At 41.5% G+C, this 56,539-nt stretch carries 62 protein-coding genes and 1 tRNA gene (2 of these 63 running past the window's edge); 32 read left to right on the top strand and 31 right to left on the bottom strand.

Features of this window, described 5'->3' with window-relative positions; genetic code table 11:
- The 4 genes from uvrA to E0F88_RS18590 form a co-directional block, all read left to right on the top strand.
- A protein-coding gene (gene uvrA, locus E0F88_RS18575; RefSeq protein ID WP_131959766.1) for an excinuclease ABC subunit UvrA crosses the window boundary here: on the top strand, window positions 1–839 show its end. Its footprint begins 2,026 nt before the window's first position; the window shows 839 of its 2,865 coding nt (coding positions 2,027–2,865); the start codon falls outside the window, past its left edge; it ends in the stop codon at window positions 837–839.
- A gap of 69 nt (window positions 840–908) precedes the next feature.
- Entirely contained in the window at window positions 909–1,370 is a 462-nt protein-coding gene (locus E0F88_RS18580) for an Xre family toxin-antitoxin system antitoxin (protein WP_165940102.1), read from the top strand.
- Window positions 1,349–1,816 (top strand): RES family NAD+ phosphorylase, encoded by a 468-nt coding sequence (locus E0F88_RS18585; protein ID WP_131959767.1) that lies wholly within the window; start codon window positions 1,349–1,351, stop codon window positions 1,814–1,816. The genes E0F88_RS18580 and E0F88_RS18585 overlap by 22 nt, the downstream gene beginning before the upstream one ends.
- Window positions 1,817–2,037: 221 nt before the next feature.
- Entirely contained in the window at window positions 2,038–2,874 is an 837-nt protein-coding gene (locus E0F88_RS18590) for a fumarylacetoacetate hydrolase family protein (RefSeq protein WP_131959768.1), read from the top strand.
- Window positions 2,875–2,931: 57 nt separating this feature from the next.
- Here the strand turns inward: E0F88_RS18590 and E0F88_RS18595 are convergent, their stop codons facing one another.
- The 4 genes from E0F88_RS18595 to E0F88_RS18610 all read right to left on the bottom strand — a co-directional run bounded on the left by E0F88_RS18595 (window position 2,932) and on the right by E0F88_RS18610 (window position 7,995).
- Window positions 2,932–3,342: a hypothetical protein gene (locus E0F88_RS18595; RefSeq protein WP_131959769.1), complete on the bottom strand. Its 411-nt coding sequence runs from the start codon at window positions 3,340–3,342 to the stop codon at window positions 2,932–2,934.
- A 337-nt stretch (window positions 3,343–3,679) separates the two neighbouring features.
- Window positions 3,680–4,990: a ribosome biogenesis GTPase Der gene (der, locus tag E0F88_RS18600; protein ID WP_131959770.1), complete on the bottom strand. Its 1,311-nt coding sequence runs from the start codon at window positions 4,988–4,990 to the stop codon at window positions 3,680–3,682.
- 67 nt (window positions 4,991–5,057) lie between these two features.
- Entirely contained in the window at window positions 5,058–5,981 is a 924-nt protein-coding gene (gene era, locus E0F88_RS18605) for a GTPase Era (protein ID WP_131959771.1), read from the bottom strand.
- A gap of 58 nt (window positions 5,982–6,039) precedes the next feature.
- Window positions 6,040–7,995 carry an LTA synthase family protein gene (locus E0F88_RS18610; protein WP_131959772.1) on the bottom strand — a complete coding sequence of 652 codons (1,956 nt, stop codon included), beginning with the start codon at window positions 7,993–7,995 and terminating at the stop codon, window positions 6,040–6,042.
- Between the two features lie 124 nt (window positions 7,996–8,119).
- Here E0F88_RS18610 and E0F88_RS18615 point away from each other — a divergent pair.
- Both E0F88_RS18615 and E0F88_RS18620 read left to right on the top strand, forming a co-directional pair.
- Window positions 8,120–8,192: transfer RNA gene (locus tag E0F88_RS18615), tRNA-Met, on the top strand.
- Window positions 8,193–8,703: 511 nt separating this feature from the next.
- Entirely contained in the window at window positions 8,704–8,961 is a 258-nt protein-coding gene (locus E0F88_RS18620) for a YgaP family membrane protein (RefSeq protein ID WP_131959773.1), read from the top strand.
- A gap of 79 nt (window positions 8,962–9,040) precedes the next feature.
- On the opposite strand, the gene E0F88_RS34325 is transcribed toward E0F88_RS18620, so the two are convergent.
- Both E0F88_RS34325 and E0F88_RS18630 read right to left on the bottom strand, forming a co-directional pair.
- Entirely contained in the window at window positions 9,041–9,640 is a 600-nt protein-coding gene (locus E0F88_RS34325; protein WP_165940103.1) for a hypothetical protein, read from the bottom strand.
- A gap of 153 nt (window positions 9,641–9,793) precedes the next feature.
- A complete protein-coding gene (locus E0F88_RS18630; protein ID WP_131959774.1) occupies window positions 9,794–9,970 on the bottom strand; it encodes a DUF3606 domain-containing protein in 177 nt (58 codons plus the stop codon).
- Window positions 9,971–10,120: 150 nt separating this feature from the next.
- Between E0F88_RS18630 and ligD the strand changes: the two genes are divergently transcribed.
- From ligD to E0F88_RS18660, 6 genes are all read left to right on the top strand, one after another.
- Window positions 10,121–12,841: a DNA ligase D gene (gene ligD / locus E0F88_RS18635; protein ID WP_131959775.1), complete on the top strand. Its 2,721-nt coding sequence runs from the start codon at window positions 10,121–10,123 to the stop codon at window positions 12,839–12,841.
- A 192-nt stretch (window positions 12,842–13,033) separates the two neighbouring features.
- Window positions 13,034–13,192, top strand: coding sequence for a 50S ribosomal protein L34 (gene rpmH, locus E0F88_RS18640; protein WP_131959776.1), 159 nt, complete (start codon window positions 13,034–13,036; stop codon window positions 13,190–13,192).
- 137 nt (window positions 13,193–13,329) lie between these two features.
- On the top strand, window positions 13,330–13,749 hold the full coding sequence (locus E0F88_RS18645; RefSeq protein WP_131959777.1) for a ribonuclease P protein component: 420 nt from the start codon (window positions 13,330–13,332) through the stop codon (window positions 13,747–13,749).
- 5 nt (window positions 13,750–13,754) lie between these two features.
- Window positions 13,755–15,413 (top strand): S41 family peptidase, encoded by a 1,659-nt coding sequence (locus tag E0F88_RS18650; protein WP_131959778.1) that lies wholly within the window; start codon window positions 13,755–13,757, stop codon window positions 15,411–15,413.
- 163 nt (window positions 15,414–15,576) lie between these two features.
- Complete coding sequence (gene tsaB, locus E0F88_RS18655; protein ID WP_131959779.1) at window positions 15,577–16,272, top strand: tRNA (adenosine(37)-N6)-threonylcarbamoyltransferase complex dimerization subunit type 1 TsaB; 696 nt, start codon at window positions 15,577–15,579, stop codon at window positions 16,270–16,272.
- An 81-nt stretch (window positions 16,273–16,353) separates the two neighbouring features.
- Window positions 16,354–16,869, top strand: coding sequence for a DUF2480 family protein (locus tag E0F88_RS18660; RefSeq protein ID WP_131959780.1), 516 nt, complete (start codon window positions 16,354–16,356; stop codon window positions 16,867–16,869).
- Here the strand turns inward: E0F88_RS18660 and rnhB are convergent.
- Genes rnhB through E0F88_RS18680 form a run of 4 tightly spaced genes read right to left on the bottom strand, consistent with a single transcriptional unit; the run spans window position 16,859 to window position 20,382 of the window.
- On the bottom strand, window positions 16,859–17,470 hold the full coding sequence (rnhB, locus tag E0F88_RS18665) for a ribonuclease HII (protein WP_131959781.1): 612 nt from the start codon (window positions 17,468–17,470) through the stop codon (window positions 16,859–16,861). The two genes, E0F88_RS18660 and rnhB, sit on opposite strands and share 11 nt — an antisense overlap.
- Window position 17,471: 1 nt before the next feature.
- On the bottom strand, window positions 17,472–18,491 hold the full coding sequence (locus E0F88_RS18670; protein WP_131959782.1) for a VWA domain-containing protein: 1,020 nt from the start codon (window positions 18,489–18,491) through the stop codon (window positions 17,472–17,474).
- Window positions 18,492–18,494: 3 nt separating this feature from the next.
- Window positions 18,495–19,490, bottom strand: a complete 996-nt coding sequence (locus E0F88_RS18675; protein ID WP_229213820.1) for a hypothetical protein — start codon at window positions 19,488–19,490, stop codon at window positions 18,495–18,497.
- Between the two features lies 1 nt (window position 19,491).
- Entirely contained in the window at window positions 19,492–20,382 is an 891-nt protein-coding gene (locus tag E0F88_RS18680) for a DUF58 domain-containing protein (protein WP_131959783.1), read from the bottom strand.
- A gap of 68 nt (window positions 20,383–20,450) precedes the next feature.
- On the opposite strand from E0F88_RS18680, the gene E0F88_RS18685 reads away from it, so the two are divergent.
- Window positions 20,451–20,825: a DUF4296 domain-containing protein gene (locus tag E0F88_RS18685; RefSeq protein ID WP_131959784.1), complete on the top strand. Its 375-nt coding sequence runs from the start codon at window positions 20,451–20,453 to the stop codon at window positions 20,823–20,825.
- Between the two features lie 50 nt (window positions 20,826–20,875).
- Window positions 20,876–21,625: a polyprenol monophosphomannose synthase gene (locus E0F88_RS18690; RefSeq protein WP_131959785.1), complete on the top strand. Its 750-nt coding sequence runs from the start codon at window positions 20,876–20,878 to the stop codon at window positions 21,623–21,625.
- Here E0F88_RS18690 and E0F88_RS18695 read toward each other — a convergent pair.
- Entirely contained in the window at window positions 21,603–22,796 is a 1,194-nt protein-coding gene (locus E0F88_RS18695; RefSeq protein WP_131959786.1) for a M20 metallopeptidase family protein, read from the bottom strand. The genes E0F88_RS18690 and E0F88_RS18695 overlap by 23 nt on opposite strands.
- 196 nt (window positions 22,797–22,992) lie before the next feature.
- Here E0F88_RS18695 and E0F88_RS18700 point away from each other — a divergent pair, with 196 nt between their 5' ends.
- From E0F88_RS18700 to E0F88_RS18725, 6 genes are all read left to right on the top strand, one after another.
- A complete protein-coding gene (locus E0F88_RS18700; protein ID WP_131959787.1) occupies window positions 22,993–23,874 on the top strand; it encodes a class I SAM-dependent methyltransferase in 882 nt (293 codons plus the stop codon).
- Window positions 23,875–24,077: 203 nt separating this feature from the next.
- Window positions 24,078–24,458, top strand: a complete 381-nt coding sequence (locus tag E0F88_RS18705; protein ID WP_131959788.1) for a four helix bundle protein — start codon at window positions 24,078–24,080, stop codon at window positions 24,456–24,458.
- Window positions 24,459–24,633: 175 nt separating this feature from the next.
- Window positions 24,634–25,569 carry a hypothetical protein gene (locus E0F88_RS18710; RefSeq protein ID WP_131959789.1) on the top strand — a complete coding sequence of 312 codons (936 nt, stop codon included), beginning with the start codon at window positions 24,634–24,636 and terminating at the stop codon, window positions 25,567–25,569.
- A gap of 94 nt (window positions 25,570–25,663) precedes the next feature.
- Complete coding sequence (locus E0F88_RS18715) at window positions 25,664–26,482, top strand: phytanoyl-CoA dioxygenase family protein (protein WP_131959790.1); 819 nt, start codon at window positions 25,664–25,666, stop codon at window positions 26,480–26,482.
- A gap of 57 nt (window positions 26,483–26,539) precedes the next feature.
- Window positions 26,540–27,373 carry a glycosyltransferase family 2 protein gene (locus E0F88_RS18720; protein WP_131959791.1) on the top strand — a complete coding sequence of 278 codons (834 nt, stop codon included), beginning with the start codon at window positions 26,540–26,542 and terminating at the stop codon, window positions 27,371–27,373.
- A gap of 36 nt (window positions 27,374–27,409) precedes the next feature.
- Window positions 27,410–28,174, top strand: a complete 765-nt coding sequence (locus tag E0F88_RS18725) for a glycosyltransferase family 2 protein (RefSeq protein ID WP_131959792.1) — start codon at window positions 27,410–27,412, stop codon at window positions 28,172–28,174.
- 77 nt (window positions 28,175–28,251) lie between these two features.
- On the opposite strand, the gene E0F88_RS18730 is transcribed toward E0F88_RS18725, so the two are convergent.
- From E0F88_RS18730 to E0F88_RS18740, 3 genes are read right to left on the bottom strand one after another with little or no spacing between them, the layout of a single operon-like run.
- Window positions 28,252–28,701 (bottom strand): hypothetical protein, encoded by a 450-nt coding sequence (locus E0F88_RS18730; protein WP_131959793.1) that lies wholly within the window; start codon window positions 28,699–28,701, stop codon window positions 28,252–28,254.
- Window positions 28,701–29,864: a 1-deoxy-D-xylulose-5-phosphate reductoisomerase gene (locus E0F88_RS18735; RefSeq protein WP_131959794.1), complete on the bottom strand. Its 1,164-nt coding sequence runs from the start codon at window positions 29,862–29,864 to the stop codon at window positions 28,701–28,703. The genes E0F88_RS18730 and E0F88_RS18735 overlap by 1 nt, the downstream gene beginning before the upstream one ends.
- A gap of 24 nt (window positions 29,865–29,888) precedes the next feature.
- Window positions 29,889–31,388, bottom strand: a complete 1,500-nt coding sequence (locus tag E0F88_RS18740; RefSeq protein ID WP_131959795.1) for a GH3 auxin-responsive promoter family protein — start codon at window positions 31,386–31,388, stop codon at window positions 29,889–29,891.
- Window positions 31,389–31,699: 311 nt separating this feature from the next.
- On the opposite strand from E0F88_RS18740, the gene E0F88_RS18745 reads away from it, so the two are divergent.
- The 7 genes from E0F88_RS18745 to nadD all read left to right on the top strand — a co-directional run bounded on the left by E0F88_RS18745 (window position 31,700) and on the right by nadD (window position 36,517).
- Complete coding sequence (locus tag E0F88_RS18745; protein ID WP_131959796.1) at window positions 31,700–32,725, top strand: rod shape-determining protein; 1,026 nt, start codon at window positions 31,700–31,702, stop codon at window positions 32,723–32,725.
- A 66-nt stretch (window positions 32,726–32,791) separates the two neighbouring features.
- Window positions 32,792–33,631 (top strand): rod shape-determining protein MreC, encoded by an 840-nt coding sequence (gene mreC, locus E0F88_RS18750; protein WP_131959797.1) that lies wholly within the window; start codon window positions 32,792–32,794, stop codon window positions 33,629–33,631.
- Entirely contained in the window at window positions 33,628–34,131 is a 504-nt protein-coding gene (locus E0F88_RS18755; protein ID WP_131959798.1) for a hypothetical protein, read from the top strand. Before mreC ends, E0F88_RS18755 begins: the two co-directional genes overlap by 4 nt.
- 243 nt (window positions 34,132–34,374) lie before the next feature.
- Window positions 34,375–34,962, top strand: coding sequence for a sigma-70 family RNA polymerase sigma factor (locus E0F88_RS18760; RefSeq protein WP_229213821.1), 588 nt, complete (start codon window positions 34,375–34,377; stop codon window positions 34,960–34,962).
- 80 nt (window positions 34,963–35,042) lie between these two features.
- Window positions 35,043–35,333 (top strand): phosphohydrolase, encoded by a 291-nt coding sequence (locus E0F88_RS18765; protein ID WP_229213822.1) that lies wholly within the window; start codon window positions 35,043–35,045, stop codon window positions 35,331–35,333.
- Window positions 35,334–35,343: 10 nt separating this feature from the next.
- A complete protein-coding gene (gene gmk / locus E0F88_RS18770; RefSeq protein WP_131959800.1) occupies window positions 35,344–35,913 on the top strand; it encodes a guanylate kinase in 570 nt (189 codons plus the stop codon).
- Between the two features lie 31 nt (window positions 35,914–35,944).
- Complete coding sequence (gene nadD, locus E0F88_RS18775) at window positions 35,945–36,517, top strand: nicotinate (nicotinamide) nucleotide adenylyltransferase (protein WP_131959801.1); 573 nt, start codon at window positions 35,945–35,947, stop codon at window positions 36,515–36,517.
- A gap of 108 nt (window positions 36,518–36,625) precedes the next feature.
- Here nadD and E0F88_RS18780 read toward each other — a convergent pair whose 3' ends face one another.
- The 8 genes from E0F88_RS18780 to E0F88_RS18810 form a co-directional block, all read right to left on the bottom strand.
- Entirely contained in the window at window positions 36,626–38,320 is a 1,695-nt protein-coding gene (locus E0F88_RS18780) for an SWIM zinc finger family protein (RefSeq protein WP_131959802.1), read from the bottom strand.
- Between the two features lie 304 nt (window positions 38,321–38,624).
- The gene (locus tag E0F88_RS18785) at window positions 38,625–39,686 is read right to left on the bottom strand and encodes a hypothetical protein (RefSeq protein WP_131959803.1); all 1,062 of its coding nucleotides are present in this window, start codon (window positions 39,684–39,686) and stop codon (window positions 38,625–38,627) included.
- Between the two features lie 3 nt (window positions 39,687–39,689).
- On the bottom strand, window positions 39,690–40,625 hold the full coding sequence (locus E0F88_RS18790) for an AAA family ATPase (RefSeq protein ID WP_131959804.1): 936 nt from the start codon (window positions 40,623–40,625) through the stop codon (window positions 39,690–39,692).
- A 246-nt stretch (window positions 40,626–40,871) separates the two neighbouring features.
- Window positions 40,872–41,390 (bottom strand): AAA family ATPase, encoded by a 519-nt coding sequence (locus tag E0F88_RS18795; RefSeq protein ID WP_131959805.1) that lies wholly within the window; start codon window positions 41,388–41,390, stop codon window positions 40,872–40,874.
- A gap of 2 nt (window positions 41,391–41,392) precedes the next feature.
- Window positions 41,393–41,728, bottom strand: a complete 336-nt coding sequence (locus E0F88_RS18800) for a DUF5615 family PIN-like protein (RefSeq protein WP_165940104.1) — start codon at window positions 41,726–41,728, stop codon at window positions 41,393–41,395.
- Window positions 41,725–41,898 carry a DUF433 domain-containing protein gene (locus tag E0F88_RS18805; RefSeq protein WP_229213827.1) on the bottom strand — a complete coding sequence of 58 codons (174 nt, stop codon included), beginning with the start codon at window positions 41,896–41,898 and terminating at the stop codon, window positions 41,725–41,727. The genes E0F88_RS18800 and E0F88_RS18805 overlap by 4 nt, the downstream gene beginning before the upstream one ends.
- Window positions 41,834–41,995 carry a hypothetical protein gene (locus E0F88_RS34330; protein WP_229213828.1) on the bottom strand — a complete coding sequence of 54 codons (162 nt, stop codon included), beginning with the start codon at window positions 41,993–41,995 and terminating at the stop codon, window positions 41,834–41,836. The genes E0F88_RS18805 and E0F88_RS34330 overlap by 65 nt, the downstream gene beginning before the upstream one ends.
- 12 nt (window positions 41,996–42,007) lie before the next feature.
- A complete protein-coding gene (locus E0F88_RS18810; RefSeq protein ID WP_131959807.1) occupies window positions 42,008–43,378 on the bottom strand; it encodes an ATP-dependent DNA helicase in 1,371 nt (456 codons plus the stop codon).
- 184 nt (window positions 43,379–43,562) lie between these two features.
- On the opposite strand from E0F88_RS18810, the gene E0F88_RS18815 reads away from it, so the two are divergent.
- Window positions 43,563–44,417: a helix-turn-helix transcriptional regulator gene (locus E0F88_RS18815; RefSeq protein WP_220466329.1), complete on the top strand. Its 855-nt coding sequence runs from the start codon at window positions 43,563–43,565 to the stop codon at window positions 44,415–44,417.
- Window positions 44,418–44,457: 40 nt separating this feature from the next.
- Here the strand turns inward: E0F88_RS18815 and E0F88_RS18820 are convergent, their stop codons facing one another.
- Window positions 44,458–44,841: a hypothetical protein gene (locus E0F88_RS18820; protein WP_131959809.1), complete on the bottom strand. Its 384-nt coding sequence runs from the start codon at window positions 44,839–44,841 to the stop codon at window positions 44,458–44,460.
- A 185-nt stretch (window positions 44,842–45,026) separates the two neighbouring features.
- Between E0F88_RS18820 and E0F88_RS18825 the strand changes: the two genes are divergently transcribed.
- Complete coding sequence (locus E0F88_RS18825; protein WP_131959810.1) at window positions 45,027–45,458, top strand: nuclear transport factor 2 family protein; 432 nt, start codon at window positions 45,027–45,029, stop codon at window positions 45,456–45,458.
- A 70-nt stretch (window positions 45,459–45,528) separates the two neighbouring features.
- Here the strand turns inward: E0F88_RS18825 and E0F88_RS18830 are convergent, their stop codons facing one another.
- Window positions 45,529–46,458 carry a helix-turn-helix domain-containing protein gene (locus E0F88_RS18830; protein WP_131959811.1) on the bottom strand — a complete coding sequence of 310 codons (930 nt, stop codon included), beginning with the start codon at window positions 46,456–46,458 and terminating at the stop codon, window positions 45,529–45,531.
- A gap of 173 nt (window positions 46,459–46,631) precedes the next feature.
- Window positions 46,632–47,771, bottom strand: a complete 1,140-nt coding sequence (locus E0F88_RS18835) for an acyl-CoA dehydrogenase (RefSeq protein ID WP_131959851.1) — start codon at window positions 47,769–47,771, stop codon at window positions 46,632–46,634.
- A 222-nt stretch (window positions 47,772–47,993) separates the two neighbouring features.
- Here E0F88_RS18835 and E0F88_RS18840 point away from each other — a divergent pair, with 222 nt between their 5' ends.
- Both E0F88_RS18840 and E0F88_RS18845 read left to right on the top strand, forming a co-directional pair.
- A complete protein-coding gene (locus E0F88_RS18840; RefSeq protein WP_131959812.1) occupies window positions 47,994–49,265 on the top strand; it encodes a hypothetical protein in 1,272 nt (423 codons plus the stop codon).
- Window positions 49,262–50,509: a hypothetical protein gene (locus E0F88_RS18845; RefSeq protein ID WP_131959813.1), complete on the top strand. Its 1,248-nt coding sequence runs from the start codon at window positions 49,262–49,264 to the stop codon at window positions 50,507–50,509. Before E0F88_RS18840 ends, E0F88_RS18845 begins: the two co-directional genes overlap by 4 nt.
- Here the strand turns inward: E0F88_RS18845 and E0F88_RS18850 are convergent.
- Window positions 50,497–51,159: an ATP-binding cassette domain-containing protein gene (locus E0F88_RS18850; protein WP_131959814.1), complete on the bottom strand. Its 663-nt coding sequence runs from the start codon at window positions 51,157–51,159 to the stop codon at window positions 50,497–50,499. The two genes, E0F88_RS18845 and E0F88_RS18850, sit on opposite strands and share 13 nt — an antisense overlap.
- Window positions 51,160–51,315: 156 nt before the next feature.
- A complete protein-coding gene (locus E0F88_RS33735) occupies window positions 51,316–51,480 on the bottom strand; it encodes a hypothetical protein (RefSeq protein WP_165940105.1) in 165 nt (54 codons plus the stop codon).
- Between the two features lie 156 nt (window positions 51,481–51,636).
- On the opposite strand from E0F88_RS33735, the gene E0F88_RS18855 reads away from it, so the two are divergent.
- On the top strand, window positions 51,637–52,968 hold the full coding sequence (locus tag E0F88_RS18855) for a MutS-related protein (protein ID WP_131959815.1): 1,332 nt from the start codon (window positions 51,637–51,639) through the stop codon (window positions 52,966–52,968).
- Window positions 52,969–53,015: 47 nt separating this feature from the next.
- Here E0F88_RS18855 and serS read toward each other — a convergent pair whose 3' ends face one another.
- The 4 genes from serS to E0F88_RS18875 all read right to left on the bottom strand — a co-directional run.
- Entirely contained in the window at window positions 53,016–54,308 is a 1,293-nt protein-coding gene (gene serS / locus E0F88_RS18860) for a serine--tRNA ligase (RefSeq protein ID WP_131959816.1), read from the bottom strand.
- 69 nt (window positions 54,309–54,377) lie between these two features.
- Complete coding sequence (locus E0F88_RS18865) at window positions 54,378–55,736, bottom strand: aspartate kinase (RefSeq protein WP_131959817.1); 1,359 nt, start codon at window positions 55,734–55,736, stop codon at window positions 54,378–54,380.
- Between the two features lie 159 nt (window positions 55,737–55,895).
- A complete protein-coding gene (ribH, locus tag E0F88_RS18870) occupies window positions 55,896–56,393 on the bottom strand; it encodes a 6,7-dimethyl-8-ribityllumazine synthase (protein ID WP_131959818.1) in 498 nt (165 codons plus the stop codon).
- 143 nt (window positions 56,394–56,536) lie between these two features.
- Window positions 56,537–56,539, bottom strand: partial view of a tetratricopeptide repeat protein gene (locus E0F88_RS18875; protein WP_131959819.1) — the 3' portion only. Its footprint extends 699 nt past the window's final position; the window shows 3 of its 702 coding nt (coding positions 700–702); its start codon lies off the right edge, out of view; the stop codon is at window positions 56,537–56,539.

Below are 56,539 nucleotides of genomic sequence, written 5' to 3' on the forward strand. Positions count from 1 at the left end.
TCAGTGAGGATGTAGGCCGTTTTGATCAGTTATCAGGAAGTGTAGACCGGATTGAGTCTATTGAAATGATTGACCAGAATCCGATTGGAAAATCTTCCCGTTCTAATCCGGTTACTTATATAAAGGCTTACGATTACATTCGGCAGATGATGTCTGAACTTCCATTGTCAAAAGCACGCGCTTACAAACCTTCTCATTTTTCGTTTAATGTGGACGGCGGACGCTGTGAAATTTGCCAGGGTGAAGGACAGGTAAAGATTGAAATGCAGTTCATGGCTGACATTTATCTGAAATGTGAAGGCTGTAGTGGCAAGCGTTTTAAACAGGAAATTCAGGAAGTACAGTACAACGGAAAAGATGTTGCAGAAATACTGGATATGACAGTAGATGAAGCGATCGGCTTTTTCAGGGAATCCGAACCCAAACTGGCAGATAAATTAATGCCTTTGCAGGAAGTCGGGCTTGGTTATGTTGGCTTGGGTCAGTCTTCCAACACGCTGTCCGGCGGTGAAGCGCAAAGGGTAAAACTTGCTTCGTTTTTAGGAAAAGGCAATTCTCACAAAGGAAAAACACTTTTCATTTTTGACGAGCCTACAACCGGACTTCATTTTCATGATATTAAAAAATTACTGAAAGCAATCAATGCGCTTGTAGATCAGGGCGATAGTGTAATTATCATTGAGCATAATATGGAGGTAATTAAATGCGCCGACTGGATTCTGGATCTCGGTCCGGAAGGAGGAGAAGCAGGCGGATATCTTACTTTTGCCGGGACACCTGAGGAAATGACTAAACTGGAAGGAAACTATACGGCAGATTTCTTGAAAGAAAAATTGTAAAGAAAAACTTTTTAAAGCGAAGTATGTCATATGCCTTTGTGACATACTTCGCTTTTTATTTTTTGGAATATGGCGGAAGTTAGAATGCTTGCTGAAAAACAGTTTTCTTATGGATTGAGACCTTCGTCCGATCTGACAGTTATTCAAAAATCCCGTGAAGGTGTTTTAAGATCGGTTGCGGATGAGATATCAGGTTTAGTAGGTCTGACAGACAATGACATGGCATACCTTTTAGGAATGACGCCCCGTAACCTGCACCGTATTCCTGCTGATAAACGCCTGAGCACCGATGCTTCCGAAAGGCTACTTCGTTTAAAAAATGTACTTATTCACGCATTAGATACATTTGAAAATAGGGAGCACGTCGTACGAAACTGGCTTAAATCTCCTTTAAGTGAACTTAATGACCATACACCGCTGCAATTAATGGACACAATTACGGGTTTTGGCATGGTCGACGACGTCCTGGGAAGATTGGATTATGGTCTTCCTGCCTGCTTCCAACAGCTATGCCTACGGTCTACCGCATAATCAGAGAAAAATTTCGCGATCAGGCTTTGTCCACAGAAGGAAGCCGGTTTTATGGCGCCCGCTGGAATCCGAAAGGAACCGGAATTTTATACACCACTTCTTCTCCCGAATTAGGTCTTGTCGAAACCTTAGCGCATGCGCCGGCCGTCCGGTATGAAGATTTGCCTGTCTACTGGCTTACTTCAATAGACATTCCTGATAATATCCGTTATTACAACAGACTGGAAATGCCGGATTTTTGGCAGGACAAAAATTATGAAAGAACTCAATTCTGGCTGAACAACTGGCTGCAAAATCCTGACGTACCGGCCATTGCTCTACCATCGGTTATAGTCCCTTTTTCGTTTAACATACTACTTCATCCGAAACACACACTTTCTACAGATATACAGATTCTTGCTCAGGAAAGAATTCCAATCGACCGCTGTTTGTGGAAGGCAGATTAGCCCTGCATTATTTTATTCTGTTTCTTATTTTTGTTCGTAGTCTGAATAAGGTAAAATACTGTATTTAGTCAGTAAAGAATCCTGATTTCTAACTTTGTACCTTAAATATCACATTTTATCAATAGCAGTAAAATACTGATATTTAATGAATTAACAGCAATACAATTCGTATAGATCAGCCAGACCCAATCGCTGCCTGCTAACCGCTAAAAGTCATTTTTATGAAATTATACAAAACAGAACACGGTATTTTACTTGAAAAAGAAGACCTTTTTTATCGCCTGCATGAATCAGACTGGGATTTGGTCGTAAACCGGGATGACTTGTATGAATGGCTTGAACTTCAGACCGAAAATTTAATTTCTCTTACTTTCACTGACGATATTCCTTTTCCTGAAATTCTGCCTCCAATTGGTTCACAGGAAGTTTGGGCTGCCGGTGTAACTTATTTCAGAAGCCGGACTGCACGGATGGAAGAGTCGGAAAAAGCAGGTGGAGGAAATTTTTATGACCGCGTATACGACGCAGACCGGCCGGAGCTCTTTTTTAAATCTACTGCCTGGCGTGTGGTGGGTAATCACGGAACGGTCCGTATCCGCAGAGATTCTACCTGGGACGTTCCGGAGCCGGAACTTACGTTATTTGCTACAACTTCGGGAACGCTGGTTGGCTACACAATTGGTAACGACATGAGTTCACGAAGCATTGAAGGGGAAAATCCGCTTTATCTGCCACAGGCTAAATCTTACACAGGAAGTACAGCTTTGGGTCCATGCCTTTATGTACCGGAAGAACCCTTGCCAGCGGATACAGTTATTGTTTTATCGATTATCCGTAACAATGAAGAAGTGTTTAACGGAGAAATTACTTTATCCCAAATGAAACGAAACCACAACGAATTGCTTGGGTTTCTTTACCGGGAGCTTTCCTTTCCACAGGGATGTTATCTGATGACCGGAACCGGCGTAATCCCTCCTTCAGATTTTACACTGCAAAAAGATGATATTGTACATATTACAATTGAACCGATTGGGACATTGACGAATGTGGTGGGATGATCACAAAAAAAGCAGGACCAAAAGCCCTGCTCAATTCATCCGATAGAATCCGGTTTGTTATGCTTTTCCAAATGTGGTAGATCCTATAAATGCTAAAACAATGCCTTTTACCAGGCCCACAAGCTTGTTTACAATGGAATTATCACTTGCTTCTTCATCTTCGCTTTGAAACAACGCAGCAGGACCTTGTTCCACAACCCGTTGGTTCAGTGTTACCACGCCGGATATTTTGTTTGCAAACTGGCTGGTGAGTGAAACCGCACGCTGACGATCCTGAGTAATTACAGCAGCTTTTACCACCACTTTTACAGGAGCAGCTTTTCTTGCAACCGCATGTCCGCTTGTTACACTGCGTTCTTTTCCTGCCTGAAGCTTTTTGTGAGCCACAAACATGTTGTGAGAATATCCGGTAGCTCCAGCCTGAAGGCTGAAAAGAACAAGAAGAGTGAGAAGTTTTATGGTTTTCATGGCTGTAATTTTTATAAGTCTTTTAGAAATGTCCTACTGAAAGTCGCTGTAACTAATTAACGATACAAATATATATGTTTTAGATGGTATCTTGCAATACATAGTACCTTGTTTTTAACTTTTTTTTAAATATTTTTTTTCTGACCCCTTATTTCCATCCATTTTGAGAACTTTCTCATTGTTTAAGAGATGGAAAATTATGATGAAAGGTTGCATGAAAAAAATAAATTACGCTGAACCGATGATTTTGATATACCAACTGTGCTATAAATGTGACGAAACAAAAAACACCGGAAGAAAAATCTCCCGGTGTCGGCTTCAAAATATTTAAGTATCGCTATTTCTCCCTGAAGAAAATCGTGATCGGAACCCCTGAAAAATCAAAGTTCTCCCGCATCCTGTTTTCCAGATAACGCAAATAGGGATCTTTCACATGCTTAGGGTTGCTACTGAAAAATACAAACGTAGGAGACGGCGTTGGCAACTGGATCATATATTTGATATTGATATACTTACCACGATCTGCCGGCGGCGGATATTTCTCAATTTCTTTCTGCATGATATCATTCAACTTCGAAGTCGTGATCTTCTTCGTTTTGTTCTGATATACTTCCATAGCCTTTTCCATTACCTGGTGAATCCGCTGTTTTTCAACAACAGAGGCAAATATGATTGGCATATAGTTCATCGGAGCAAGTCTTTCTAAAAGGCTTTTTTTGAAAGCATCGGCTGTTTTGGAATCCTTTTCTATCAAATCCCACTTATTAACCATAATCACAATACCTTTTTTGGCTTTGTCCGCCAGACCAATGATCGTCAGATCCTGACCTTCCAGCCCTAAGGTTGCATCCAGCAGAATGATACAAACATCGGATTCTTCCATTGCTTTCACTGAACGCAGCGTGGAATAATACTCGATATCCTCATTCACACGGGATTTGCGGCGTAATCCGGCGGTATCGGTCAGGATAAATTCCATTCCGTAGGCGTTGTAATGGGTATGTATGGCATCACGGGTTGTTCCGGCGATGTCCGTTACTATACTTCTGTCTGTCCCAGTTAAAACGTTCAGGAATGACGATTTCCCTACGTTCGGGCGGCCCATGATCGCAATCCTTGGTATACCTGCTTCCGGATCCTCAACACCCGCTGTCTCGAAATGTTTGATTACTGCATCCAGCAAGTCACCGGTCCCAAAACCGGTTTGGGCAGAAATAGCAAAAATTTCATCTCCAAGTCCAAGCTCATAAAATTCGGCTGCCGACTGATATCTTTCTGTTGTTTCCGCTTTGTTGGCAACCAGATAAACCGGTTTGTTGAAACGACGAAGAACGTTCGCAAAATCCTTGTCCAAATCTGTCAGCCCCGACATGGTATCCACCATAAACAAAACCACAGTTGATTCTTCCAGCGCAAGTTCGACCTGCTCTCTGATGGCTCCTTCAAAAATATCTTCTGAACCGACAACATAACCGCCGGTATCTATTACTGTAAAGTACTGATCTGTCCATTCACCGTATCCATAATGACGGTCACGGGTTACACCGCTCTGGTTATCCATGATCGCCTTCCTGCTCTCAGTAAGCCTGTTAAAAAGTGTAGATTTACCCACATTCGGGCGTCCTACAATCGATATAATATTTGCCATTTGTATAGCCTTTAAAAAATTTGATCCGGAAAGGAACGTTCCTTTCCTCCGTTTTTACTTATTTATTTTACTCTTCATATCCGAACTGGCGAAGCTTTCTTTCATTGCTTCTCCATTCCGGCTCCACTTTTACATATTGTTCAAGAAACACTTTTTTACCAAAAAACGCTTCCATATCTTCCCTAGCCTGCGTACCGATTTTTTTAAGCATTTCTCCTTTTTCACCGATGATAATACCTTTCTGACTTTTACGTTCAACCAGGATTTCGGCACGGATCACGATCATATCGTCACGTTCCTTAAATTCTGAAATAACCACTTCGGAGCTGTATGGAATTTCCTGGCGGTAGTTAAGAAAAATTTTTTCACGTACAATTTCAGAAGCAAAGAAACGCTCCGGCTTGTCAGTTAGTTCATCCTCATCGAAATACGGCGGGTGAAAAGGCAGGCGGGTGATCACCGCATCAAATAACGTCTGGATATTTGCGCTGTGCAGGGCAGAGATCGGAATGATAGCTGCGGGCTGAATTTCAGCTTCCCACTCATCTATTTTCCTTTTCACTTCCTCATCCGACGAAAGATCTATTTTATTTAAAACCACAATAACCGGTGACTGGGTTCTTTCCAGCAAAGGTATCACTTCATGGTTTGATGCCTTCTCTCCTACTTCTGTTACGAACAAAACCACATCCGCATCTTCCAGCGACCCTTTCACAAAGGTCATCATAGAATCATGCAGTTTATATGCAGGTTTTACAACGCCCGGCGTATCAGAGTAAACAAGCTGAAAAGGAATATCTTCATGTTTACCGTTAAGGATCCCCATGATGCGGTGACGGGTCGTTTGGGCTTTGGATGTGATGATAGACATTTTTTCTCCTACCAAAACATTCATTAATGTCGATTTACCAACATTGGGTTTTCCGATTATACTCACAAATCCCGCGCGATGGTTGCGGAGAGGAGTGCTATTTTCTACATTTTCAGTCATAATGATTTCTTTGTAATTCGTTGATCAAGGAGTAAAGTAGCTGGTAACAACGAAATGATCAGGGTTTTACAGTGAGCCTGTCGTCCAGCATACGATTGACATATTGCTGCGCAAAAGCCTTGACCTGTAATTCCATGGGGCCCTGTATGGCGGGTAACTTATCCTTCAAATTGTTTTTTAAAAGCTTATCCTGCTGATAATTATACAAACCTACGGTTTTCTGTCCATCAAATTGCAATAAATAAGGACCATTGAACCATTGATATACACCATCGTAGTTTACAGCAAAGTTAATCGGCGGCTTTTTGAATATATTTTTACCAAATGCGAAGTAAGGTTTATCATAATTCAGATACCCTAAAACGGATGGCATAATGTCAATTTGCTGCACCAGCGTAGACGAATCCCGGCCTGCAACTGTACTGTCTCCCGGAGAATAGAACAAGATTGGGATAGAAAAATTCCCTGCTGATGTTTGATATTCAGGATAATGCGCAAATGTTGCTGCGTGGTCTGCTGTAATTACGAATAAAGTATTGTTGTACCAGGGCATTGTTTTCGCCTTTGCAAAAAACTTCCTGAGTGCCTGGTCGGTATAACCCATCGTCTCATAAATCGGCAGCGGGCCGGTTGGAAATTTACCTTTGTACCACTCCGGAACTTTATAAGGGTCATGTGAGGAAACCGTGAACAGCGTACTCATAAAAGGCTGTCTAAAGGTATTCATCTTTTTTGCCCAAAACTGCATAAATTCTTCGTCCCAGATTCCCCATATTCCGTCATAATCCTCGTCATTGTCATATTCCGACTTCCCGTAATATTTTTCGACACCAATCAGATTTACAAAAGCCTGAAAACCCATTGACCCATTGGGCGCACCATGAAAAAATGAAGTTCCATACCCTTTTTCACGCAACAAACCGGGCAAACTTGGCAGCTTATTGTCGGTATAGCGCATGGTAACAAACGGCTCCTTAATTCCCGGAATACTGGTCAGCACGGAAGGTATCGCTTCAATGGACTTGGCTCCGTTGGCAAAGGAATACCAGTTAACCTTGCTGTGCTGCATCAGCGAATCGATAAAAGGCGTGTAACCATTGTAATTTCCATTATCCAGACCCCGGTTATAAGCCCCGACCATTTCCTTGCCAAAACTTTCCCAAATCAGTATCACAACGTTTTTAGGACGAAAAGCACCCTGTCCGATTTCCGGTGTATGTATCGGGTTAAAAATTTCACCGGCCTGCTGCTCTCCCGGGAAATAGCTGACACGCTCATAATCACTCCGGCGTATTGTTTTGTAGATACAGAATGGCGTATTTAAAACAATAAACATTTCCTTTGGGCGCTGTACATACTCGCCGGCATTACTCAAAGTAATAGGCCGGATGCTGTGCGCAAATCCTCCGCGCGCACCGGCAATAAATAACTTGACAGAAACCGCCAGTAATACGGAATGAATCAGAAAGAACATCCAAAGTGGAAATTTGCTTCGTTCACCTGCCTGCCAAATTTTTGTTATTTTGATGAGAAGTAAAACAAACAAAATCCAGATCACAGCCACATACCAGTAACGCACAATAAACCCTCCAAAAAGCAAACCAAGATTATCCTGATGAGAAAATTCTTTAAGGATGGTCCAGGTTGTCCGTTTTATAGTGAATCTATAATAGATAAAATCCATACAGTTTGCAGACAGCGCAATACTGTTGGTGATGATAAATAAATAATCCAGAAATTTTTGAAAGCCTTTCCTGTACTTAAAAGTAAAAGGAACGAGCATTAAAAAGATGTAGAGAATATTGGTATATAAAACGGCTACAATATCAAATTTAATCCCGCCTGTCAATAAACGGAGGCCAAACTCAAAAGTGATTCCGGGGAAAAAAGCAGTATTAAAAGCATAAAACAGAATGCGGCAGACCATGAACAAAGCCATAATCCATAATAATCGTATCAGCAGCACAGAGTGAATACGCTTCCCCAATCCGGAAGTATTCAATTGAAAATTCATATAAAAACAAATGGTGTCAGCGAAGCAGAAGAGGCATTGAAAAAAATACTTCCTAAACTTTTTACAAAAATAGTTGTTTTTACTGAAACATTTGTTGTATGTTTGCACTCCAATTCAACGACACCGCGGGATGGAGCAGTTGGTAGCTCGTTGGGCTCATAACCCAAAGGTCGCTGGTTCGAGTCCAGCTCCCGCTACGAAAAAAGAGGTCACTATCAAAAGATGGTGGCCTTTTTGCGTTTTACGCAGTTGATAAAACGTTGGCACGAAAGCGACTCATAAAACAATGGTCAATGGTTCGACGGGGCAGGCCGTCCTGGACAGCTCCCGCTACAAAGAAAAAGGTCACTATCGAAAGTGGTGGACTTTTTACAATTTCAAGCAATTCGTAAAAACGTTGGTACGGAACGCCGCCCGCTCATAACACAAAGGTCGGTGGTTCGACGGGGCAGGCCRTCCTGGACAGCTCCCGCTACRAARAAARAGGTCACTATCRAAAGATGGTGGCCTTTTTGCATTTTAGCTCGTTGCTAAAAACGTTGCACTTATAATACAAAGGTCGGTGGTCCGACGGGGCAGGCCATCCTGGACAGCTCCCGCTACGCCTTGGTACGAAAAAGTCTCATTCAATACACACGGTTAAGGTTCTGGTATGATTGTTTAATTCCCAGTGTTTTTGATGTTAAACTTTTCAACAAAGCGAATTATATGGAATCGACAATCAATTTTATTAAGGAAAAAATGCACGACGCTGGCGATAGCATAGAAGAAGTTCAGAACGTGGGTAACACAGAACGTATCATTTCCGTAGTTGCGGGAGCTCTTCTGACGTTCTATGGTATGCAGAAGAAAGAGACAATGTTGGGCAAAGGGTTAACCTTCGTTGGCGGCTTACTAATTACAAGAGGGACAACAGGTTTTTGTCCGGTTAACAAGGGCATTAACCGCAACAGTATTTTGGCATAAATAATATGTTCATCAATACAAAAAAAGCCCTGTAGGCAATTAGCTTACAGGGCTTTTCAGTTACAGGACCGAAATTCTATTATTTCTGAGAACCATTTCCAGGTTTTACGGGACTTGTCGTGCCAGGCGAAGTTGTATTACCTGGTCTTGTCGTATTTCCGGGACGGGTTGTGTTGCCTGGACGGGTTGTGCTACCTGGTACAGTCGTCGGACGTGTTGTACTGCCGGGAACTGTTGTACCGGGAATGACACTTCCGGGAGTTGTTGACGGATTCACTGTACCTGGCACCGAAGTCCCCGGCGTAGTAGATGGATATGTTGTTGTTCCCGGTGTTGTTGATGGTATTGTCGTTCCCTGCGTCGGATTGCTTGGCGTTGACGGATAGGTTGTTGTACCAGGCACTACTGTTCCCGGAATTGTTCCCGGCTGTGTCATACTACCCGGCACGGTTGATGGCTGGGTTGTACTTCCGGGTACTGTTGCAGGATAAGTATTTCCAGGCATTGTCGAAGGCTGAGTTGTTCCCGGAACTGTTGTACCCGGTACTGATGATGGCCTTGATGTTGAACTTGGAACCGTTGATGACGGTGTTGAACTACTAGGTACTGTTGTCTGCGCAAAAGCAGCAGATGATGCAATAATTGTAAGTGCTACGATATTTAATTTTATACTTTTCATGATTTCTGGTTTTTAAGTAATTGTTTATTATGATGATGAACCTAAAATAACCGTACCAGTAAATGGTTGATTATCTTACGTATAGTTCAAAAACCGGTAAATTTCGGTCCGTTTTTTTAACTTTTTTATTTAAAATTAAAAATTAAAAGAGCGCTATTTATTCAAATATTCCCGGACCGCTTTTGCTGACGTTCCAGCTGATTTAACAGCCTTTTGCAGCTCCTCTTCGGTGCATCCCAAGGCTTCAGTCCAGTAAGCCACTTCGTAATCTTCGTTCACGTTGATCCGGCTGCTATCCGCAGGCCCTCTCTTGGTTTTGTCGTCTGCCATATCTCAATCGATTTAGTGATGCCCGGTGTTATCAAAAATTATACCGGACAAAATCGGGATTATTGTTCACCAAAATGAGGGTATTTCAATCTGGCACAAAGTTTTAATTAAGCTAATTCCTTTATTATCCGGTCTTTATACTGATACATCATGAGTCTGGTACAATACAAAAAGAAACGTTCGTTCGACGACACGCCTGAACCAACCGCAGGAAAACCTGCTGATTCACAACTACGATTTGTCATCCAGAAACATCATGCTTCCAGGCTGCATTATGACTTTCGGCTTGAAATGGATGGAGTACTTAAAAGCTGGGCAGTACCTAAGGGTCCGTCAACAGATCCTTCCGTAAAAAGACTTGCCATGATGGTGGAAGACCATCCTTTTGACTACAAAGATTTTGAGGGCAGTATTCCAAAAGGAAACTATGGCGCAGGCACTGTCATTGTTTGGGATGAAGGCACATACGAACCGATTGAAAAGGCGGATAACAAAAAAGCAAGGGAAAAACTGCTTTTGAAACAGCTGAAAGAAGGTTCCCTAAAGTTTGTGCTAAAAGGGAAAAAACTAAATGGTGAATTTGCACTGGTACGGACGAAGGGCATGGAGGATAATGCCTGGCTGCTGATCAAACATAAAGACAAACATGCTTCTGATTCTGATATTACAAAAAAAGATAAATCTGTAAAGTCAAACAAAACACTTGAAGACGTAAAAGCTAATCCGGAGGATGTTTACGGACGTAATATAATTCAGCCCGGAAGTACTTTGAAGGATAAACCGGCAAACACAAAAGACGAAGCAAAACAAAAAATATCCGAACAGATTGAAAACGATGAGAATTCAGAAATTCCGGAACCAGCCAAAAAAGATGTTAAATCAATTTTAAAAAATGCTCCTGAAAAAGCATTTGATCTCGAAACAACACCAATGCTCGCAACTCTGGTTGACGCACCTTTTGATGAAGAAGGCTGGGAATACGAAGTTAAATGGGACGGATACCGCGCACTTGCCATTACTGATAAGAACAATGCTCAGCTTAAATCCAGAAATAATAAATCGTTTAACGACAAATTTTATCCTGTTTACGAGGCCATTCAGAAATGGAAAGTCAATGCTGTCGTGGACGGAGAAATCGTTGTTGTTAATGAAAAAGGTATTTCTGATTTTGGTTCTTTACAAAACTGGCGGAGTGAGGCAGACGGAGAATTGCTTTTTTATGTCTTTGATATACTCTGGCTTGACGGCAAAGACCTGACCGGACTTCCGCTTTACGAGCGAAAAGCCGTTTTACAAAGTACTATGCCCGAAGAAGGTTTGATTCGAAGCGGTTATAGTGTGGAAACAGACGGAACAGCATTTTTCGATGCGGCCAGGGAATTAGGGCTGGAAGGAATTATCGCGAAACGATCGGACAGTCTTTACCTGCCCGGAGCAAGGACTAAGGACTGGCTGAAAATTAAAATTAATAAACGGCAGGAAGTTGTAATTGCCGGATATACCAGAAACGAAGGTTCTTCCAAACATTTCAGTTCGCTTCTCCTGGGAGTTTACGAGAATGGAGATTTTGTCTACGTTGGTAAAGTAGGAACCGGTTTTAAGGACAAACAGCAAAAAGAAATGCTGGAGATGTTTAAACCACTGGTTACCGAAAAAAGTCCTTTCAACGAAACTCCCGACTATAATAAACCATCCAGATTCCGGCCCAATCCACCAAAAGCGAAAGCAACCTGGCTTAAACCGTCCATTGTTTGCGAAGTCAGTTTTGCCGAGATAACTTCCGATGGTGTCTTTCGTCATCCTTCTTTTGAAGGTTTGAGGGAAGATAAAAAGGCGAAAGATGTAATTCGGGAGACAGAAGCGGATGTTGAAGAAGTACTTGATAAGGACGAAAAAAAAGCCAAACATCCTATTATCAAACCACCAAAAGAAAAAACCAGACAAACACTTCTCAATCCAACGGAACAAACACAGGTTAGAAAAATTGACGGGAATGAATTGAAATTCTCAAATTTAAGTAAGGTATTCTGGCCAAAAGAGAAAATAACTAAGCGCGATCTGATTAACTATTACTATCAAGTTGCTCCATTTATTTTACCATACTTACTGAACCGGCCGATGTCTCTGAACCGGTTTCCAAACGGGATTCAAGGCAAAAGTTTTTACCAGAAAGATGTTACCGGAAAAGCGCCATCATGGATTGAACTGTTTCCTTACAGCAGTAATGACAAGGAGCAGAACAAAAATTACATGGTTTGCAAGGACGAAGCCAGTTTACTTTACATGGTCAATCAGGGATGTATTGATATCAATCCCTGGAACAGCCGGGTTGAGGCAGAGGATAATCCGGATTGGTGTATTCTCGACCTGGATCCGGACACGACCAATACCTTTGAACAGGTAATTTTAACCGCGCAAACGATAAAACAAATTCTTGACGACTCTAACATTCCCGGATATTGCAAAACCTCAGGATCAACAGGGATCCATATTTACATCCCGCTTGGTGCCAAATATAGCTATGATCAGTGTCAACTGTTTGCGAAATGGATAGCCATTCAGGCGCAGGAACAGCTTCCGGAATTTACCAGTATCGAGCGCATGACAAAAAACAGAAAAGACGAACTTTACATTGATTATCTTCAGAACAGACCCAAAGCAACACTTGCCGCCCCCTACTCTGTCCGTCCAAAACCGGGAGCAACAGTTTCTATGCCACTTCATTGGGATGAAGTCCAAAAGGGCTTACAGCTAAAAGATTTTACTATTTCCAACGCTTTGGAAAGGTTACAAAAAGAAGGTGACATCTTCAAACCAGTGCTTGGAGAAGGTATAAATCTGGCTAAAATATTAGGTGATATGGCTGGATAGTTATTTTTTTCAACTTAAAACAATTTATTTTTTGTGCCAAAACAACACAAAATCAGCTTTTATAAAGTCATCTTATTGATACACTGACATAATAAAGTTTGCAAATTTTGTCTTAATGATAAATTTATCTACCTTTGCAAGCCAAAATTACGGGTCAAAGAGATTTTATATAGGCAATAATTTGATAATGAGATGAAACGTACCTTTCAACCTTCGAATCGCAAGAGGAGAAATAAGCACGGATTCCGTGAAAGAATGTCTACGGCAAATGGCCGCAATGTTGTTGCTGCCCGTCGCAAAAAAGGCCGTTGGAAATTAACGGTTTCTGACGAAAAACGTCATAAGCAATAATTAAGGTTTAAAGTTTGAGTAGGAAGGTTATTTCAGCAAATTTTTTTGTTGAAGAAAGCCTGTTTGGAACTCCAATCTTACACCGTCTGATTCGTTAGATTTTTCTGACAGATCAGACGCTTTTTTTCTGCAAAAACTTGAAACAAAAATTTGGAAAAAATGAGCGTCTTTGTGATCCTCGTTTAATCGGAAAGCTTTTTAAAAGAGGTAGTTCGGATGTTCAGACGTTCTACCTCTTTCCTTTTCGGGTGCTTTATATTTACGATAAAGAAAATCCCCCGTCATTTCCTCAGGTCCTTTTTTCAGTTTCTAAAAAACAGTTTAAAAAAGCTGTTGACCGAAACCTGATCCGCCGCCGCTGTCGCGAGGCATACCGCCTCAACAAACAATCCCTGGTGACTTCCCCTCCGGAGTCGCGCCCATCGTACATTGCTTTTTTGTATCTTGCAAAAGAAATAACAACTTACGACGTTATTGAACCGGCTATGAAGCAAACCCTCAAGAAATTGGGTAAAGTGCCTCCTGCCCTTCTTAAATCGCAAACCGATAATTCCTGATATAGATGAAAAAGTATTTTCGCTCCATCTGGCTCGCCGTGCCGGTTGTAGTTGGCCTGGCCTTTGTTTCTTTTCGCCAGGATGACCGCCTTTTTGAAATTGCACGAAATCTGGACATTTACGCTACGCTTTTCAAGGAATTGAATGCCTATTACGTAGATGAAATCAATCCAAACCAGCTCATCAAAACCAGTATAGACAATATGTTAAGGACACTTGATCCTTATACGGTTTACTATGCTGAGGATGATATTGAGGATTATATGACAATGACGACCGGAAAATACAACGGAATCGGAGCGGTTGTCAATTCTGCTGAGGGAAAACATACGGTAATGATGGTATATGAAGATACGCCTGCGCAAAAAGCGGGTTTACAGCTGGGGGACGAAATTGTTAAAATTAACGGGACCGAACTTTCCAATAAAGAAGACTTTGATACAGGAAAACTGTTAAAAGGACAAACACAAACCAGTCTGACGCTAACCATTAAGCGTTACGGAATTACCAAACCTCTTGAAGTTACTTTAAACCGGGATATCGTGAAGGTAACAAATGTGCCTTATTATGGTATGCTGAGCGAAGATGTTGGTTATATCGATCTGAAAGATTTTACTGCAACTGCATCACGTGAAGTTAAAACTGCTTTTCAGGAATTGAAGGCAAAAGGAATGAAATCAGTAGTGCTGGATTTGCGTGATAATCCGGGCGGGCTGCTAAACATGGCTATCGAAATTTCCAATGTGTTTATTCCAAAAGGAGAAGAAATCGTTTCGACAAAAGGAAAAGTAACAGAGTGGAACAAGACCTACACTGCATTCAATCCTGCTCTTGATATTGAAATTCCGGTAGCAGTTATTACCAACAATCGCAGTGCTTCCGCAGCAGAAATTGTAGCCGGGGTTATCCAGGATTACGACAGAGGCGTATTGATCGGTCAGCGTACTTATGGAAAAGGATTGGTACAAACCACCAGAGACCTTTCTTATAATACCAAAATGAAAATTACTACTGCCAAATATTATATTCCAAGCGGCAGATGTATTCAGGCTATCGATTACAGCCATCGTAATGAAGACGGAAGTGTAGGTAAAATTTCGGACTCCCTGATGACTGCCTTTAAAACCCGTAACGGACGTACTGTTTACGATGGCGGAGGTATCTTGCCGGATATTATAACGGAAAAAGAAAATTATTCACCACTGGCATCTTCACTTGGACGCAACCGCCTGTTCTTTGATTACGCTGTAAAATATCATTTCGAGCACCCGACCATTAAACCTGCCAAAGAATTTCACCTGACGGACAGCGATTACGCAGCTTTTGTAAAATGGCTTTCCGACAAGGAATATGATTACACGACGCAGGTTGAAAGAGATCTGAACGACCTGGAAGCATCGGCGAAAAAGGAAAAATCGATTGATGTCATCGGCGAGCAGTTAAAAGCACTAAGATCAAAACTATCCCACAGTAAGGATAATGATCTTCAGATTGCAAAAGCAGAGATAAAGAAAATACTGGAAGCTGAGGTAATCAAACATTATTATCTGGAAAAAGGCATGAGAGAAGCTTCCTTCAACGAGGATACCGAAGTCAAAGCTGCACTTGCACTGTTTAAAGACACGAACCGGTACAATGAAATCCTGAAAGGGAAAAAGAACTAATGTTTGGTTAACAGTAGAACAGTTTTTAGTTTACCGTAGTTAGTTCAAAGTATAGAAACACGATAAATCATAAGGAAAATTAAAAGGCACTAAACGCCTAAACTTGATGAAAGTAGCAGCCTCCCGGCTGTGAACTAAACACTGAAAACTTTGAACTTCTGCAATGCGCTTATTAAGTATTGATACTTCCACAAGAGGCTGCTCGGTAGCGGTGCACGAGAACGGTGTTTTGCTTGCGGGATATGATCTTTATACCGACAAATCATCCTCTGCGATGCTTACCACACTGATGAAAAATGCAGTGGAACATGCTGGTTTCGCGCTTCATGATCTCGATGCTGTGGTAGTTGCAAAAGGTCCGGGATCTTACACCGGTTTGCGTGTAGGCGCCTCCACTGCGAAAGGACTCTGCTACGCTCTGGACAAACCTTTAATCGCAATTAATACACTGGAAGCGATGGCACATCAGGTTATTCCTTTCTTTTCAGGAGAGACGCTGTTTTGTCCGATGATCGATGCGCGGCGAATGGAAGTTTATGCCGCGGTTTTTAGTTCTGATGGTTCTGTTGTGCAGGAAACAAAGGCCATTATTATGGATGAACATTCCTTCGGAGACCTGTTAAAAGATCGAAGGGTCGTTTTTTTCGGAGATGGAGCTGCGAAATGCAAAGCATTGCTTGCAGATGATTCGAATGCTATTTTTCTTAACGAAGAAATTCGTCCTTCTGCGCGAACCGTTGGCAGTCTTGCTTTTAAGTCATTTACAGAAAATAATTTTGAAGATCTGGCCACCTTTGAGCCCTATTATCTGAAAGATTTTATGAGCCCTCCTTCCCGAAAAGCGGCATTGACCGTCTGACAAATCAATATTTACTTCCTTCGGTTCAAAACAAACTCTTTCTTTTTGGTGTTGTAATCCTGAATCGAAAATTCAAAAGAAATGGAAACCGAAGAAATTATCAATCGTGTAGCAACCAGTGGCATTATTTCACTGGATCTTGAAGAACTTTATCATCCGGGAGAAAGAATTGTCTACGACATGAAGGACAATCTGTTTCAGGGAATGATTTTACGTGAAAAAGACTTCCGGGAATTTTTAAAGGTACATGACTGGTCTCAGTATCAGGAAAAAAACGTAGCCATCGTCTGTTCGGAAGATGCAATCGTTCCTACCTGGGCGTACATGCTGCTGGCGATTCAACTGGAACCGTTCGCGAATGCGGTTGTTTTTGGTGATTTAAATGTTTTGGAAGATAAGCTGTTTTCCGCAGCTATTCAGAAAATAGATGCAGAGGAATACCGTGGTAAACGTGTTGTTATAAAAGGATGCAGCAAATTTCCTGTACCGATTTCTGCGTATGTTGAGATAACAACATTATTGAAACCTGTTGCCCAAAGCCTGATGTTTGGCGAACCCTGCAGCACGGTTCCATTATACAAAAAACCTAAGAACTGATTTCTTCTACTGAAATAACCTCATCTGCCAGCAATTTAAAGCTCATGCGGTGATAGGAGCATGTTCCATGTTCGCGGATTGCCCGGCGGTGATGCAAAGTCGGATACCCGACATTGCTTTCCCAGCCATAATGCGGAAAACGAAGACCCAAATCCGACATCAGTTCATCTCTGTAATTTTTAGCAAGAACAGACGCGGCAGCTATTGACAGATAATGTGCATCTCCCTGGATGATACACGTATGCGGGATCATAGGATAAGGTGTAAAACGGTTTCCGTCTACCAGCAAGTGTTCAGGGCGGACATGCAGTTTATCCACTGCGCGGTGCATGGCCAGAAAACTTGCCTTCAGGATATTAATTTTATCAATTTCGAGATTATCCACTTCTGCCACGGCATATGCTATTGCTTCACGAATAATTTCCTTTTCGAGTTCAACCCGCTGTAATTTAGACAGTTGCTTAGAGTCATTGAGATAAAGATGGGTATAATCTCTTGGAAGAATTACTGCGGCAGCAACCACCGGTCCTGCCAGACATCCCCTTCCTACCTCATCCAGGCCTGCTTCAACAGCATCTATATTGTAATATGATTTAAGCATCTTAGTCTTCAAGAATGTTGGCCATAAAAGTACTTTTTGTCCCGATTGCGATCAGCAAAAACAGAACAGCCCAGTACAGATAAACCCGATAAAAATCACTGATGTCCCGCGAAACGACGTTCCGGGATTTAACCTTTTCGATCTGATCGATCTGGTTAAAAACCGCGCCCAGCGCCTTGTTATCCGTTGCACGAAAATACTTCCCTTTTCCTAAACCTGCAATATTCTGAAGTTCGTTTTCATCCACTGCTGCGGTTGAAATGTTCAGAGAATCAGAGGACGACTTCTTTTTAACAGTTCCGACAGAAATGGTATAAACTTTAACTCCGAAAGCTTTTGCCAGTTGAGTTGCTGTTGTTGGGTCAAGGTTACCGGAAGTATTGTCTCCGTCGCTGATCAGTATCGCCACTTTGCTGTCGCCCTGGGTTTCACGCATCCTGTTTACGGCAACGGCCAGTGCGCTTCCGATGGCCGTTCCGGCGGTAGGGATCATATCCGGTTTAATTTCATCCAGAAAACCATAGAGCAATTCATAATCTGTCGTCAGCGGGCAAAGCGAAACAGCCTCTCCCGCAAAAATGATCAGACCAATGCGATCCTGTAAACGTCCTTTAATAAATTGTCGTGCAACCTGCTTGGCAGCTTCCAGCCTGTTTGGGCTCAAATCTTTTTCCATCATGGAATCTGAAATATCCATCAAGAGCATAATGTCTATCCCCTCCGAAAAACGATCCGTACGTTCAGAAATAATCTGTGGCCGGGCAAGAGCCGTCAACATAAGGCAAATTGCCAATCCTACACATACGGGCTGCACAAAACGAAGTAATGTCAGCCAGTTTCTTCCCTGATTTACCGAGTGAAAGGTGATGACAAGCCGTTGTTTATGCTTTCGGTGAAAAGCATTCCGAAGCCAAAACAAAAGAGGCACAAATGGTATCAGGTATAAAAAGTAGGGATACACCCATTCGTATGACCGCAAAATGTCATATCCAAACCACTTTAAAGAAAACCATTGCTCCATAAATTAAGGTAGGGGATTATCCAGGATCTGCCTGCGCTTGCTGCGGTACAACCGGGTAGCCCCGCTTTTTAAAACTTCCAGAAAAACATCCATGTTTTTGGATTTCACCTGCCCGTAAATAATTCCATCCATATTTTTCAGTGCTTCTGCTAAAGCGTCATCCGGCATGTTGTCCATAATTTCCCTGGTAGTGTAAGTTGCAAAAGGCTTTTTTTCCAGCCTTTCCAGGTAATTTTTCCAAACGATGATCGCACTTTCAGCGTCTTTGATATTATTTTTTTCTCTTGCATTCCGGAGCAGCCGATTAAAAGAGCGGAGATATTCAAAATGACGTCTCTGAAGTTTTATCAGCCTCCATTGTTTATAAATATCCTTTCCAAAAACCCAGTAAATGGCACCTGTTACACCGATAATCAGTGCCAGAGAACCGATTAATATTGAAAAATTAAATTCGCTGCTTAACGGAATGAGTGCTGTTTCAGGTCGTAAAGCATTTGGTTTACTGACCGGATCTATGTTGCTTTTTTTTAGAAAAATAGAATCCCTGGCTGTAAAAACTGTTGTGCAGTCCTTTTTCTCATAAACGTAAATCGGTACGCGTAATACCTGAGAGGGAGAAACATCAAAAGTAACCAGCTGATAAATGGCACTGTCCAGCGTTATTTTTCCGGCTTCATCTGTGCTTGAAGGAAAACTCTTGCGGGAAATAATTTCAAATGGTGAATAATTAAAAGAAGAATCGGGAAAGAAAACCTCCTTTGCCGGTGCATGGCGGCAGCTCAAAGTATATAAAAAGGGTTTACCTACCTCGATGCTGTCTGTCAGGAATTTGCCTTTAACACTGACTTTTTGCGCCGAAACAGGGTTTGCTGCTACTATAAAAAGTACGCAAACGAATCTTAAGCTTACTGCATTCAGGAACCTTTGATAGGGTCGTTTTTCAATCCGCATGGACAAAAAGTAATCCATCACAGTTATCAGAATCCTTTTTAAGCGCATTTTATAATGACGGTGCTGCTGTTTTTGAATAACGGCGGACCTTAAATAAATGGATAAGGCCGGGAACATAATCTTCCTGGGTGTTAATGGCAATGTAATCCGCTCTGTTTTGATGACATATTTTCTCTAATTCCGAACTTCTTTTTTTAAAACGGCCGGCCATATCTTCACGATATTCCTTGGAAGAAGTATTTACCCAGACAGTACTTTGCTTTTCAGCATCATAAAGCGGAATGATACCCAGGCTCGGCAGATTTGTTTCCCTTACATCATATAAATGAATGACAATGACATCATGCTTGCGACAGAGTGCTTTCAGGTTATGATGATAGTTCTGGTCAATAAAATCGGAGATCAGAAATACAAGGCTGCGGCGCCTGAGGACGTTTAATGTTACTAAAATCGCTTCACCAATATTGGTCTGTGCGGAAGCGGGAATTAGTTTATACAATTCAGAAATAACGCCATAAGCATGCTTCATTCCGTCAGATGGCCTGAAGTACCTTTCATTTCTATCCGAAAAACAAAGTAATCCCACTCTTGTGGCTTCCTGAATTGCAGACAATGTCAGCACGCCGCAAATTTCCTTAGCTATATCAATTTTAAGTTTTTTAATTTCTCCAACCTGCTGGGAAGCACTCACATCCAGCATGAAAAAGGCCGTTTGTTCTTTATCTTCCTTAAATATCTTTACAAAAGTACCATGTCCCTTTGCCGAAGTATTCCAGTCAATCGCCCGTACATCGTCTCCATACTGGTAGAGGCGAAGGTCATCAAATTCAAGACCCGAACCTTTAAATACAGAATGAAAGTTGCCATGGCGTTCACTGGTAACAGCTTTTCGCATGCGTATTTCGTACTTCCGAAGTTTGCTCAAAAACTGTGTAAACATAGGTTTTGCAAAAAAATTACCACCTTTGTGTCATAATCATCCTAAACAAAGATAGGTATTTGAGAGTTATGATCAGACGCACAGTGAATTTCTCATTTCTTTCCTTACTTTTGATGATATGCCTGGTCTTTAATTCCGGATGTTCATCGGATGAAAAGCCACCAAAGGACACATTATCTCAGGAACAAATGGCATCGATCCTTACTGATATCCATATTGCGGAATCAAGGGTTACAAGGATGCAGCTTAAATCATCAGATTCTTCGCTGATGGTTTTTAACAAATTAAAACAGGACATCTGGAAAAAATATAAAGTGGATACGCTGAATTACCGTAACAGTTATACCTTTTATATGACTCACCCCAAACAGATGTCTCAGATTTACGAAAAAGTAAATAAAAAAATAGAATCACGGGAGAAAAGTAACAATTTTAAGCCTTAGGTAATTTCCTTCTTCTTTTGTCAGAACTCAACACAAACCCGCCATTAGCTGTGAACGATAGCATTGTTGTTATTCCAACCTACAACGAGATTGAGAATATTGAAGCAATTATTCGCAAAGTATTTAGTCTTAGTAAACCATTTCATGTTTTGATCATCGATGACGGCTCTCCCGACGGAACAGCCAATATCGTTAAAAGCCTGATGACGGAATTCAGCGGATCACTGCATCTTGAAGAAAGAAAAGGCAAATTAGGCTTAGGTACTGCTTACATTCATGGTTTCAAATGGGCCATGAAGAGGGGTTATGTATATATTTTTGAAATGGATGCTGATTTTTCACATCCACCTGAAGATCTCCTGCGTTTATATCACGCCTGCGCAGTAGAAAAACATGATGTAGCAATCGGCTCGAGATACATCACCGGAGTTAACGTTGTAAACTGGCCAATCAACAGGGTTCTGATGTCCTACTTTGCAGGATATTATGTACGAATGATTACCGGAATGCCGATTATGGATCCCACGGCAGGATTTATCTGTTACACCAGCAAAGTTTTGGAAACCATTAATCTGGACAATATCCGGTTTATCGGTTACGCCTTTCAGATTGAGATGAAGTTCAATTCATGGAAATACGGATTTGATATTACCGAAGTGCCCATCATTTTTACAGACAGAACCAAGGGTGCCTCCAAAATGTCCCGAGGAATTTTTAAAGAGGCGATCCTGGGTGTGATAAGCCTTAAAATCAACAGCTATTTTAAACGTTATATTCCTAAGACGCCAGTTCAGCAATAGCCAGCCAGCTCATCAGACCCGTTGAAATTTCTAGTGCAGATTCGTCAATATCGAAAGTTGGCGTATGTACGCCTGATACTATTCCCCTGGCTTCGTTACGTGTTCCCAGCCGATAGAAGCAGGAATCAACAACCTGAGAATAAAAGGCGAAGTCTTCTCCCGCCATCCAGAGATCAAGATCCACAATGTTTTCTGCACCCATATATTGCGTTGCGGCAGTTCTGATTCTACGCGTCAGTTCGGGATGATTTTTCAGGAAGGGGTATCCGTGAACGATATCAAAAACACAGCTGCCGCCCATGGATTCGGCGATACCTTCCGCCAGTTTTTTCATTTTACCAAGTCCTTCTGCACGCCAGACTTCATCCATACACCGCCATGTACCCTGAATCGTAACTTCGTCGGGAATGACATTGGTTACACCATCTGCAATAAAACGCCCGAATGAAAGTACCGCCGGATTTGCAGGATTTCGGTTGCGACTGATAATCTGCTGCAGTGCCACAATGATATGCGAAGCCATCAGCACCGGATCCACCAGTTGGTGCGGAGCCGCCGCATGGCCGCCTTTGCCCTTTACTGTCAGATAAAGTTCATCGGTGCTCGCCATGTACATGCCTTCCCTGAATCCGATTTTACCGACCGGAATATTTGGTGCAACATGCTGACCAACCATACTGGCCGGCCGTGGATTCTCAAGCACACCTTCTTTGATCATGAGAGAGGCCCCACCAGGCGCTTTTTCCTCTGCGGGCTGAAATACCAATTTTATTGTCCCGTCAAATTCGTCCTTCAACTGGTGCAAAATTCTTGCAGTTCCCAGTAAACTGGATGTATGTACGTCATGCCCGCAAGCGTGCATCACACCAGGAACAAGTGATTTATAAGGAACATCATTTGCTTCCAAAATAGGAAGAGCATCCATATCAGCCCTTAAGCCGACCGTTCTAGATTCTGCATTTCTCCCCTCAATAATAGCAACAACACCGGTTCCTGCAAAACCTTCCTGAGGATCGAGCCCAATAGCACGAAGTTGCTGTGCGACGTAACCTGCCGTTTTAAATTCTTCAAAAGAAAGTTCAGGATTACTGTGAAGATGGCGTCTGTGAGCGATAACCTGTGCTGACTGTTCTTTGGCAAGTGCCTTTATTTTTTCCTGAAGCTGAGACATAATGAAACCAGACTGTTTAAAAAGGGCGGTAATTTCCCGAATTGTCCCCAAAGGTACAAACTAAATAGAATCGGAGATAATGATGAAGACATCAGGGCACGGAATTATACCATTTGCGAAGAAGCCTCGTTTCTTTGAACGATCTTCAAAGAAAAAAAGTAATTTTGAAGCGATATATCAATAAGCAAAATACAAAATGGATCATAAGGAGTTTTTAGAATCGCTGGTTTGTCCACTAACTGGCGGCACACTTACACTTGCCGAAGATGGCAAAACACTAACCAGTGCGGACGGTATCATTTATGAAGTTGGCGAGACAGGTATCGTCAACATGTTATATCCCAAGGAGTTACTTCCCGGTGACGCCCGAGAACAATATCTTTATGATCAGGCATTTCTTCGTTACGACAAAGGCGTTTCCTGGGTTTTTGAAACACTGAATCATTCGGATGAAGCTGCTACCCGTAAGTTCTTTATCGACCTGATGGAGCTAAAACCGGGTATGAAGGCACTGGAAGTTGGCGCTGGAACCGGAAAAGATTCTGCACTTATTCTTGATAAAGTAAGACCCGGAGGAACGGCTGTATTGTCGGACCTTTCTCCTAATATGCTTAAACTGGCTCAGGAAAAACTTTCTACTGAAGATGTAAATGTGCATTATTTCCTTGGAAACGGATCTTATTTGCCGTTTGCTGACGATACTTTTGATGCCGTTTTCCATTTTGGAGGGATCAATACTTTTTCAGAAAGAAAAAGAGCGTTTGACGAATTGACCCGCGTTGTACGCCCTGGCGGCAAGGTTGTAGTTGGTGATGAAAGTGTGGCACCATGGTTACGGAATACCCCTACTTATGCTACTCTCTTAAAAGCAAACCCGCTTTTCCGTGCCGAAGTACCTATTGAAGATGTGCCGGCAAACGTAGAAAATTTCAAATTACACTACGTTTTTGGAAACGCATTTTACATCATGGAGTATCGCGTAACAGCAAAAGCACCTGAAGTAGATATCGACCTTCCTATTCCTGGAAAAGACTTTGTCGACAACTGGAGACTGCGGGCGGAGAAGGCTGTTGATTAGGAGTATTTAGTTTACAGTTTTTAGTTCACAGTTTACCGTGCGCATAACGAGAATCTGGTAGTCATAAGTTTTTAGTAAACAGTTTTCAGTTCGAGGTGAGTATTGGATTTGTGAGCGCCTAGTCCTGTTAGTCATAAGTATTTGAAGACAAGTGTTCTTTATGATATTTGGTATCTTTGGCTTTGTAATAACTTTGCTTTTCGATGGCTTACAGTGATTTCAGAGATTTGATTGCGTTTCAAAAGGGGTTTGATCTTTCCATGAAAATATTTCAGTTGAGTAAAAATTTTCCTAAGGAAGAAAAGTTTTCTTTAACGGACCAGATTCGGAGAAGTTCGCGCTCTGTTTGTGCTAATATTGAGGCTTATCGTAAAAGAAGATACAAAGCTCATTTCATTTCCAAACTTTCAGATTCTGATAGTGAAAACAGTGAGACACAGGTATGGTTATTATTCTCCAAAGAATGTGATTGTATAAACTCGGATACTTTTAATCTTCTTTACAGTCAAAGCAGAGAAGTAGGAAAATTGCTAACTTATATGATGGATCATCCGGAGAAATTTATTATCCCCGATAGAACATAAGTGGAACTAATTAAACTCAAATAATTAGTTGCCGCCACGTATAAATTGTTTACCGCACCGGCGGCCCGGTCAAGACTAAAAACTCAAGGAAAAGTTGTGCATAAAATTCATTAAACTCAAATAACCAGTTACAGCCACCTGTGAACTGTTTACTAACAACTAAAGACTTTAAAAAATGTGGGTTAAAAAAGGAGTAGTATATAAACCGGACGGTACACTTGCTCATAGCTTATCGCATGCTCAGGTTCCGTTTGCATATAAACATAAAGATTTTTTACGCATCTATTTTTCCTCCCGTGATGCGAGCGGACAGTCCCGCCCGACTTTCCTGGATGTAGATTACGACGATCCTCAGAAGATTCTTTACATACACGACAAACCAATACTGGAACTCGGCGGACCGGGCGAATACGATGAAACCGGCGCTATGCCGTCCTGGTTTGTTGACATGCCAAATGGCGAAATCTGGCTTTATTATACCGGCTGGAACCGTACCTGGAACTCATACAGACTTTCGATGGGGCTTGCGGTAAGCACCGATGGCGGGCTTTCCTTCAAAAAAATGTTTGTTGGCCCGATTATGGATCGCAGCATAGAAAATCCGTTATGGGCAGCGCAGCCGTCAGTAATCCGTGAAGACGACGGAACATGGCGCATGTGGTACATTTCAGGTCATAAGTGTGAATACATTCACGGGTATCCTGAGCCATTTTACCGTGGGCAATCAGCAACTTCAAAAGACGGAATTCACTGGGATATCAGCGATGTTCCAACTTTGGAATTTGACGATTTCCTGCATGCAGTTGGACGGCCAAGTGTTTTCAAAGAAGACGGACTTTATAAAATGTATTATTCCTACCGTCATACCAGAGACTACCGCACGGACCGTAACCAAAGTTACCGCCTGGGTTATGCAGAGTCTGTTGACGGAACAAACTGGGAGCGTAAAGACAACCTGGTTGGAATAGCAAAATCAGAAAATCCGGAAGATTTTGATTATCAGATGATCAATTACGCCAATTATTATACCCATAACGGCAAAAAATATTTGCTGTACAACGGAAATGGTTTTGGTGCTGCCGGTTTTGCTTATGCTGTTTGGGAAGATTAATAATTGTTACAGACGCGACTGACGAAGGTCATACGTTTGCACTTTACGAAATGATAGTTTTGAAGGTAATATCTTTTAAAAAGTTGATCATAAAATGAGTACACTTCGCGAACAGTTTAATAAAGACGGATACATTCTTCTCAGAAATTTTCTGGATAAAGAAGAAATAAATGTGATCTATCAGGAAGCCCGGAAAATATTTGCAACACAGATCAAACATGTTACCGGTAAAACAGTTGACATCGATGACCGTGATGGTTTTGAAAATGCAATGTTTGAGTTTTTTGAAAAAGATTTTAATGCATTTGTCAATACCGGGAAAACAGTACAGCATACTTTTTCGCTGCACAGACTTGGCCTTGATCCTAAGATTGAAAATTTATTAAAGGAAGTAGGTTTATCAAATCCGATTATCGGAGCACGTGCAGCCATGCAGTTTAACAGTCGTTTTTTGTCAAAAGATGGCAGTAAACACTGGAAACTCGATGCGCATCAGGACTGGCGCACCGGGCAGGGTTCACTGGACAGTGCCGTGATTTGGTTTCCGATGGTAGATGCAGGTGCAGATATTGGTGCGTTACAGGTTATTCCAGGTAGCCATAAATCAGGTTTGCAGGAATCCAGCACTTCGGGTTATCAGGGAGGAATTACTTCAACTTTAAAAGAAACAGACTTTTTACAAACCGAATTTAAAGTTGGTGATATTCTGATTTTCTCCGCATTTTTGATTCATCAGTCAGGAAACAACATTACGAACAACATACGCTGGTCGGTGCAACTTCGGTATAACAATCTTGACGAGCCCACTTTTATTGAAAGAGGTTATCCGATGGCCTATATCTACAAACCTGAAAGCGAGTTGGTTACACCTGATTTTCCTACAACAAATCAGCTTGTTGAGATATTCAGTTAATTTATTCTGATTTATATTTTAAGCATCAGCCTTCATCCGGCTGGTGCTTTTTAGCTTATGAAAGTATCTGTCTGCGTACCTGCCTATAACCACGAAAAGTATATCGCCCAAATGCTCGATGGTGCTTTGATGCAGCAAACGACGTTTCCGTTTGAAATTGTGATCGGTGATGATGCTTCTACGGATAGTACTCAGGAAATTATCCGGGAATATATAAAAAGATATCCCGGCAGAATCAACGCCTTTTTACACAAAGAAAATCAGGGCCCAACAGAACCCAAAGAATTTGCTGGCAGAAACAACGTACTCGCTTTACTAAAAGCCTGCAGGGGGGAATATGTGGCCATGTGCGAAGGTGATGATTACTGGACAGATCCGCTCAAACTTCAAAAACAGGTCAATTTTCTTGATGCAAATCCCGACTTCGCAATTTGCCATCACAACGTTGAAGTGATTTATGAAGATGGTTCGCCAAGCCATTTTTTCAATAATGCAGACCAAAAACTTGTTTCGACGATTGAAGATATTCTGGAAGACAAATGGTTTATGGCCACCGCAAGCTGGTTATATCGAAATCATTTTCTGATCAATGACTTTGCAGACTGGCATGCATCAGCGGCTGCAGGCGACTGGGCAGTAGTTATTCAGCTGGCAGCGCATGGTAAAATCGGTTATTTACCGGAGAACATGGGAATTTACCGGAAGCATAGTGCGGGACTAAGCAACGTACATGCACAAACCAATATACGGTTTTGGGAAAACAGGAAGGAGATGTTTGAAAACGTCAACAAATGGCTTGATCTTCGTTATGACAATACCATTCAGAAAACGGTTTCAAAATACAACGCTTACCTATCGGAAGCCGAAAAAATTGGAGGTTCCGATTTATAATCTTTAATTTGTACTGTTTTCATCACATTAACCTACATGAAGCTAAGCATCGTAATACCAGCTTATAACGAGGAGGAATCTATATCGCACACGTTAAGATCTCTTTACGGAACCTTAAATAAATACAATATACCTCACGAAATTTGCGTCACAAACGACAATTCCAAAGATGGTACATTAAGAGTCCTTGATGAGCTTTCGCTGGAAATTCCAACATTAACCTACTATACCAATCCGGGTCCTAATGGTTTTGGATACGCTGTTCGTTATGGCCTGGAACGCTTTAAAGGAGACTGCGTCGCGGTGTTTATGGCAGATATGTCCGATGACCCTGAGGATTTAGTAAAGTATTATTTCAAAATGCTTGAAGGCAATTATGACTGCGTTTTTGGCTCGCGTTGGGAAAAAGGTGGAAAAGTAGTAGATTATCCGGCAGTGAAAAAAGTGATCAACCGTGTTGCCAATTTTATCGTAAAGATGGTAATGGGCATTAAATATAATGACACTACCAACGCATTTAAATTATACAAAAGAGAGACCATAGAGGGCATAAAACCTTTTCTGGCTCCGCACTTTAACCTCACCATTGAACTCCCGCTAAAAGCAATGGTGCGCGGCTACAATTATGCCGTAGTGCCAAATAGTTGGACCAACCGTAAATACGGTGAATCAAAACTTAAAATTAAGGAAATGGGTAGCCGGTACTTTTTTATCCTGATGTACTGCCTGATTGAAAAATATTTCTCACAAGGTGATTTTATGAAAAAATCCGTCGCTCCGACGAAGGAGGTGAGCAGGTAATAGTTAAGTTCACAGTTTTAAGTTTACAGTAACAACTTACTTAGTCTGCGAACTGTCTACTAAAAACTTAATACTTCTTACCTGATCCATTCCTGGATAAACGTCATCTTATGCGCCAGATAGGAAATTGCCAGTCCCCAGACAACGGCGCTTATTGACATCCACAAAAAGATAGAAGTACGCGGAACACGAAACGCTACAGCCAGCAGAGGCCCGAAAATCGGAGTAAAAAGCGGGGGTGTTAAAAAGGCAATTCCGATTATGCCAAATTTCTTCCATATCCTGACGGCCAGACGGTTGGTTCTGCTAAACCTTTTTGACGGGGTTTTACGATGTTTTTTTACCAAAGCCTGAACACCCTTTCCTGCAAAAGTTAGCAGTACCACACTGAACATCATACCAAAGGCTGAAAAAAAAGCTGTTTCAAGCCAGTTCAGTTTTAGAATAACTCCGGTTATGGGTCCGCCGAAAAATTTCAGCATACTCGCCAGGGCAACGGACAGATATTTAAGCAAAAGGGTTTTCATTATATTTTCACCGGTATCATTTCAGAAGCAAAACGTCTTGCTGCTTCATTTGTTTGAACATAATCAGAATAGGTTGGATTTTGGATGTATTCAGTCTTAGCTAATGTATCAATGATTACGTCTGAGATTTCAAGAAATCCGATCCGGTCATGAAGAAAAGCATCTACTGCTATTTCGTTGGCAGCGTTAATGATACAGGCCGCATTTCCGCCTTTTTCCAGAACTTCATAAGCCACAGCCAGGTTACGAAAAGTTTCGAGATCCGGTTTTTCAAAGGTAAGCGAAGGAAAATCCGGGAAGTTAAATCTGGGGAAATCTGATTTCAATCGTAATGGATAGTGAAGCGCGTACTGAATCGGCAACTTCATATCAGGTAAGCCCATCTGTGCTTTTAAACTCCCGTCCTCAAACTGAACCAGCGAGTGAACAATGCTTTGCGGATGTACGATAACATCAATTTGGCTTGCTCTCAGATCAAACAGCCATTTTGCTTCTATCACTTCCAGACCTTTGTTCATCAAAGTTGCTGAATCGATCGTGATTTTAGCCCCCATCGCCCAGTTTGGGTGTTTGAGTGCCTGCTGTTTGGTTACAGAAGACAGAAACGTCCGGTCTTTTCCGCGAAACGGCCCGCCGGAGGCAGTTAAAATAATTTTTTCAATCTTATTTTCTGACTCACCAGCCAGGCACTGAAAAATAGCAGAATGCTCTGAATCAACCGGATATATATTGATTTTATATTCTTTGGCAAGATTCATGATCAACTCTCCTGCCACCACAAGCGTTTCTTTGTTTGCGAGGGCGATATCCTTGCCGGCTCTTATGGCATGTATCGTAGGAAGTAATCCTGCATAACCGACCATTGCCGTGAGTACGGTATCAATTGTTTCGGATTCAACCACGGATACCAACGCATCTGCACCGCTGTAAACTTTAACTGGAAAGCCGGACAGCGCTGAGGCAACTTTATCATGCAGTGTTTTATTTCCGATGACAACCTCTCTGGGTAAAAATGTTGCGGCCTGTTTAATAAGTAAATCAGCATTATCCTGCGCCGTAAGTACCTCAACCGAAAATGTTTCAGGATTTGCTGCAATTACTTCCAGTGCCTGGGTGCCGATAGAACCGGTTGATCCCAGGATAGCTATTCGTTTTTTTGTCATAAAAATACTTTCATGTAATGGCCGTCACTGGTTAATTTTAGTCAGCTCATCCGCAATCTTGCGGTCATTGGAAAGGCGCGGAACCTTATTTTGCCCGCCAAGTTTGCCGCTTGCACGCATGTAATCAATAAAGGAATTTTTACGTAAAGGTTTCAAAACCAGTTGTCTTAAAATACTTCCTTTGATCAGATCGTCGTAATAAACATTTAGTTCGGTCAGGCGCCTGTCGACATCCTGTACAAACTGCTCCATATTATTCGGTAAGGTAGCGAATTCTACCAGCCATTCATGATACGGCAGGCCGCCTTGCTCAGGCGCAACCATTGGTGCAACCGTGAATTCAACCACTTCTACCTCCGGATGACGCTCCATGCCATACCTCAGCGCTTTTTCGATTTCCTCCCCTATCACATGTTCTCCGAAAGCAGAAATAAAATGTTTGATTCTGCCGGTCACTAAAACCCGATAGGGATTGGTAGATACAAAACGAATAGTATCGCCAAGTGAATAACCCCAAAGCCCTGCATTGTTATTGATGATCATGGCGTAGTTTTTCCCTATTTCCACTTCTCCGATCGACAGGCGTTTTGGATTTTCATCGAAAAAGTTTTCTGTTGGTATAAATTCGTAAAAAATTCCGGTGTCAAGAAGCAGCAAAAGCCCTTCCTCATCCTGTGAATCCTGATAGGCGAAAAAACCCTCTGATGCCGGATAAAGCTCAATAGAGTCGATTGGCTTTCCGATCGATTCGAAAAGTTTGGCTCTGTACGGTTCAAAATTCACGCCGCCGTAAATGAACAGGGAGAATTCGGGAAATACGTCTTTGATCTTTTTTCCTGTTCGGGCAATGATTCTGTCAAAATACATTTGAACCCAGGGCGGAATGCCTGAAATCAGCGACATGGGCTGATCTATGGTTTCATCAATAATCTTGTCAAGCTTCGTTTCCCAATCTTCTATACAATTGGTTTCGTAGCTGGGCAGCTGATTGGCACGCAGGTAAGCCGGAACATGATGATTGGAAATTCCGGACAAACGGCCTGTCAGCACACCACCAGTTTCGGTAAGTACAGGACTGCCCGACAAAAAAATGAGTTTATTATCCAGAAATTGTGCCTTGCCCGTTTCAGCAATATAAGTCAATATGGCATTGCGGGCGGAGTTGATATGATTTGAAATCGAGTCTTTTGAAATAGGGATATATTTTGTTCCGGAAGTTGTTCCCGATGTTTTTGCAAAATATAAAGGTTTGCCGGGCCATAAAATATTTTCTTCGCCCTCTTTAATCTTTGATATGTAACCTTTTAAATCTTCATAGTCGCTTACCGGAACAGCACTTTTAAAATCCACATAGGAATGAATATCTTTAAAGAAATGATCCTTTCCGAACTGCGTATTCATGGCTTTTTGTACCAGGCCTGTACGCCATTTTTCCTGGACTTCCCTGCTTGCTGCAATCCATTCATGTTGCTGAGCAACGATATAACGAGCCAGGGGCTCACTTAAAAATGCTTTGATTCCCATAGTAAAAACAAATGTACACAGGATTTGTAAATTCTATTCTCAATGCCCTTTCACCCGAAACAGCATTGAGCCTTTGTTTACTTGTTTACATCTTGAAATATTTTGCTTTTCAAAAGGTAAAATAGATAAACATCTATACAAAAACTGACCTGCTTACAACTAGTTTTACATGGCAAAAACAGCCCGTTTTAAGCCCTTTCTAAACGTATAACAATACAGTTGGTGAAATTTATTAAATGCCTTTGTTTGTGGGTAATTATCTGTAATTTTGCACACCTGAAATCAAAGAGAGGGAAATTTTAAAAAAATATATGGGATTGTTTGATTTTTTGACAAGCGACATAGCGATTGATTTAGGGACTGCAAATACCCTGATCATCCATAAAGATACAGTAGTTGTTGATGAGCCTTCGATTATTGCCATGGATAAAACCACCGGCAAAGTGTTAGCGATAGGACACACAGCTATGCAGATGCACGAGAAGACCAACGAAAATATAAAGACGATCCGTCCACTTAAAGACGGTGTAATCGCAGACTTTACAGCAGCAGAAATGATGATCCGGGGTATGATCAAAATGATCGACACCGGGAGCCGTTTTTTCACACCTTCACACAGAATGGTGGTTTGTATTCCGTCTGGTATTACCGAGGTTGAAAAACGTGCTGTGAAGGATTCCTGTGAACATGCGGGAGCCAAAGAAGTATACATGGTTCATGAGCCCATTGCCGCGGCCATTGGTATCGGCATTGACATTACCCAGCCAAACGGTGTGATGATTGTAGACATTGGCGGAGGTACGACCGAAATTGCTGTTATTGCTCTTTCCGGTATTGTCTGCGAGCAGTCGGTACGTATTGCAGGTGATGTTTTCACGCGTGATATCGTAGATTACATGCGCCGTGAGCACAACTTGCTGATCGGGGAACGTTCTGCTGAGCTTATTAAAATGGCAATCGGATCTGCTTCTCCTGAACTGGAAATTGCTTTGGAAGATTACCAGGTTCGCGGCCGGGATTTAATGACTGGTATTCCCAAAGAAATTCGGGTTACATACAGCGAGATTGCTTATTCTCTGGATAAATCCATTTCCAAAATAGAAGAAGGTGTAATGAAAGCGCTGGAAATTTCTCCTCCGGAGCTTTCTGCGGATATTTTCAAAAATGGTATCTGGCTTACCGGTGGTGGTGCCCTTATACATGGTTTGGACCGCCGTATTTCCCAAAAAACCAAATTACCGGTTCATATTGCCGATGATCCGTTAAAGGCAGTTGTAAAAGGTACCGGAGAAGTTCTGAAAAACCTGGAACTTTATAAGCCTGTATTGATTTCGTAGTGTCGGATCGTTCACAGTTTATTCAGCAGGTTCTGTTGAATAAACTGCGGGTGAACATTTAAGCCCATGCTCCAGCTTGTTGATTTCGTTTTCAGGAATCGTTTCTTTTTGGTATTTGTATTGCTGGAAGTTCTCAGTGTATGGTTGATCGTGCGTAACAATTCCTATTGGGGTGCTACCTACTTTAACACTTCTAATTATTACGTTGCCAAAACGTTGACGTTATCCAATTCTGCAAAGGAATACACCAAGCTTGGTGAGATCAATGCCGACCTGGCCAGTGAAAATGCCCGTCTGCATGCACAGCTTGCAGCTCTGAGCCAAAGCAAACCGACAGATGCTCCGGCAGGCTATGTGCCCGATTCTGTTTTCGCTTCAAGGTTTACTTACACGGTCGCCAAGGTAGTCGACAACGAGACTACCAAAACGAACAATGTCATTACCATTGACAAAGGCACAGCACATGGAATTAAACCGGGAATGGGTGTTATTTCAGCAACCGGCGTGGTGGGGAAGGTTCGTTTTTGTTCCGAAAATTATTCCGTCATAACTTCTATCCTGCATTCACAGTTTATGGTGTCATCCAGGCTGATCAGGAGCAACGAAATCGGTTATGCCAAATGGTCCGGGAAAGATCCGAATGTGATCGACTTGATAGATGTTTCGAAGTATACAAAGATTTTCAAAGGAGACTCTGCTGTTACCTCTAATCAAAACTCGGTTTTTCCGCCGGGGATCATGGTGGGCAAGGTTGAGAGTGTTACGGTACACCCGGATCAGACATTTTACAACATCGTTCTGCGGCTCGCCACAGACTTTAGAAACCTTTCATATGTCTATGTGGTACAAAATCACCAACTTGGGGAACAGCAACAACTTAAATCACGTACTGAAGAGCTAAAATGAGTTTACGCGAAACCATTCAATATACTTTAATGATTTTGCTATACCTGTTTCTGCAGATATTCATCATGCGGAATCTGGTTTTATTTAATTATGCCTTCTGTTTTGTATACATCGCCGGCGTTCTTTTGCTGCCTGCCGATATTGACAGGCTGTATTTACTTCTTATTGGTTTTGCAACAGGGTTCGTAGTAGATGTGTTTTCCAACACCTTTGGTATGCATGCTTCGGCTACCGTACTCATCGCATATCTCCGGCCTTTTTTAATTCAGTATCAAACCGACGCAAAGGGTTCAGAACGTCCGGAAGTGGGAATACGGTCTCAGGGTCTAGGCTCCTTCCTGGCCTATATCATGCCACTCATCTTTGTGCACCACGCTATGTTGTTTCTGATAGAAATGAACAATGTCGGGATGATCCTGTACACCACCATACGAATTGCGGCCAGTGTACTTCTTACAACAGTAATGATTGTCATCCTGGAACTTTTTTCAAAACGTTAGTATGACAATTTGACGGGTGTATGTTACCTGGCTCGTTATTTGATGTATATACATGTAATAGCGGTAAATAGCAATTCAAGGTTTTAATAATTTGTCAGTTGGCAGGGTTTTTAAGATCGTAGATTTTTTATCGCGTATAAATGGCTTTTCCACTGCTTCAAAAGGCCATTCATCAAATTTTAATTTGTACCGTTTGGAGCTGTTGTTAATCTTTGTAAATTCAGCATTCCTATGTCAGTTGCCATGTCAGAAACACTAACGAATAATGGATATACGGACGACCTTCGATATGAGGTTTTTAACCGTGAATTCATGCCACATATTGATTCCATGTACAACTTCGCCTTCCGTCTTACCATGGACGAAGACGATGCAAACGACCTGGTTCAGGACACATATCTTAAAGCTTTCAGGTTTATTTCTTCTTTTGAACAGGGTACAAATGCGAAAGCCTGGCTTTTTCGTATCCTGAAAAACAGTTTTATAAACGATTATCGTAAAAAAAGTAAAGAGCCTTCCAAAGTCGATTATCAGGAGGTAGAAACAACCTATAATTCTGAGGAAGCATCGGACACAACGTATACAGTTGATCTTCGTGCCGATGCTGTGCAGGAATTGATCGGAGATGAAGTTGCAAATGCTTTGAACGCACTTCCTGTCGATTTTAGGACTGTTATTATACTTTGTGATATTGAAGGTTTTACATACGAGGAAATGGCCAAAATCCTGGACATTCCGATCGGAACTGTGAGGTCCAGATTACACCGTGCACGTAACCTTTTGAAAGAAAAACTAAAGAGTTATGCGAGTTCAATGGGGTATGATTCATAAGTTGTGAAACTTTTTTTGCAACCTATTTGGTTATAAGGTACAACTGTACATATTCCAAATTCTTTTTATCATTATTGGTAATGAATGCATCTTTGAATACGCCTTCTGTCACAGAAGAAGCGCAAAACAAAACCATGAAGCATAATTGCGAGCATCGTGCTGAATGTATGAAAATCATTCAGGCGATACTGGACGACGAAGCGACCGACGCCGAAAAGGATCATTTCAGAGAAAACATGGATAAGTGCATTCCCTGCATAGAAGCTTACCGGTTAGAGAAATGTATTAAGGATTCTCTTAGTCTCAAAATTCAAAAAAAGCCTTGTCCGCAAAGCATTTTGGATACAATTATTACAAAAATAAACAGTTAATACTGTTCGCGTGAAAGGCAAGCTTATCATTTTTTCTGCACCTTCCGGATCTGGTAAAACCACCATCGTACGGCATCTTTTAAAAAAACATCCTGACCTTCTGGCATTTTCTGTTTCCGCATCTACAAGGGAACGGCGTGATCATGAGATAGACGGAAAGGATTATTATTTCATACCTAAAAAGGAATTCAGGCAGAAAATTGCTGATAATGAATTTGCTGAATGGGAAGAAGTGTATGCCGGCAATTATTACGGTACCTTCAAAACAGAAATTGAACGTTTGTGGAGTGAAGGAAAGCACGTCCTGTTTGATGTCGATGTAAAAGGAGGCTTAAAACTGAAAGAAATTTACCGGGAAAGTGCTTTGGCTGTATTTGTTAAAGTTTCCTCCGAACAGGAAATTATCCGTCGCCTTAGCGAAAGAGGTACAGAAACAGAAAAATCTTTGGAAACGCGTTTGGGTAAAGTCAGATATGAACTTAGCTTTGAAGACAAATTCGATGTTACGCTTGTAAATGATGATCTGGAAGAAACGCTGAAAAAGGCAGAAAAGATGGTACTGGAATTTATCGCTTCCTGACACAAACATTATTCTCTATAAAGCATTTGTAATGAAAATAGGCCTGTTTTTTGGATCATTTAATCCCATCCACATTGGCCATCTGATCATTGCCAATACCATGGCCACAGCCACCGATCTTGAACAGGTTTGGTTTGTAGTCAGCCCGCAGAATCCCTTTAAAAAAAATAATAGTCTCCTCCACGAATTTGACCGCTACGATCTCGTGCAGCGTGCCATTGCTGACAATTCTCTTTTAAAAGTTACTGACGTCGAGTTTCACATGCCGAAACCGAGTTACACCATTGATACGCTGATTCGTATACAGGAAAAATTTCCGCAGCATGAATTTAAGCTGATCATGGGAGAAGACAATTTGTCACAGTTTCCAAAATGGAAAAATCATGACAAAATTCTTGAGTACGTTGGTTTGTACGTTTACCCCCGCCCCGACTCCGCAGCACACAACTTCAAAGATCATCCTTCGGTACGTTTTGTGGAAGCTCCGTTGCTGGACATCTCTGCAACGTTTCTCAGGTCCTGCCTGAAAAAGGGAACATCCATACGTTATATGGTTCCGGAGGCTGTGGAGCAGATGATCCGGATTAAGAAATTTTATTTGTAGATTGTTTGTTTAGACTTTCCAAGTTTCCAAAACTTGGAAAGTCTTGGGAAGCCTAACGTTCACCTCACCTTTTTCAATTCATCCAGCATCGCAGGCCTTCTTGGATATTTAGCCCTGAACCTGGGCTGCTTCCAAAATCTTGTTTTTCCCTTCCGGCATCAGTTTGATGATTTTTTGCATATTGGAAGCAATTTGCGCATACCCCGAACGCGAGTCCGCCTTATCTCCGGCTAGCAGCAGTGCCGGAAAAAGTAAATCGATAAGTTTGGTTTGGTAATCTGCGGCCAGGTATTTCATATAATTCAGCAACACTTCCAGGCTTGGATATGCTTCCACGAGTTCATAAAGTTTGTACCAGTGTTTTTCCTGCACATAAATAGGCGCAAGCCGGTTTAACAAAGCACTGTTTTTAGACCACCAATGATTGTTAAAATGTTTCTCCGCCTCCAATTCAACCTCATCAACTATTTTTTGAATTAAACTACCAAATTCCGCTTCCCATTCTTCCTTTGCGAAAGTCTTCTTCCACTTTTGGTAATACTCTTTTTCAAAACTACGGTCAAAGGCAAAAAGGAGGTTGAAATGTCTTTGCATGATTACATCGCCCTCCAGATCGGCAATTCGGAGAAGCGTTTTTTGCCATTCTGAAACCGTACCGGGATGCTGCCTTTTTTCAGCCAGAATTATTCCCTGGTAAATTAATTCTTTTGCTTCAGTGTACTCTTTTCTATTAATCGCTTCATTAACAACATTCCGCCTCACTTCAACGATATCCATATTTTGCCGGATCAGTTTTTCTGCTTCAGGCGTATTTCCTGTTTCTTGAAAAAACAGGATTGTTTGTTTGATAAAATATTCCGCCCTGTAATTGTCTGCCCATACTTCCGTTCGCTTTTTTACGGAACGATTGCTAAATGACAGAAATGCTTCTGGCCTGTTAAGTTGAACAGACAAATACCGGAATATCTCAAAACAGTCCTCGCCAAAGTCCCCATAGTCAAAGTAGACATCGTTGCCGAGTTCTTTAGCCAGGAAATCATGCATGTTTCCTTTTAGCTCCCGTGCACAAAGCTCCGATTCGGCTATTGATCTCAATACAGAAATTGCATTTGAGATCGTATCGCCAATATCGCCATTGGAATCATCCGCATTGGGAATGACATCCTCCACCAATTGTTTCAAAGCCACCCTTGCGATAATGGAAGCATCTTTAAAGTTTTGGTTTTCAAAAGCATCCTTCGCTTTATCCAGAAAATTATCAATCTTTCCTGATAAATCGCCAGCAGAATAGTAATCGACAAACCCTTGGCTCATAGAGGAGCGGATGGCTTTCTTTATCAATTCCGAGTATCTTTTTTCTAAATCTACCTTCTCATCTTTATTGGCGAAATGAAGTTCAAACTGGTTTTTGAAACTTTTGTCGTTTCGTGCGTAAAGCTCTACAAACCCCTTCAGTTCAGAAACAGTGACTTTTTTCAGCAATTCGCTAAAAGACAAAGCCTGATCTTTCTTCTTTTTGGGTTTTAATTTAATGACTTTGATCCGATCTTTAAGTTCATAAAAAACAGCCACAATATGTTTGCAAACATCCGCATCATGCGGACAATCACAGGAATATCCCTCTATTTCATCATTGTCAGTTAGTTCAACCTCCACCGAATACACCTCCGACCCTTCTACCTCCGCGCACCAGATTCCGTCCTCAGCTTCGTCAAGAATGCTGACGGCACCTTCATCAAAATATGCTTTTCCACGCTGGAGGATGGTAGTTGAGATATGAGATTGGAAGTTTTTTAAGTTCATAGATGCCAAAGGCTATTTTGATTGTTCAAATTTAATGGGATGGAAATGATATTCAAAACCGTTTACATTGGATTGGAGGCTCCGATGGAGCCACGTTTTTTTTGACCTGATTATTTTTCTATAAACAGGAAGTTCCTAACGGAACTTTGGCTGCCAGGAAGACAGGTTGGATGCGTCGGGATTTGGCTTTTAAATAACTCTGTAAGAGTTTCCTGTTTATAGCCATAATAAGCGGAGATAGGTTTTGGCTCCGTAGGTAGCCTCTTGGTTACGTTAAAAGGCGGTTGACTTTGTTGCCGGCTAGTCAGTTTTCCATTGGCAATAATCTCGACTTTTTAGTTATTTCTGGGTAGCCGTATATGCGTTTTTGAGTTTGTGTATCCTCAATATTATCAGTAGTGTCTTTGAATATTCTGAGCCTTGCTTTCAGTAGGTTACGTACATCCTTTCGGAAAACAAATCGGAAGTCCATGTTGTCTTCTACTGTCAAATTTAAAGCTCCAGTTGAATTGTTGTACTTGAAGAAATTGAACGAGTTTTGTGGGTTCATATACCAATAGTTGGTGATCAGACTTCTACCGTGTTCTCTATAAAATTTCCCTTGGTTGGACTCATCGACAATAAGCTTAACTAAATTTATTTTAATGTCTCGAATCCCATGAAAGTTTCTTAGTTGATCTTTTATGGTATTTCCATAATCTTCTATATCAATGCTTTGCCGCGGGTTTGCTAGCTCTGAAATTATCAAAATTTCAATCTGAGTTTTAAGCAAATTCCTGAATCTAAGCTGTTTCAATATCTCAAAGAGATTACTTCTGAAACTTCTTTTATCTTGCAGGATATACCTGTCGCAAATAATGATTGAATTAATTGGATGAGGGAATTTTTGTAAATAATTCCAACTGTCAAAACGGGGGGAACATTCTGGTTCATTAGTAATTGGCAGGCAAAGATCCTCTCTTTCCGCTGAAAAATATTTCCAATCCCTCAAAAGGAGGGTTGAATTGAAATACAGCAAGCCAAAGTTTCTTCTTAAATCATTGATATCATCCCGCTCTAAAAAGAAAAGCTTGTATCCGGTAGTATTTGAGTAAAAATTATCGAGCGTTACCTGCTGATTTAAGTTCGGTAATGAGTTTGTATTAAGCGTTCCACTGGATACAATGTTATTCGAAATTCTTGATGTTTTTCTTTTTGATGAAATTTCTTCAATTGGTAGGTCGGTGAAAATTTCAACTTCTCCTCCATGAAATTTTTTGCAGAACCTTAAAAAGTCTTGAAAATGAATGTCGTCATTGTCAAGCTCGTTATCAATCGCGTCAATAAACTTCTCGTCAAAATAAACCTCGAACCGTACATTAGCCATACCTCAATTATTACGGTTTTTAGCATTCTTCAAACGTATCAATTCCAATTCCCAATTAGCAGCCTCATCAAAGAAACCCGGCCCGAAATCGTCGGATAAACTTCCATCTTCCAATATCTCTATTTTTTTTACTTGTTTTTCTCCTTTGGGTACATTGTTTGGGTCGTGGAAGTAATAGATGACGCTATCACTTGGCTTGACCTGCTTTTTGGCTGTTAGGTATTGGAGCTTACGAATAAGATATTCGCTGTGTGTTTCGACGATGAATTGGATATTGAATGTTTCAGCCGCTTCACAAATCATGTCTGCTAGCATACTTTGATATCTTGGATGAAGATTTGCTTCTGGTTCTTCTAAGATAATGATATAGCTGCTTCTTAGCCTACTTAGTAGACCGGTTTCTGCTATCGACAATATTCTTATTATTATCGCAATTATCTGTGTCATTCCAAAGCCTGTATCTACATGTGATAATCCATTTACAGAATACGAATTTGCATCCAGTTGATCATTTTTATTCAGGGATATGTTTTTTATCCCGAAATTTGCGAACCACTTATCGTAAAATCTGTTTTGAGCAGTCTCTTCACTGATAATTTTAGATTCTTGATATTTTTCAAAATATTGTTTAAACAAGGTGTTAAGGATGTGATTATCCTTTGATCGATAAGAGCGCTCATTTGAGCCTTTTATGGAAGGTAGATAGTTTAAGTTGTTAAAGCTCGGTAAGGAAAAATCAATTGTCGATTTGTTTATAGGAGTAGTAAAAATGACACTTAGAGCATTACTAAAATATTCTATTTTAGTAAGAACTTCATTGGAGAAAGGGAAGTCAATATCTTTGTAAAAGCTAGTTTTTTTGTCATTTTCATATAGTAAAAAACCAAATTGAAAACCTATGTTATGGCTAATTTTTGTAATAAATGATTGCTTATCAATTTCTTGTGGATATTGAAAATCTTCTTCTGCCTCATTGTCATAAAATGTATTTTCCTGAACAAACGGCCCATTTTCTTCATAGAATTGTTAAAATCAATTTTGTTATTGTTCCATTGTAAATTTGAAAATGTGTGGATAAACTCGTCTAATTTTTTGTAAATCCGGAAAATAATACCGAAGCATGACCTGATGAGAGTTCATCTGATATTAATACTTCAATTTCTATCTTTAAGTTTTTGCAAAATTCTAATAGAAGTGGCAAGTCGCAATAAAGTGATAAATTGCGGATTTTGGTAATGCCAAGAATTTTTTGACATTAGAGTTTAAAATTTCTATGTAATCTTGGAATCGTAGGACTGTATCATCTTTTTTATCTTTATATATCCCTAAAACTCTTTCTCTAACAATCTGGTTAATCTTTAAAAATAATTGATTGTTGCTAAAAGTATTATCAATTGGAAGACAATAGGATATATAAGGACTTTCTGAATCTAAATTTATAGTATTTTTAGCACTACTGAGATTATGATCTTCGCCATCATAATTAAAACTGAAAGTATCGGTAATGGGACGGGTGATAACTTTTCCCGTAAATTGGACGTCCTTTTTTAAATTATCCTTCATCAACATTAAAGCCTTATTCAAAGAGCTCTTTCCCGAACTATTCGGTCCGGTTAAAATGGTGATAGGGGCGAAATCGAACCAGGTATAATCTTTAAAAACGCGGAAATTTTCAAGGCCGAAGCCTTTAAGGTGGGTTTGCATGGTTAAAATATTTCCAGAAGCCCGTAAACTTCTGATTGGTAAAATTGTGTAATGTCAGGTAATTTGTTCAGCAGTAGTTCGGAAACGTATCGGGTTGACGAGTTTCCTGTTCTGAGTAAAATCACTTTTGGAGGAAATCCATTAACATTTGCCAAATCCTGAAAATCCTCATCAAATGTTACGATCAGGAAGTTATGGGCTTTTGCAAAATTCCATATTTCGCGATCGGATGGTGGTCTATTTAATCCGGTTTGGCTTACATGAATACTTCCAGGCACAGAGTCGCTTATCTGCTTGACAATGCGATACGAAATGTTTTCATCAAACAAGAATTTCATACAGCCGTTATCAAAATCTTCGTATTCTCCTCCCTGTTAGCTGCAAACGCCAATGCAGCCAGAATATCAGCCCGTGACAATTCCGGGAAATCTTCCAGGATTTCATCATAGCTCATATCGCTCGCCAACCATCCCAAAATATCCCATACCGTTATTCTGGTGCCGGTAATACATGGTTTCCCAAACCTTATTTCCGGATTCAAGCTGATTCGTTCCTGCCAGTTTTGCATAGTAATGGTTCATTTTATCAAATATACAAATTTTCATAAGCATCGGTTTTCACCTCTGCCACCAGTCGCTTCCCTGCTCCCAGCTCGTTACAGTTTCCCTTGCGCGGGTCACGGCGGTGTAGGCATACCGATAGTCATTTTCAGGGAACCAGGGATGCAGCAATACGTGGTTACATTCTCCGCCTTGCGCTTTGTTTCCCGTGAGTCCGTGTCCATAGCGCAGGCGCATGGCTCCCATGTAAGCATCATTGGCGGGATGTGGATTGGCGCGATAATCATGGTTTTTAGCCATGCGGTCGTGTTTCAGGTTTTTAAGCATTTCGCCGGGAATGGAGCCGTTGTCGGTGCGCAGGGTATCAAGTAATATTTTCGTGGTGATCAGCAACGGTTGGTGATCGGGACCACGGAATTCGATTTTTGCGGTTACAAATTCAAGGTCGACACGCTTTTCTACCGCATCACAAATTTCACGCACCAAACCGGTTTCGCCTTTTACGATCAGATGCTGATTGCCAATCCAGTTTTCGTTCAGCACCACCTGGTCGCCAATAGCGAGTGTGCCTGTCAAACCCATATGGTCACGCACGATTTCGTTGAATTTCTGTACGTTTTTGTTCGCACAACCAATCATAACTACATTGTCCGGCCGGTTTGTGTCGTACAGATTCAGGTAGCGGGTTACTCCGGCGGTGTAATTGCCTAGCCGGTTCACAGCGATTTTTCCCAATGCGCGTCCATCATCGCTCTTTCTGCGGATATCGTGCGCCAGTGCCACAATCGGCGATTGGCCGGTTTGGCGTTTTACCTCATTTAGTTCGGCTTGCTGTCCTGTTAACCGATATTTTTTCAGAAAGTAGCTGAGATTGAGTGCAACCGATTCTGCTTCATTTACCGGAGCGAGTTGGTATTTGTCGCCTATGAAAACGATTTTATTATGCGCATTTCCCTGTTTGACAAATGTCAACAGGTCAAAGAGCATGGAATTGGGCGTGATGAAACTGCCACCATTATTTTGTGCATCGCTGATCATAGAAGCCTCATCCACTATGAAAATGCTGTAAGCATCCTGTGTATTTGCCCGGCGATCCATCACAACGCGTTCGTCTTCGGTTGGGATTACCTTGTAAGTCGTATGGTGAACAGTATACGCAAGACTACGGGTTTTGTAGCGCAACACTTTTGCCGCCCGTCCGGTTGGCGCAGTGAGGTAGCAGCTGATTTCCAGTTTTTCAAGATAATCTACAACGGCTTTCACCAGTGAAGTCTTTCCGGTGCCGGCCGCTCCACGCAGAATGAAAACATCTTCCCCGTTTTCCCTGTCAAAAAATTCTTCCAGTTTGTAGAGAGCTTGCGCCTGCTCACGGGTAGCTTCAAAAGAAAGAAAATCAAAAATGGTAAAGGAGGTATTTGTCGTCATCATAGACGTTGTGTTGTTTTAACCATGACAAAAGTAAGCTGGTGTTTAAAGGATTAAAAATATCATATACGGTTTTATTGCCGTTGATGTACCTTTATGAAAAAATAGTTTTATGCCAAGAACCACTTCTTCTGGACCTGATAAGCGACTTCGCAGGGTTTTTAAAATTCATCAGCAGTTACGGACTATGAATTCCTGTTCAGCAGCGGAATTGGTGAAATTTTGTGAGCCCATTGACCCTAACATCAACGGACGTACAGTGCGGGCGGATATTCAGTTTTTAAGGGATCTGGGTGCCTCAATTCCCAAAGGCAACAAGCATCAGAAGTTTTATTACAAAGAGGCTTTTTCTTTAATTAACGCTTTGGAAGGAATAAAATATGAGGAAACAAATGAAATGGTAACTTACCTTAATCAGCTTTATCATCTGGCTCCGAAAGCGGCTTTACTGGATTTGGATAAAGTTTTCCTGGCGCTGGAGAGGCGGGTGAGGGCAACGGACGCGCAGGGGGATCCGCGTTTACAATTTGAAAGAACAGAATATTCGGGCCAGAACTGGATCCGGGTTTTGTACGACTATATCGTTGGCCGAAAGACAATTTTACTGATTTACAAACCTTTTGAAAGACAACCGCAGGAGCGGATTATTCTTCCGATTTTTTTGAAAGAATACAATCAAAGATGGTTTTTGATTGCGTACGACGCGGGAAGACTGGCTTATCAGAACTTTGCACTGGACAGAATTGAAGATGTGAAAATGTCTGATAAAAAATTAGCGTTGGATAAAATGCCCGATCCGGCAACTTATTTCAACAATCTTATTGGTGTAAGTCTGGAAGGAGAATTGACAACGGTAGCTGTCAGAGTAAAAAAGCCAAGGGCGTTTTATATCCGGACAAAACCCTGGCATTTGTCTCAAACCGAAGTTTCCGAAACATCAGAGTATATCGATTTTGAATGGACAGTTTATACAAACAGAGAATTGAAGTCAAAAATTTTTGAACTCGGACCCGATGCAGAAGTGCTGAGTCCTCATTTCTGAGACTTTCCAAGTTTTGGAAACTTGGAAAGTCTGCAACTCATCACAAAGGCCGGTCCTGATAGGTAATTTCCGACAATAACCCCACGGCATTAAATTTCAAAATAACCTTTTTAGCCTTCGAGTTCAGTTTACTATCCTCGCAATGCGTACCTTTTTCTAAAAAATAAACATAGAATTTCTGGTTGCGCTCTCCAAGCTGGTGGATGTCCGGCCGGCCAAGGATAGTACCTACTTCATCGATAAATTTTCCCATAAGCTGTTTCTGCTCAGCTTTGAAGTCTTCTGTTTGGGTAGTCCTCTCGTTTTTGCAGCCGCCGCGGTCTCCGCGCCATTTTTTGAGATCTAAGCGACCTAATTTGTCTGGCTGGGAAGAACACGCTAACAACCCTGTTATAAACCCTATCGCAATAATTTGCCGTATCATGCTAAACATCATGTCAATTTTAATTCAAAGGCGAATCTACTCATATAATTGACGTCCGAAATAGTTTTCTGCGGAAATTGAATTTTCATTAATACAACACGTTTAAAAGATTGCAGATATGTTTGTACCGTGTCTGAATTTTTCACAGCTTTCGAATCCTGATATCATACTTGTTTATTTATTTTATGAAAAAGATAATCTTTTTAACTTTTCTGGTCTTTTCAGGAGTCGTAGTTCAGGCACAGTCAACTGCACAGCCTATCGATGCCACAGATTGCTCTAACCTGTTTTTCAAAGCGCTGCTGGAAGAGAACGGGAAGGCACTTGATAATTTGTTGGCCACCGACTTTTCAATTACAAGTTTTGATGGAAAACCAATTAACCGTGGTCTGCTGATCCAGGTTGTTGCCGAAGGCTATCTCACCATCGAATCAGGAATGCTTTCAGGTGCCATGACAAAGAACCTTGGAGATGTGAGCGTTATTACCGGAACATGGAGTGCAAGAGGCCAGGTGCAGAATAACGGTTTTAATAACGATGTTGCCTACATGACAGTTTGTGTGAAGTCGGGAGGGAATTGGAAAGTTTCAGCTGTGCAGCTTACTCCGATCAGATAAGTATAGCCAAATAAGTAAAAAGGAGCGAACCGAATGCCGGCCGCTCCTTTTTTATATCTAAAAAATGCTGTTAAACATTCATGAGTGACTCACGACGGCGCATTTTACCAGCCGGAATGCCAAACATCATTTTAAAACGACGGCAGAAATAAGCAGTGTCTTTATAACCCACATCCGAACCGATCGCACGAATGCTTTTCTTGGATGTACGAAGTAAATCAACGGCCTTTTCCATACGCTGATATTCGATATAATCCTGTGGATTAATACCCGTAAGCATTTTGAAATACTGCCCAACGTAATCTTCTGAAACGTTGGCAACGTTTGCCAATACTTTGTTGGAAAGATCACCACCCAGATTGTCCTTGATATAAGCAAAGATATCAATCAAACGGGGATCCTTAAAATAGGTACTGTTTGTAACAAGCTGCTCAACGAACAATTTGTTTTTAAGAATGTACCGGATGATTTCAATAACAACTTCTTCCGTTTTGATTTTGATGATACGGCCTTTTCCAGGTGTATCAAGCATATCTTCGCTCAGGATCTGGTTGATCGTTGCTGCAATCTGATCGTCTCTTTTGATCAGGAAAGGCGGAACATCAAGAGATGTGAAAAAGTTAACAGTATCAAATACCTTCGCTTCAAAAGAAATTAAACCAAAAGAGTTTGGCAATTTACCAATCAAGGCAGGATCGTGGCCAGCTTCGATATAGTTATCGCGGTTGGTCATGAACTCTTCGTTTGAAACGGTTTTGGCAGACTGCGAGTTTCCGTAGGTAACAGTGGCATGCTTTCCTCCGGGAATAAAAAGCATGTCGCCTTCCTCTACTCTTTGAGACTCCTCGGTTCCAAAGGAAACCTCTCCGTCATACAGAATTGTTAACGAGTTTTGTACGTCGTAGAAGTTTTTGATCGTGATCGGCTGCAAAATCCGGATATGACGAGCTTTCACAAACTTTACCCCCAACGACTCAATAATCTTATTATAGTCCTCCATGCTTGTATATATTTAACGGCCGAAAAAGCCTGACTTTCTAATTTTGTACAAATCTAATAAATTGTACAAAACTAATACAAGTATATTTCGACAAAAAAATGAAAAATAATGATATTTTGGTATGAATTTAGTCCAAGATTAAGAATAAAACTGACGCGGTTACATAAATGGGATCATTTTAAGAGCTCCCGGGCGATTACAAGTTTTTGTATTTCAGAGGTACCCTCATAAATTTGTGTAATTTTTGCGTCTCTCATGTGCCTTTCTACATGGTATTCTTTCACATATCCGTACCCTCCATGGATCTGAACTGCTTCGGTTGTAACCCACATCGCCACATCGGACGCATAAAGTTTGGCCATGGCGGCCGCTTTGATGTAGTCTTTTCCCTGATCTTTAATCCTGGCTGCTTTGTATACGAGCATACGTGCTGCCTCAATCCGGGTTGCCATGTCAGATAACTTAAACTGAATGGCCTGATGTTCACTAATTGGTTTGCCAAAAGTTTTTCTCTCCTGAGCATATTTTAAAGATAATTCGAAAGCCCCGGCAGCAATCCCCAATGCCTGTGCGGCAATTCCTATACGTCCGCCGTTTAAGGTACTCATTGCAAATTTAAAACCAAATCCGTCTTCTCCAATTCTGTTTTCATTTGGCACATTCACATCCGAGAACATCAGGGTGTGCGTATCCGATGCGCGAATACCCATTTTGTCTTCTTTTCTTCCAACTACAAAACCTTCTGTTCCTTTTTCAATAATAAAAACATTAATTCCTTTATGACCTTTTTCCGGATGTGTATGCGCCACAACCAGACAGACAGAAGAAGAGTTTCCGTTTGTAATCCAGTTTTTGGTACCGTTGATTAAATAATGATCTCCGTTTTCGACAGCCGTTGTATGCTGGGACGTAGCATCCGAACCCGCTTCCGGCTCAGAAAGACAAAAAGCTCCTATTACATTTCCGGATGCAAGCGGCACCAGATATTTTTGTTTTTGCTCTTCCGTGCCGTACATCTGCAACCCCCAGCATACCAGCGAATTATTCACAGACATGATCACACCAGCCGAAGCATCAACCTTGGAAATTTCTTCCATGGCAATGACATAAGACAATGTGTCCATGCCGCCTCCGCCATATTCCGGTGAAACCATCATGCCCATAAAACCCAGGTCTCCCATCTTTTTTAATAAGGCGGGATCAAATTTTTGTTCATTATCTCTTTCAATTACACCGGGTAAAAGATCATTCTGAGCAAAATCCCGTGCTGCTTCCTGAACCGCAAGATGCTCCTCGCTCAGGTTAAAATCCATTCCTGTTAGTGGTGAAGTATAAGGCATAGGTTTTTTATGCTATTAAAATGAAGTAATCAAAAATAGCTCTTAGAAAAGCAGTATGCAAGCATACGAATTTCTAACACGTTAAAACTTTGCGCATTGCTGCCCATTTTGAAAAAAAGATGTCTTAAGTTTGCGGCTGAATTGAGAACCTTACACTATACAAATCACATACTTCATTACCGTTATTAACAACACATGCCCGTTCTTACAGTATTTTACATAAAACTGATCGTCAATCTGATACTCACGTTTGGGATCATCTGGACAATCAGCCGTTCTGATCTTTTTTCCAAATGGCAATTAGAAAAAGATAAACTGATTTTTACTCTTGCTTTCATTCTGCTGCGGCTGATTCCCTGGATCGGCATTTTTCTTGTGCTCAATGAAGATCCACGGGGCGATATTCCGTTTTTCTTTTACAAAGCCGAAGCTGCAAAAAAAGGAGGTTTTGTTTACCGGGATTTCTGGTCCTATCACGCGCCTCTATATGCCTACATTATCAGTCTGCCGGTTTGGATCTGGCATAATTCCCGGGCGATTGTGCTGTTTATGGTCTTTATGGAAACCGGGATTTTATGGCTGACCTATCAAACTTATAAGGTAAAGAGTGCAAAAGCTTTACAGCTGGCTGTTATTTACCTGATGCTCCCGGCAGCTTTTATGTACATCCTTGTCGACGGGCAGGAAGAAGTCTGGTTTTGGGGAGCCGCTTTGCTGATCTGGAGATATACAATTAAGAAAACCGAAAACTACGAAGTGGGAATAGGTTTACTTTACGCGCTTACGCTGTTGACGATTAAAGTAACCTTTATTTTTCTGCTTCCTGCCATGCTGGTGGTTGTAAAACGTCCTGTTAAAATGCTGCTGACAATGGCAGCAATCGGTATTCCGGCCATTGGATTTTTATACTGGCAAATCGGCGATCTTTTTCTAATGCCGATTCAGCATACAGAACAGCTGATGACGCCTAACCTGTTTTCCATTAGTCGCCCATGGGTTGAGCTGATCTTTCATATCAATGAAAAAAAATCCACCATGATCAACTGGATTGGATTGCTTTTTACCGTTTTTGTTCCTGTTTACATGGCATACAAAGCGCGTCACCGTCATATCAATGAGATTCTGCCGGGCATTTTCATAGCTTGTTTTGTTTGTATGATGATTTTTCAGGCAAGCGCAATGGGGGCTTATGTCATTGCCTATTTAATGGCCGTTCTTTTTGAAATAATCGATATTCGTAAAACCCGGCATGTGATTATCCTGCTTGCATTAAACTGGCTCACGGTGGTTCAGCCTTTCATCTGGGTTTATATCAAACAGCCTGCATACCTTTCTCCTGCCATGTTTGCGAACGGTTCATTCCTGTTCGAATATGTTCTGCAGATTCTCAATGTTGCCTGCTTTTTCTGGATTTTACGTGAGACCTATCGTAAAGTTGTGATCACACCTAATCTTGCGGCCGCATGAATATCGTTTTAGCAAAATTAGGCATTAGCATTGTCTCGGTAATTCTCCTGGTTGTGATGTTGCTCAAAAGAACAGCATTGACATCCTGGCTCGAAAATAAAAAAGCGAATCAAACTCTGGCCGTCGGATGGCTTTTTTTTCGTCTGATTCCGTTTGTTGCCATTTATCTGATAGCGGATATGGCGACAACTTCCGACGTTAACGGTTTCTGGGACGAAGGCAGCAAGGCTTCCCAGGGACTTATTGTCTACAAAGATTTCTGGTCGCCGTATTCGCCTTTGTATGCTTATTTTCTTGGCATCTGGCTTAAATTATGGTATGACCCGAAAATGATTGTATTAACCATGGCGGTTATGGATGGAATTGCCGTTTTAATCTCCTGGCATTTCTACAGGCCATTTCAGTCTCGTGGTACTTTTCTTTTTAATTCACTCATCTATTATATCCTGCCAGGTTCACTTGTTCTTTGCATTGTTGGCGCTCAGGAAGATGTTTGGATGTGGTTATTTGTGGCGCTGGCTTATCTGGTACGGGAAAGAAGGGTTAGTGTTGTGTGGTATGCCGTCATCCTGGCAATTGGTTTGCTGATGACAAAAGCCATTTTTGTCCTTATCCTCGTTCCGCTCTTTTTAATCGAAAAAGAAAAAATTCGTTTTCTGATACCGATGATCCTGATTGGTATCGTTTCTCTTGCCATTCTTTATCCATTGGTTGGATGGGAGTTTACGCAGCCCATGGACGAAGCACAGACTTTACGTGCGCCTAATATCCCTTCCATTCTTAATCCCTGGTTTTACAATCACATAGGCGTTGGACAAAAATTCTGGAACTGGATCGGCCTGGTAACCTCTGTTGGCTTGGCCTGTATTGCGGCCTGGAAATTACGAAATGCAGATTTCAGAGTCATGCTTTCACGTGTCTGGATTGTTCTGTATGCTACAATGATGGTTGTACAGCAGAGTGCTTATAGTAATTACATTTTTCTTTTTCTTATTCCGCTTGTATTTTATGTCATCAACTGGAACAGCACCTGGCAGATCATTCTTCTGTTAATATTTAATGTTCTGAGTGTCGTACATCCATCGTACTGGTGGCGGCTTGGCATGCCTTGTTACATGACCCCTTCAGACACCGCAGCCTCATCGGGATTGCTGATTGACTACCTCATGCAGGTGAGTATTGTATTGCTTACCGGTTATTTTGTTTGGCTTGCATTTCCGAAAGGTAACAATCAGGACGTGTAACCGAGTGACCGGAGTTCGCTCTCAGGATTTTTTAGTAATAAACTGCGGCCAATTGGAACGATCAGGTAAGTATCGTCACTTAAATTCAGCACATTTTTGTATGAATGGTCAGATACGAGAATGCCCTTTTCTTTTTTTTTGTCAAGAATAACTTTCGACAACGACTCAACCATGACGGGTGAAATATGTGTAAAGGGTTCGTCGAGCAACACAAACTGAACCGGCGACAGCAGAATCAGCAGCGTTTCAAATAACCTGGTTTTCCCGCCTGATAAATTACGTACAGGTTCGTTTTCGTAACCTTTCAATTCCGGAAAATAGTTTATCATTTCTGCAAAAGAAACCTGATACATGCTGCATAGCTGGCGTACCTCCAAATCTTTGGGCGCAAAAGGTGACTGCGGTAAGTATCTTACAAGTCCTTTTTCGAAATATGGGTGCGAAATGTAACGGCCATTAAGCCGAACAGACTGATTTTGCCCTCTCAATGTCCCGAATATCATCCTGAGCAAGCTGGATTTGCCCGTTCCGTTACGCCCAAGTAAACCCGTTACACGGCCGGTTTCCATTTTTAAGTAAATACTCTGAAGTACCTTTCTTCCATTAAATTCCAGCCACATACTGTCTGCTTCGAGTGTCTGCGTTTTCATTTCAGTAATTCAAAAATAGTTTTACTACGAGTACTAATACCAGAAATGCAGCTACATCAATGACAAAAACGGATACGTAAAGCTTTATTTCGGATATACCCAGATTTGAATAAAAAAACAACCAGGCCGTATTGTGCTTTCTTAGATACCACCAGATCATTGCATCAAAAATATTTTCGCCAGCAAATAAAGAGGAAAGAAAACCTGAAATTTTTCATCTATCGGCATTTCTAAAGCCCACCAAATGGCTACGGAAAACACTCCTCCAAAAATGGCGATCGACAGATAAAAGTAGAATATAGCCAGCAAACGTTGCTTCATTACTTTTTTCCAAAAGGTAGAAAAGTAAAACCTCCACCAGACAGGATTAAGATTAATTAACATCACCGAAACACCGGTGCATTCCCGTTTTAACTTACTTTAACAGAAGCACTTTGGACGGAGTAACTATTTTTGAGCGTATCCAAAAAGTCAGTTATGCATTCTGTTGGCGAACATACCCTTCATGAGCTCCAAATTATATCAGGCCAGCGCATCGATGCTTCCATTTTAAGTTTTTATAACAAGACAAAATCTTACGGCGGCCGTGATCTGCTGAAAAGTATGATTAAAGAGCCAAAACAAGATTTGTCGCAAATAACCGAATTCCAGGAACTTCTTAAATCGATTATGCGAAATCTGGATTTGTGGGAGATTAATGTTTCCCATGCCTACATTGCGGCATCAGAAAGCTATTACGACAGCAACATCACGCATACGATGTCGCAGGATGTATTTCAGCACTGGTATCAAACAATGATATTCTCTTATCGAAACCCTGCAGAATTTCAGCGGATAGAAAGTGGTGTGATTGCCACGATTAAGGTTTTGAAGGCTCTGCTCGATACGATTGAACAAATAAAATACTTTGATTTCCCCGCCAGGTTTCAGGAAGATTTTGATTTTCTCACATCCTTTTTGGACTCGTTGATCTTAAAGACTCATTTAATCAACGGCGGCAGTTTACTTTCCAAACGTTCTGTTTTCTACCTTGATTATTTCTTTCGCAAACAACATAAGAAGGATTTCAGAAGAATTCTGGATATCTATTATTTTCTGGACGCTCATACTGCAATTGTAAAAACAGCGAAGGAACATAGTTTGTGTTTTCCCGAATTCGTTGATACCGATGCCTGTTTCGATGTTACAGATTTGTGGCATCCTTTGATTACCCATTCGGTAAAAAACAATTTTTCGCTCACCGGAGATCCTGGTATCTGCATTCTTACCGGTGCCAATACGAGTGGAAAGACTACCTTTTTGAAGTCGTCCGGCGTTGCCATCTACCTTGCTCATTTGGGCTGGCCGGTTGCAGCAGGCAGTCTGCGGCTTTCATTTTCTGACAGGCTTTTTACCTCAATCCACCTCTCTGATGATATTGTACTGGGATATAGCCATTTTTATAACGAGGTAATGCGTATCAAAGAAATTGCCCAGGCTCTTTACAACGGTGAAAACTGCTGCGTTCTCATCGATGAATTATTCCGGGGTACCAACCAGGAGGACGCTCTGCACTGCTCGAAAACAGTTTTAAATGGTTTTGCCAATTATCCATCTTCTGTTTTCATTGTTTCCACGCACCTGATGGAATTGCTGGATAGTTTTCTCCAGTCACCCGCTGTTTGTTTTAAGTGTTTCAAAACAACAATTACAGGACGCGATTTTATAAACACTTTTAAACTGGAAGAAGGTATTGCCTCCGAAAAAGTAGGCAAGCTGATCATGGAAAAAGTGGGTATACCGCAGCTACTGCTGGGATCAAAAAAATAAAGCCCTCATTTTCATGAAGGCTTTAAAACTTATCATTCATAATAATCTTACTCGATTACATCAAAGCCGCAGTAAGGCACCAAAACAGCTGGTATCCGAACTGTTCCATCTGCCTGCTGATTGTTTTCCAGTAAAGCGGCAAGGATGCGTGGCAGCGCCAGAGCAGAGCCATTCAGCGTATGTAACAGCTGTGTTTTTTTATCAGCGGTTTTAAATCTGAGCTTTAACCGGTTGGCCTGGTAGGTTTCGAAATTGGAAACCGAGCTGCATTCCAGCCAGCGTTCCTGTCCGGCAGACCAAACTTCAAAATCATAAGTTAACGCGGAAGTAAAACCCATGTCACCTCCGCAAAGGCGTAGAATACGGTATGGCAATTCAAGTTTTTCCAGTAAACCTTTCACATGGCCAACCATTTCTTCCAGGGCGTTATATGACTCCTCAGGTTTATTGATCTGAACAATTTCGATTTTATCAAACTGATGTAAACGGTTCAGTCCGCGTACGTGCGCACCCCAGCTACCTGCTTCCCTGCGGAAACAGGGTGTGTACGCTGCGTGTTTAACAGGCAGGTCTGCTTCGGGAACGATCACATCACGGTACAAATTGGTAACCGGAACTTCCGCAGTCGGGATCAGATACAGATCATCCTGTGCATCGTGATACATCTGACCCTCTTTATCAGGTAGCTGCCCGGTTGCAAACCCGGATTCAGCATTTACTACAATAGGTGTCTGTACCTCTGTATAACCTGCCTTTCCGGCTTCATCCAGAAAGAAAGCAATCATCGCACGCTGTAACCTTGCTGCTTTTCCTTTGTACACAGGAAAGCCGGCTCCGGTTATTTTATTGCCTAGTTCGAAATCGATGATAGGCGCCAGATTTTTTCCCAGTTTTTTGATCAGTTCCCAATGAGGTAATGCTCCGGCCGGGAGTACAGGTTTTGCTCCCTGCTCCAGAATGTTTACATTGTCTTCAGCAGTACGGCCTTCAGGAACACTTTCATGCGGAAGATTGGGAAGTTTAACCAGTTCTTCTAAAAGAGTCTGCTCAATTTCCTTGTGTTGTTCTTCCAACTGCTTCGATCTTTCTTTCAAAGCGGCCGTTTCACCTTTCGCCAATTCAGCTTCGGCCTTTTTGCCTTCTTTCATCAGACCGCCAATTTCCTTTGCCTTTGCATTGGATTGTGTCAGTACCGCGTCCAGCTCCTGCTGTGTTTCACGGCGCAAACGATCCAGTTCAATGATCCGGTCCACTGCCTGTTCTGCGTCCTTAAAATGTTTTTTCTTTAATCCGGCGAGTGTCAGATCTCTGTTATCGCGGATGAATATAGGTTGTAACATATTGCTGTCGGCTGTCGGCTGTCGGCTATCGGCTTACAGCTTTTGGTGTTTTAAATTGGTTAGCTAAAATTACTGAGCTGAAAATATATTTTTCATTGCATCTTCGTAGTAGAACAAACGCTCGTTCAGCACGTTCAATGCTTCCGATTTGTATTTCGAATGGATCAAAAGCGACAGGTTGTGTTCAGAAGCGCCGTAAGAAATCATGCGGATCGGAATATTTTTCATTGCTTCAAGCACTTTTAATGCAATTCCCTCTTTATCCGCACTGAAATTACCAACGATGCAAATGATATTCTGGTCACGGTCATGTTCTTCCAGATCCGCAAATTCACGCAGTTCAGCCGTAATCGCTTCCAGGTGATCCGAATTATCAATTGTTACAGAAACAGAAACTTCCGACGTGGTGATCATGTCCACCGGTGTTTTGTATTTTTCAAAAATCTCAAAAACCCTGCGCAGGAAGCCATAAGCATTCAGCATACGGGTCGAATGTATGTAAATCGCCGTTATGTTGTCTTTTGCAGCAATTGCTTTGATTTCTCTGTCTGAAGACTGGTTTGCAATCAGCGTTCCCGGTGCTTCCGGCTGCATGGTATTTTTAAGACGTACAGGAACTCCACGAAGTTTGGCAGGTGTAATTGTACTTGGATGCAGAATTTTCGCTCCGAAATAGGCCAGTTCAGCAGCCTCTTCAAATGTCAGTTCTCTGATCGGGAAAGTACGTTTTACAATCCGCGGATCGTTGTTGTGCATTCCGTCGATGTCTGTCCAGATCTGTATCTCATCCGCACGGATTGCACCGCCGATCAAAGATGCTGTATAGTCCGAACCACCTCGTTTCAGGTTATCGACCTCTTCTCTTGGGTTACGGCAAATAAAGCCCTGTGTAACAATTGTCTGTTTATCGGTATGCTGGTTTAAAATAGTAACCAGTTTCTCCTCAATAGTATTTAATTCAGGTTCACCATCAGCATCAATGCGCATAAAATCAAGCGCAGGCAGCAAAACCGAGCTGTCTCCTTTTTCTTCCAGATAAGCCTGGAACATTTTGGTACTCAATATCTCGCCTTCCGCTACCAGTTCTTTATCCTGTTTAATGGTAAAAGGTTTGATACCCACCAGCGAACGGATGAATCCGAATTCACTGTCAATAATTTCCTGTCCTTTGGCAAGTCCGGCTTCGGTTGAATACAATTCCTTAATAAACAAACTGTAATGCGTTTTAAGGTCGTCTATTTTAGATATTGCCTGTTCTTCTTCGTACGCCTTTACCGACTCGCCAATAGAAATCAGCGCGTTTGTTGTACCGGACAATGCCGACAAAACAACAATTTTACGGTTCGGGTCACTTTCAAGAAGTTCACGGATTGAATGCATGCGCTCAGGTTTCCCTACCGAAGTGCCACCAAATTTCCAGACTTGCATAAATAATTATTGATTGAATTTTAAATGAATAATTTTTGGGACAAGTATTGTCATGCGTTGTCAATTATAGCCATGCGTTGTTACTCTTCACGGTATGGTCGTTCATAAAAATAAATGACCAATACCTGACTATTTCCTGATCATACCTGACAACATTATCTACCTGGTAAAAATTTTGTCTTTCAGACCAACCATCTTAATTGCCGTCATCGCTGCTTCGTCTCCTTTATTTCCATGAACACCACCTGCGCGGTCAACGGCCTGCTGCATGTTATTGGGTGTAAGCACACCAAAAATTACAGGTTTGTTATTTTGGATACTGATATTGGTAATTCCCTGTGCAACGGCATGGTTGATATAATCGTTATGTTTCGTTTCTCCCTGAATCACCACACCCAATGCGATTACTGCATCGATGTCACTGCGTTGCGCATACCAGTGTGCACCCAGCGTAAGTTCAAAGCTTCCGGGCACGTTTCCGCGTTCAATGTTTTCAGCCGCTGCACCGTACCCGATTAAGGTCTGATAAGCACCCTCAAACAGTTTTTCAGTTACTTCGCTGTTCCATTCTGCCACGACAAGGGCAAATTTTTTATTACTGATGTCAGGAAGACCATCGGTTTTAAAAACACTCAAATTTTTATCAGCACTAGACATATTTAATCCGGAAGTTAATGTTCAGCTCAGATTTGATTTACTGAACGTAAAGTTGATTTGTTGGAATTTATATTTACCAGGAACAAAAAAAGGATAAAACCGTTGTCGGCTTTATCCTTTTAGAGAACAGAAATGGTTAACCATTA

It is taken from the genome of Dyadobacter psychrotolerans (assembly GCF_004349265.1).
GTDB lineage: Bacteria > Bacteroidota > Bacteroidia > Cytophagales > Spirosomataceae > Dyadobacter > Dyadobacter psychrotolerans.

What these genes read in the sequence shown, in the direction of transcription:
- E0F88_RS18580 (WP_165940102.1), top strand. Translation starts at nt 909, where the DNA reads ATGGCGGAAGTTAGAATGCTTGCTGAAAAACAGTTTTCTTATGGATTG.
- E0F88_RS18585 (WP_131959767.1), top strand. Translation starts at nt 1,349, where the DNA reads ATGCCTACGGTCTACCGCATAATCAGAGAAAAATTTCGCGATCAGGCT.
- E0F88_RS18590 (WP_131959768.1), top strand. Translation starts at nt 2,038, where the DNA reads ATGAAATTATACAAAACAGAACACGGTATTTTACTTGAAAAAGAAGAC.
- E0F88_RS18595 (WP_131959769.1), bottom strand. Translation starts at nt 3,342, where the DNA reads ATGAAAACCATAAAACTTCTCACTCTTCTTGTTCTTTTCAGCCTTCAG.
- der (WP_131959770.1), bottom strand. Translation starts at nt 4,990, where the DNA reads ATGGCAAATATTATATCGATTGTAGGACGCCCGAATGTGGGTAAATCT.
- era (WP_131959771.1), bottom strand. Translation starts at nt 5,981, where the DNA reads ATGACTGAAAATGTAGAAAATAGCACTCCTCTCCGCAACCATCGCGCG.
- E0F88_RS18610 (WP_131959772.1), bottom strand. Translation starts at nt 7,995, where the DNA reads ATGAATTTTCAATTGAATACTTCCGGATTGGGGAAGCGTATTCACTCT.
- E0F88_RS18620 (WP_131959773.1), top strand. Translation starts at nt 8,704, where the DNA reads ATGGAATCGACAATCAATTTTATTAAGGAAAAAATGCACGACGCTGGC.
- E0F88_RS34325 (WP_165940103.1), bottom strand. Translation starts at nt 9,640, where the DNA reads ATGAAAAGTATAAAATTAAATATCGTAGCACTTACAATTATTGCATCA.
- E0F88_RS18630 (WP_131959774.1), bottom strand. Translation starts at nt 9,970, where the DNA reads ATGGCAGACGACAAAACCAAGAGAGGGCCTGCGGATAGCAGCCGGATC.
- ligD (WP_131959775.1), top strand. Translation starts at nt 10,121, where the DNA reads ATGAGTCTGGTACAATACAAAAAGAAACGTTCGTTCGACGACACGCCT.
- rpmH (WP_131959776.1), top strand. Translation starts at nt 13,034, where the DNA reads ATGAAACGTACCTTTCAACCTTCGAATCGCAAGAGGAGAAATAAGCAC.
- E0F88_RS18650 (WP_131959778.1), top strand. Translation starts at nt 13,755, where the DNA reads ATGAAAAAGTATTTTCGCTCCATCTGGCTCGCCGTGCCGGTTGTAGTT.
- tsaB (WP_131959779.1), top strand. Translation starts at nt 15,577, where the DNA reads ATGCGCTTATTAAGTATTGATACTTCCACAAGAGGCTGCTCGGTAGCG.
- E0F88_RS18660 (WP_131959780.1), top strand. Translation starts at nt 16,354, where the DNA reads ATGGAAACCGAAGAAATTATCAATCGTGTAGCAACCAGTGGCATTATT.
- rnhB (WP_131959781.1), bottom strand. Translation starts at nt 17,470, where the DNA reads ATGCTTAAATCATATTACAATATAGATGCTGTTGAAGCAGGCCTGGAT.
- E0F88_RS18670 (WP_131959782.1), bottom strand. Translation starts at nt 18,491, where the DNA reads ATGGAGCAATGGTTTTCTTTAAAGTGGTTTGGATATGACATTTTGCGG.
- E0F88_RS18675 (WP_229213820.1), bottom strand. Translation starts at nt 19,490, where the DNA reads ATGCGCTTAAAAAGGATTCTGATAACTGTGATGGATTACTTTTTGTCC.
- E0F88_RS18680 (WP_131959783.1), bottom strand. Translation starts at nt 20,382, where the DNA reads ATGTTTACACAGTTTTTGAGCAAACTTCGGAAGTACGAAATACGCATG.
- E0F88_RS18685 (WP_131959784.1), top strand. Translation starts at nt 20,451, where the DNA reads ATGATCAGACGCACAGTGAATTTCTCATTTCTTTCCTTACTTTTGATG.
- E0F88_RS18695 (WP_131959786.1), bottom strand. Translation starts at nt 22,796, where the DNA reads ATGTCTCAGCTTCAGGAAAAAATAAAGGCACTTGCCAAAGAACAGTCA.
- E0F88_RS18700 (WP_131959787.1), top strand. Translation starts at nt 22,993, where the DNA reads ATGGATCATAAGGAGTTTTTAGAATCGCTGGTTTGTCCACTAACTGGC.
- E0F88_RS18705 (WP_131959788.1), top strand. Translation starts at nt 24,078, where the DNA reads ATGGCTTACAGTGATTTCAGAGATTTGATTGCGTTTCAAAAGGGGTTT.
- E0F88_RS18710 (WP_131959789.1), top strand. Translation starts at nt 24,634, where the DNA reads ATGTGGGTTAAAAAAGGAGTAGTATATAAACCGGACGGTACACTTGCT.
- E0F88_RS18715 (WP_131959790.1), top strand. Translation starts at nt 25,664, where the DNA reads ATGAGTACACTTCGCGAACAGTTTAATAAAGACGGATACATTCTTCTC.
- E0F88_RS18720 (WP_131959791.1), top strand. Translation starts at nt 26,540, where the DNA reads ATGAAAGTATCTGTCTGCGTACCTGCCTATAACCACGAAAAGTATATC.
- E0F88_RS18725 (WP_131959792.1), top strand. Translation starts at nt 27,410, where the DNA reads ATGAAGCTAAGCATCGTAATACCAGCTTATAACGAGGAGGAATCTATA.
- E0F88_RS18730 (WP_131959793.1), bottom strand. Translation starts at nt 28,701, where the DNA reads ATGAAAACCCTTTTGCTTAAATATCTGTCCGTTGCCCTGGCGAGTATG.
- E0F88_RS18735 (WP_131959794.1), bottom strand. Translation starts at nt 29,864, where the DNA reads ATGACAAAAAAACGAATAGCTATCCTGGGATCAACCGGTTCTATCGGC.
- E0F88_RS18740 (WP_131959795.1), bottom strand. Translation starts at nt 31,388, where the DNA reads ATGGGAATCAAAGCATTTTTAAGTGAGCCCCTGGCTCGTTATATCGTT.
- E0F88_RS18745 (WP_131959796.1), top strand. Translation starts at nt 31,700, where the DNA reads ATGGGATTGTTTGATTTTTTGACAAGCGACATAGCGATTGATTTAGGG.
- mreC (WP_131959797.1), top strand. Translation starts at nt 32,792, where the DNA reads ATGCTCCAGCTTGTTGATTTCGTTTTCAGGAATCGTTTCTTTTTGGTA.
- E0F88_RS18755 (WP_131959798.1), top strand. Translation starts at nt 33,628, where the DNA reads ATGAGTTTACGCGAAACCATTCAATATACTTTAATGATTTTGCTATAC.
- E0F88_RS18760 (WP_229213821.1), top strand. Translation starts at nt 34,375, where the DNA reads ATGTCAGAAACACTAACGAATAATGGATATACGGACGACCTTCGATAT.
- E0F88_RS18765 (WP_229213822.1), top strand. Translation starts at nt 35,043, where the DNA reads ATGAATGCATCTTTGAATACGCCTTCTGTCACAGAAGAAGCGCAAAAC.
- nadD (WP_131959801.1), top strand. Translation starts at nt 35,945, where the DNA reads ATGAAAATAGGCCTGTTTTTTGGATCATTTAATCCCATCCACATTGGC.
- E0F88_RS18780 (WP_131959802.1), bottom strand. Translation starts at nt 38,320, where the DNA reads ATGAACTTAAAAAACTTCCAATCTCATATCTCAACTACCATCCTCCAG.
- E0F88_RS18785 (WP_131959803.1), bottom strand. Translation starts at nt 39,686, where the DNA reads ATGGCTAATGTACGGTTCGAGGTTTATTTTGACGAGAAGTTTATTGAC.
- E0F88_RS18795 (WP_131959805.1), bottom strand. Translation starts at nt 41,390, where the DNA reads ATGCAAACCCACCTTAAAGGCTTCGGCCTTGAAAATTTCCGCGTTTTT.
- E0F88_RS18800 (WP_165940104.1), bottom strand. Translation starts at nt 41,728, where the DNA reads ATGAAATTCTTGTTTGATGAAAACATTTCGTATCGCATTGTCAAGCAG.
- E0F88_RS34330 (WP_229213828.1), bottom strand. Translation starts at nt 41,995, where the DNA reads ATGAAAATTTGTATATTTGATAAAATGAACCATTACTATGCAAAACTG.
- E0F88_RS18810 (WP_131959807.1), bottom strand. Translation starts at nt 43,378, where the DNA reads ATGATGACGACAAATACCTCCTTTACCATTTTTGATTTTCTTTCTTTT.
- E0F88_RS18815 (WP_220466329.1), top strand. Translation starts at nt 43,563, where the DNA reads ATGAATTCCTGTTCAGCAGCGGAATTGGTGAAATTTTGTGAGCCCATT.
- E0F88_RS18820 (WP_131959809.1), bottom strand. Translation starts at nt 44,841, where the DNA reads ATGATACGGCAAATTATTGCGATAGGGTTTATAACAGGGTTGTTAGCG.
- E0F88_RS18825 (WP_131959810.1), top strand. Translation starts at nt 45,027, where the DNA reads ATGAAAAAGATAATCTTTTTAACTTTTCTGGTCTTTTCAGGAGTCGTA.
- E0F88_RS18830 (WP_131959811.1), bottom strand. Translation starts at nt 46,458, where the DNA reads ATGGAGGACTATAATAAGATTATTGAGTCGTTGGGGGTAAAGTTTGTG.
- E0F88_RS18835 (WP_131959851.1), bottom strand. Translation starts at nt 47,771, where the DNA reads ATGGATTTTAACCTGAGCGAGGAGCATCTTGCGGTTCAGGAAGCAGCA.
- E0F88_RS18840 (WP_131959812.1), top strand. Translation starts at nt 47,994, where the DNA reads ATGCCCGTTCTTACAGTATTTTACATAAAACTGATCGTCAATCTGATA.
- E0F88_RS18845 (WP_131959813.1), top strand. Translation starts at nt 49,262, where the DNA reads ATGAATATCGTTTTAGCAAAATTAGGCATTAGCATTGTCTCGGTAATT.
- E0F88_RS18850 (WP_131959814.1), bottom strand. Translation starts at nt 51,159, where the DNA reads ATGAAAACGCAGACACTCGAAGCAGACAGTATGTGGCTGGAATTTAAT.
- E0F88_RS33735 (WP_165940105.1), bottom strand. Translation starts at nt 51,480, where the DNA reads ATGAAGCAACGTTTGCTGGCTATATTCTACTTTTATCTGTCGATCGCC.
- E0F88_RS18855 (WP_131959815.1), top strand. Translation starts at nt 51,637, where the DNA reads ATGCATTCTGTTGGCGAACATACCCTTCATGAGCTCCAAATTATATCA.
- serS (WP_131959816.1), bottom strand. Translation starts at nt 54,308, where the DNA reads ATGTTACAACCTATATTCATCCGCGATAACAGAGATCTGACACTCGCC.
- E0F88_RS18865 (WP_131959817.1), bottom strand. Translation starts at nt 55,736, where the DNA reads ATGCAAGTCTGGAAATTTGGTGGCACTTCGGTAGGGAAACCTGAGCGC.
- ribH (WP_131959818.1), bottom strand. Translation starts at nt 56,393, where the DNA reads ATGTCTAGTGCTGATAAAAATTTGAGTGTTTTTAAAACCGATGGTCTT.